Source organism: Bacterioplanes sanyensis, assembly GCF_014652515.1.
Taxonomy (GTDB): Bacteria; Pseudomonadota; Gammaproteobacteria; order Pseudomonadales; family Oceanobacteraceae; genus Bacterioplanes; species Bacterioplanes sanyensis.
The window spans coordinates 1-54,711 of sequence record NZ_BMYY01000017.1 but is presented as its reverse complement, the minus strand read 5'-3'; the positions used below and the strand labels follow the sequence as shown (position 1 = coordinate 54,711).

60 protein-coding genes (1 of these 60 only partly in view) are annotated in these 54,711 nt (G+C 54.4%); 35 read left to right on the top strand and 25 right to left on the bottom strand.

Annotated elements, in window-relative coordinates:
• Both IE090_RS16990 and IE090_RS16985 read left to right on the top strand, forming a co-directional pair.
• A protein-coding gene (locus IE090_RS16990) for an Lrp/AsnC ligand binding domain-containing protein (protein ID WP_189390315.1) crosses the window boundary here: on the top strand, positions 1–438 show its 3' portion. It extends 48 nt beyond the left edge of the window; only the last 438 of its 486 coding nucleotides appear in the window; its start codon lies off the left edge, out of view; it ends in the stop codon at positions 436–438.
• Entirely contained in the window at positions 435–941 is a 507-nt protein-coding gene (locus IE090_RS16985; protein WP_189390313.1) for a DUF7691 family protein, read from the top strand. Before IE090_RS16990 ends, IE090_RS16985 begins: the two co-directional genes overlap by 4 nt.
• A gap of 267 nt (positions 942–1,208) precedes the next feature.
• Here the strand turns inward: IE090_RS16985 and IE090_RS16980 are convergent, their stop codons facing one another.
• Both IE090_RS16980 and IE090_RS16975 read right to left on the bottom strand, forming a co-directional pair.
• Positions 1,209–1,532, bottom strand: a complete 324-nt coding sequence (locus tag IE090_RS16980) for a hypothetical protein (protein ID WP_189390311.1) — start codon at positions 1,530–1,532, stop codon at positions 1,209–1,211.
• 111 nt (positions 1,533–1,643) lie between these two features.
• Positions 1,644–3,155 (bottom strand): methyl-accepting chemotaxis protein, encoded by a 1,512-nt coding sequence (locus tag IE090_RS16975; protein WP_189390309.1) that lies wholly within the window; start codon positions 3,153–3,155, stop codon positions 1,644–1,646.
• A gap of 238 nt (positions 3,156–3,393) precedes the next feature.
• Between IE090_RS16975 and IE090_RS16970 the strand changes: the two genes are divergently transcribed.
• Positions 3,394–3,678 carry a hypothetical protein gene (locus IE090_RS16970; RefSeq protein ID WP_189390307.1) on the top strand — a complete coding sequence of 95 codons (285 nt, stop codon included), beginning with the start codon at positions 3,394–3,396 and terminating at the stop codon, positions 3,676–3,678.
• Here the strand turns inward: IE090_RS16970 and IE090_RS16965 are convergent.
• Positions 3,675–4,232, bottom strand: coding sequence for a helix-turn-helix domain-containing protein (locus IE090_RS16965; protein ID WP_189390305.1), 558 nt, complete (start codon positions 4,230–4,232; stop codon positions 3,675–3,677). The two genes, IE090_RS16970 and IE090_RS16965, sit on opposite strands and share 4 nt — an antisense overlap.
• Before the next feature lie 98 nt (positions 4,233–4,330).
• Here IE090_RS16965 and IE090_RS16960 point away from each other — a divergent pair, with 98 nt between their 5' ends.
• Positions 4,331–5,533: a benzoate/H(+) symporter BenE family transporter gene (locus tag IE090_RS16960; protein ID WP_189390303.1), complete on the top strand. Its 1,203-nt coding sequence runs from the start codon at positions 4,331–4,333 to the stop codon at positions 5,531–5,533.
• Here the strand turns inward: IE090_RS16960 and IE090_RS16955 are convergent.
• Positions 5,522–6,919: an aminotransferase-like domain-containing protein gene (locus IE090_RS16955; RefSeq protein ID WP_189390301.1), complete on the bottom strand. Its 1,398-nt coding sequence runs from the start codon at positions 6,917–6,919 to the stop codon at positions 5,522–5,524. The genes IE090_RS16960 and IE090_RS16955 overlap by 12 nt on opposite strands.
• Before the next feature lie 91 nt (positions 6,920–7,010).
• Between IE090_RS16955 and IE090_RS16950 the strand changes: the two genes are divergently transcribed.
• The 14 genes from IE090_RS16950 (at position 7,011) to IE090_RS16885 (ending at position 20,067) form a co-directional block, all read left to right on the top strand.
• Complete coding sequence (locus tag IE090_RS16950; protein WP_189390299.1) at positions 7,011–8,411, top strand: cytochrome ubiquinol oxidase subunit I; 1,401 nt, start codon at positions 7,011–7,013, stop codon at positions 8,409–8,411.
• Positions 8,404–9,387 (top strand): cytochrome d ubiquinol oxidase subunit II, encoded by a 984-nt coding sequence (gene cydB, locus IE090_RS16945; protein ID WP_189390297.1) that lies wholly within the window; start codon positions 8,404–8,406, stop codon positions 9,385–9,387. The genes IE090_RS16950 and cydB overlap by 8 nt, the downstream gene beginning before the upstream one ends.
• A complete protein-coding gene (locus tag IE090_RS18085; RefSeq protein ID WP_373296426.1) occupies positions 9,300–9,503 on the top strand; it encodes a DUF2474 domain-containing protein in 204 nt (67 codons plus the stop codon). Before cydB ends, IE090_RS18085 begins: the two co-directional genes overlap by 88 nt.
• Positions 9,504–9,639: 136 nt before the next feature.
• Positions 9,640–11,250, top strand: a complete 1,611-nt coding sequence (locus IE090_RS16935) for a phospholipase D-like domain-containing protein (RefSeq protein WP_189390293.1) — start codon at positions 9,640–9,642, stop codon at positions 11,248–11,250.
• Positions 11,251–11,348: 98 nt separating this feature from the next.
• Complete coding sequence (locus IE090_RS16930) at positions 11,349–12,860, top strand: diguanylate cyclase domain-containing protein (protein WP_189390291.1); 1,512 nt, start codon at positions 11,349–11,351, stop codon at positions 12,858–12,860.
• Positions 12,861–13,095: 235 nt separating this feature from the next.
• Positions 13,096–14,679 (top strand): peptide chain release factor 3, encoded by a 1,584-nt coding sequence (locus IE090_RS16925; protein ID WP_189390281.1) that lies wholly within the window; start codon positions 13,096–13,098, stop codon positions 14,677–14,679.
• A gap of 142 nt (positions 14,680–14,821) precedes the next feature.
• A complete protein-coding gene (locus IE090_RS16920) occupies positions 14,822–15,133 on the top strand; it encodes a hypothetical protein (RefSeq protein ID WP_189390279.1) in 312 nt (103 codons plus the stop codon).
• A 121-nt stretch (positions 15,134–15,254) separates the two neighbouring features.
• The gene (gene rplM, locus IE090_RS16915) at positions 15,255–15,686 is read left to right on the top strand and encodes a 50S ribosomal protein L13 (RefSeq protein ID WP_189390278.1); all 432 of its coding nucleotides are present in this window, start codon (positions 15,255–15,257) and stop codon (positions 15,684–15,686) included.
• Between the two features lie 4 nt (positions 15,687–15,690).
• Positions 15,691–16,083 carry a 30S ribosomal protein S9 gene (rpsI, locus tag IE090_RS16910; RefSeq protein WP_189390276.1) on the top strand — a complete coding sequence of 131 codons (393 nt, stop codon included), beginning with the start codon at positions 15,691–15,693 and terminating at the stop codon, positions 16,081–16,083.
• 247 nt (positions 16,084–16,330) lie between these two features.
• Entirely contained in the window at positions 16,331–16,927 is a 597-nt protein-coding gene (gene petA / locus IE090_RS16905) for a ubiquinol-cytochrome c reductase iron-sulfur subunit (RefSeq protein ID WP_189390274.1), read from the top strand.
• The gene (locus tag IE090_RS16900; protein WP_229815817.1) at positions 16,927–18,156 is read left to right on the top strand and encodes a cytochrome b; all 1,230 of its coding nucleotides are present in this window, start codon (positions 16,927–16,929) and stop codon (positions 18,154–18,156) included. Before petA ends, IE090_RS16900 begins: the two co-directional genes overlap by 1 nt.
• A 2-nt stretch (positions 18,157–18,158) precedes the next feature.
• Positions 18,159–18,914 carry a cytochrome c1 gene (locus IE090_RS16895; RefSeq protein ID WP_189390272.1) on the top strand — a complete coding sequence of 252 codons (756 nt, stop codon included), beginning with the start codon at positions 18,159–18,161 and terminating at the stop codon, positions 18,912–18,914.
• Positions 18,915–19,018: 104 nt separating this feature from the next.
• A complete protein-coding gene (sspA, locus tag IE090_RS16890; protein ID WP_189390270.1) occupies positions 19,019–19,645 on the top strand; it encodes a stringent starvation protein SspA in 627 nt (208 codons plus the stop codon).
• A gap of 14 nt (positions 19,646–19,659) precedes the next feature.
• On the top strand, positions 19,660–20,067 hold the full coding sequence (locus IE090_RS16885; RefSeq protein ID WP_189390268.1) for a ClpXP protease specificity-enhancing factor: 408 nt from the start codon (positions 19,660–19,662) through the stop codon (positions 20,065–20,067).
• Between the two features lie 192 nt (positions 20,068–20,259).
• Here IE090_RS16885 and IE090_RS16880 read toward each other — a convergent pair whose 3' ends face one another.
• From IE090_RS16880 to IE090_RS16870, 3 genes are all read right to left on the bottom strand, one after another.
• The gene (locus tag IE090_RS16880; RefSeq protein WP_189390266.1) at positions 20,260–21,636 is read right to left on the bottom strand and encodes a class II fumarate hydratase; all 1,377 of its coding nucleotides are present in this window, start codon (positions 21,634–21,636) and stop codon (positions 20,260–20,262) included.
• Positions 21,637–21,720: 84 nt separating this feature from the next.
• A complete protein-coding gene (locus IE090_RS16875) occupies positions 21,721–22,203 on the bottom strand; it encodes a CreA family protein (RefSeq protein WP_189390264.1) in 483 nt (160 codons plus the stop codon).
• Positions 22,204–22,257: 54 nt separating this feature from the next.
• On the bottom strand, positions 22,258–23,421 hold the full coding sequence (locus tag IE090_RS16870) for an AAA family ATPase (RefSeq protein WP_189390262.1): 1,164 nt from the start codon (positions 23,419–23,421) through the stop codon (positions 22,258–22,260).
• 388 nt (positions 23,422–23,809) lie between these two features.
• Between IE090_RS16870 and IE090_RS16865 the strand changes: the two genes are divergently transcribed.
• On the top strand, positions 23,810–24,421 hold the full coding sequence (locus tag IE090_RS16865; protein WP_189390260.1) for a hypothetical protein: 612 nt from the start codon (positions 23,810–23,812) through the stop codon (positions 24,419–24,421).
• A gap of 3 nt (positions 24,422–24,424) precedes the next feature.
• Here IE090_RS16865 and IE090_RS16860 read toward each other — a convergent pair whose 3' ends face one another.
• The 5 genes from IE090_RS16860 to gatC form a co-directional block, all read right to left on the bottom strand.
• Positions 24,425–24,754 (bottom strand): YceK/YidQ family lipoprotein, encoded by a 330-nt coding sequence (locus IE090_RS16860; RefSeq protein WP_229815816.1) that lies wholly within the window; start codon positions 24,752–24,754, stop codon positions 24,425–24,427.
• 16 nt (positions 24,755–24,770) lie between these two features.
• Complete coding sequence (locus tag IE090_RS16855) at positions 24,771–25,298, bottom strand: AAA family ATPase (RefSeq protein WP_189390258.1); 528 nt, start codon at positions 25,296–25,298, stop codon at positions 24,771–24,773.
• 102 nt (positions 25,299–25,400) lie between these two features.
• The gene (gene gatB, locus IE090_RS16850; RefSeq protein WP_189390256.1) at positions 25,401–26,864 is read right to left on the bottom strand and encodes an Asp-tRNA(Asn)/Glu-tRNA(Gln) amidotransferase subunit GatB; all 1,464 of its coding nucleotides are present in this window, start codon (positions 26,862–26,864) and stop codon (positions 25,401–25,403) included.
• Between the two features lie 11 nt (positions 26,865–26,875).
• On the bottom strand, positions 26,876–28,330 hold the full coding sequence (gene gatA / locus IE090_RS16845; protein ID WP_189390254.1) for an Asp-tRNA(Asn)/Glu-tRNA(Gln) amidotransferase subunit GatA: 1,455 nt from the start codon (positions 28,328–28,330) through the stop codon (positions 26,876–26,878).
• A 28-nt stretch (positions 28,331–28,358) separates the two neighbouring features.
• The gene (gene gatC, locus IE090_RS16840) at positions 28,359–28,646 is read right to left on the bottom strand and encodes an Asp-tRNA(Asn)/Glu-tRNA(Gln) amidotransferase subunit GatC (protein ID WP_189390251.1); all 288 of its coding nucleotides are present in this window, start codon (positions 28,644–28,646) and stop codon (positions 28,359–28,361) included.
• A gap of 126 nt (positions 28,647–28,772) precedes the next feature.
• Between gatC and IE090_RS16835 the strand changes: the two genes are divergently transcribed.
• The 7 genes from IE090_RS16835 (at position 28,773) to IE090_RS16805 (ending at position 38,204) form a co-directional block, all read left to right on the top strand.
• Entirely contained in the window at positions 28,773–29,810 is a 1,038-nt protein-coding gene (locus IE090_RS16835) for a rod shape-determining protein (protein WP_189390249.1), read from the top strand.
• 190 nt (positions 29,811–30,000) lie between these two features.
• The gene (gene mreC / locus IE090_RS16830; RefSeq protein WP_229815815.1) at positions 30,001–30,849 is read left to right on the top strand and encodes a rod shape-determining protein MreC; all 849 of its coding nucleotides are present in this window, start codon (positions 30,001–30,003) and stop codon (positions 30,847–30,849) included.
• Positions 30,846–31,325, top strand: a complete 480-nt coding sequence (gene mreD, locus IE090_RS16825; protein WP_189390247.1) for a rod shape-determining protein MreD — start codon at positions 30,846–30,848, stop codon at positions 31,323–31,325. Before mreC ends, mreD begins: the two co-directional genes overlap by 4 nt.
• On the top strand, positions 31,322–31,921 hold the full coding sequence (locus IE090_RS16820; protein ID WP_189390245.1) for a Maf family protein: 600 nt from the start codon (positions 31,322–31,324) through the stop codon (positions 31,919–31,921). Before mreD ends, IE090_RS16820 begins: the two co-directional genes overlap by 4 nt.
• On the top strand, positions 31,918–33,366 hold the full coding sequence (gene rng, locus IE090_RS16815; RefSeq protein WP_189390243.1) for a ribonuclease G: 1,449 nt from the start codon (positions 31,918–31,920) through the stop codon (positions 33,364–33,366). Before IE090_RS16820 ends, rng begins: the two co-directional genes overlap by 4 nt.
• Before the next feature lie 12 nt (positions 33,367–33,378).
• Positions 33,379–37,401, top strand: a complete 4,023-nt coding sequence (locus IE090_RS16810; protein WP_189390241.1) for a YhdP family protein — start codon at positions 33,379–33,381, stop codon at positions 37,399–37,401.
• Positions 37,398–38,204, top strand: a complete 807-nt coding sequence (locus IE090_RS16805; protein ID WP_189390239.1) for a carbon-nitrogen hydrolase family protein — start codon at positions 37,398–37,400, stop codon at positions 38,202–38,204. The genes IE090_RS16810 and IE090_RS16805 overlap by 4 nt, the downstream gene beginning before the upstream one ends.
• A 19-nt stretch (positions 38,205–38,223) precedes the next feature.
• On the opposite strand, the gene yjgA is transcribed toward IE090_RS16805, so the two are convergent.
• From yjgA to IE090_RS16745, 12 genes are all read right to left on the bottom strand, one after another.
• A complete protein-coding gene (yjgA, locus tag IE090_RS16800; RefSeq protein WP_189390237.1) occupies positions 38,224–38,727 on the bottom strand; it encodes a ribosome biogenesis factor YjgA in 504 nt (167 codons plus the stop codon).
• Between the two features lie 5 nt (positions 38,728–38,732).
• Positions 38,733–40,088 carry a magnesium transporter gene (gene mgtE / locus IE090_RS16795; RefSeq protein ID WP_189390235.1) on the bottom strand — a complete coding sequence of 452 codons (1,356 nt, stop codon included), beginning with the start codon at positions 40,086–40,088 and terminating at the stop codon, positions 38,733–38,735.
• A 172-nt stretch (positions 40,089–40,260) separates the two neighbouring features.
• Entirely contained in the window at positions 40,261–40,530 is a 270-nt protein-coding gene (locus tag IE090_RS16790; RefSeq protein ID WP_189390233.1) for an HPr family phosphocarrier protein, read from the bottom strand.
• On the bottom strand, positions 40,523–41,395 hold the full coding sequence (gene rapZ / locus IE090_RS16785) for an RNase adapter RapZ (RefSeq protein WP_189390231.1): 873 nt from the start codon (positions 41,393–41,395) through the stop codon (positions 40,523–40,525). Before rapZ ends, IE090_RS16790 begins: the two co-directional genes overlap by 8 nt.
• Before the next feature lie 32 nt (positions 41,396–41,427).
• Positions 41,428–41,880 (bottom strand): PTS IIA-like nitrogen regulatory protein PtsN, encoded by a 453-nt coding sequence (gene ptsN, locus IE090_RS16780; protein ID WP_189390229.1) that lies wholly within the window; start codon positions 41,878–41,880, stop codon positions 41,428–41,430.
• A gap of 8 nt (positions 41,881–41,888) precedes the next feature.
• Positions 41,889–42,188: a ribosome hibernation-promoting factor, HPF/YfiA family gene (hpf, locus tag IE090_RS16775; protein ID WP_189390227.1), complete on the bottom strand. Its 300-nt coding sequence runs from the start codon at positions 42,186–42,188 to the stop codon at positions 41,889–41,891.
• Between the two features lie 35 nt (positions 42,189–42,223).
• Positions 42,224–43,708: an RNA polymerase factor sigma-54 gene (locus IE090_RS16770; RefSeq protein ID WP_189390225.1), complete on the bottom strand. Its 1,485-nt coding sequence runs from the start codon at positions 43,706–43,708 to the stop codon at positions 42,224–42,226.
• 134 nt (positions 43,709–43,842) lie between these two features.
• A complete protein-coding gene (gene lptB / locus IE090_RS16765; protein ID WP_189390223.1) occupies positions 43,843–44,568 on the bottom strand; it encodes an LPS export ABC transporter ATP-binding protein in 726 nt (241 codons plus the stop codon).
• Entirely contained in the window at positions 44,549–45,079 is a 531-nt protein-coding gene (gene lptA / locus IE090_RS16760) for a lipopolysaccharide transport periplasmic protein LptA (RefSeq protein ID WP_189390221.1), read from the bottom strand. The genes lptB and lptA overlap by 20 nt, the downstream gene beginning before the upstream one ends.
• On the bottom strand, positions 45,060–45,620 hold the full coding sequence (gene lptC, locus IE090_RS16755; protein WP_189390219.1) for an LPS export ABC transporter periplasmic protein LptC: 561 nt from the start codon (positions 45,618–45,620) through the stop codon (positions 45,060–45,062). Before lptC ends, lptA begins: the two co-directional genes overlap by 20 nt.
• A complete protein-coding gene (locus IE090_RS16750; RefSeq protein ID WP_189390216.1) occupies positions 45,620–46,597 on the bottom strand; it encodes a KpsF/GutQ family sugar-phosphate isomerase in 978 nt (325 codons plus the stop codon). The genes lptC and IE090_RS16750 overlap by 1 nt, the downstream gene beginning before the upstream one ends.
• Positions 46,594–47,568, bottom strand: a complete 975-nt coding sequence (locus IE090_RS16745; RefSeq protein WP_229815814.1) for a calcium/sodium antiporter — start codon at positions 47,566–47,568, stop codon at positions 46,594–46,596. Before IE090_RS16745 ends, IE090_RS16750 begins: the two co-directional genes overlap by 4 nt.
• 193 nt (positions 47,569–47,761) lie before the next feature.
• Here IE090_RS16745 and IE090_RS16740 point away from each other — a divergent pair, with 193 nt between their 5' ends.
• The 8 genes from IE090_RS16740 to hisD all read left to right on the top strand — a co-directional run bounded on the left by IE090_RS16740 (position 47,762) and on the right by hisD (position 53,686).
• Positions 47,762–48,559 carry an ABC transporter ATP-binding protein gene (locus IE090_RS16740; RefSeq protein ID WP_189390215.1) on the top strand — a complete coding sequence of 266 codons (798 nt, stop codon included), beginning with the start codon at positions 47,762–47,764 and terminating at the stop codon, positions 48,557–48,559.
• The gene (gene mlaE, locus IE090_RS16735) at positions 48,556–49,332 is read left to right on the top strand and encodes a lipid asymmetry maintenance ABC transporter permease subunit MlaE (RefSeq protein ID WP_229815813.1); all 777 of its coding nucleotides are present in this window, start codon (positions 48,556–48,558) and stop codon (positions 49,330–49,332) included. The genes IE090_RS16740 and mlaE overlap by 4 nt, the downstream gene beginning before the upstream one ends.
• A 1-nt stretch (position 49,333) precedes the next feature.
• Positions 49,334–49,795, top strand: a complete 462-nt coding sequence (gene mlaD, locus IE090_RS16730) for an outer membrane lipid asymmetry maintenance protein MlaD (RefSeq protein ID WP_189390213.1) — start codon at positions 49,334–49,336, stop codon at positions 49,793–49,795.
• The gene (locus IE090_RS16725; protein WP_189390211.1) at positions 49,795–50,106 is read left to right on the top strand and encodes an STAS domain-containing protein; all 312 of its coding nucleotides are present in this window, start codon (positions 49,795–49,797) and stop codon (positions 50,104–50,106) included. The genes mlaD and IE090_RS16725 overlap by 1 nt, the downstream gene beginning before the upstream one ends.
• Before the next feature lie 81 nt (positions 50,107–50,187).
• Positions 50,188–50,421, top strand: coding sequence for a BolA family protein (locus IE090_RS16720; RefSeq protein WP_189390209.1), 234 nt, complete (start codon positions 50,188–50,190; stop codon positions 50,419–50,421).
• 9 nt (positions 50,422–50,430) lie between these two features.
• Complete coding sequence (murA, locus tag IE090_RS16715; RefSeq protein ID WP_189390207.1) at positions 50,431–51,696, top strand: UDP-N-acetylglucosamine 1-carboxyvinyltransferase; 1,266 nt, start codon at positions 50,431–50,433, stop codon at positions 51,694–51,696.
• 23 nt (positions 51,697–51,719) lie between these two features.
• Positions 51,720–52,376: an ATP phosphoribosyltransferase gene (gene hisG, locus IE090_RS16710; RefSeq protein ID WP_189390206.1), complete on the top strand. Its 657-nt coding sequence runs from the start codon at positions 51,720–51,722 to the stop codon at positions 52,374–52,376.
• On the top strand, positions 52,373–53,686 hold the full coding sequence (gene hisD, locus IE090_RS16705) for a histidinol dehydrogenase (protein ID WP_189390204.1): 1,314 nt from the start codon (positions 52,373–52,375) through the stop codon (positions 53,684–53,686). Before hisG ends, hisD begins: the two co-directional genes overlap by 4 nt.
• A 70-nt stretch (positions 53,687–53,756) precedes the next feature.
• Here hisD and IE090_RS16700 read toward each other — a convergent pair whose 3' ends face one another.
• Entirely contained in the window at positions 53,757–54,347 is a 591-nt protein-coding gene (locus IE090_RS16700; RefSeq protein ID WP_189390202.1) for a hypothetical protein, read from the bottom strand.
• 151 nt (positions 54,348–54,498) lie between these two features.
• Between IE090_RS16700 and IE090_RS16695 the strand changes: the two genes are divergently transcribed.
• Positions 54,499–54,687 carry a hypothetical protein gene (locus IE090_RS16695; RefSeq protein WP_189390200.1) on the top strand — a complete coding sequence of 63 codons (189 nt, stop codon included), beginning with the start codon at positions 54,499–54,501 and terminating at the stop codon, positions 54,685–54,687.
• Positions 54,688–54,711: the final 24 nt, after the last annotated feature.

Below are 54,711 nucleotides of genomic sequence, written 5' to 3'. Positions count from 1 at the left end.
TTGGCGGTACTGCAACAACAGGGGCGCATCAGTTATGTGGAGCTGGCCGATAAAGTCGGCCTTAGTTCAACGCCTTGCATGGAGCGTGTTAAGCGCTTGGAGCGCGATGGCTATATCGAAGGCTATTACGCGCGGCTGAACCCAGCGCTGATGGGGCATGAATTATTGGTGTTTGTGGAAATCTCACTGGCGCATCAATCACCGCAAGCGTTTTCCGATTTCACCCGTGCCGTGCGCGAGTTGCCTTATGTGTTGGAGTGTCATTTGGTGTCGGGCGATTCAGATTATTTAGTCAAAGCACGCATCAAAGATATGTCGCAATATCGCACCTTGCTCGGTGATATGCTGCTGCAGTTACCCGGGGTGAAAAACTCAAAAAGTTATATCGTGATGGAAGAAGTGAAAGAAAGCCTGGAATTACCATTGGAGGAAAGATGAGTTACGGATGGCAAGCGTACGCTGTAGATCTGGATGCACTGAATCAATGTTACGGCCAGCTGACGGGCGAGCAGCTGACGCAGTTTAAGCAACAACAGGGAAGCGCGCTGGCGCGGTTAACGGCGGAGTTTGGTACCTCGGCAGAGCAAGCGTTGCAGCACATCGCTGCAGGTGCATTAGACGATGACGTCGAGCCGGCGCTGTATTGGTATGTGTGGGAATTATTGGCGCAGAGCATGGGCACTGCGTTAGATAACAGCGAGTTTTATCCGGCAGAAATGACCGCCATCACTGGGCTTAAAGGGCTAAAATCGCTGGCGTTTTCTCACCCTTGGTTAGAAGATGCCGGCGGTTTTCCCATGGTGTTTGCCTGCCTGATTGCTCAGCACGCTGAATGCGCCGCCAGTGTGTCAGCCTCTGAGTTATCGGTAGCGCAACAGCAGCAGTTGCAAGGCTGGCTCAACACGGCAGCCGGAAGAGATTTAGTGCTGTTTTATTATTAAGGCACCTCTGAATAATTCGGTGCCCGCTCTGGATCGCCAGAGGATTTCAGATCACGAAGCCGGTTTGCCGCTCTAGCCAGCTACAGCAAAAATCGGCGACACAGAGCTGGAGTTCTCTGGCGCTCCCCTTAGGGCGCGGGCCGCAGGCCTTCATAACGTTGTTGGCGATGTTGAAAAGGGCTGGCCATTTCCTGCCATCACCGCCTTGTTCTGAAAGCCTGCTGCACTCGCGCAGAGTTGTGCAGAATTATTCAGAGGCGCCTTAAGCTAAAAGGTAAAAATGGATGGCCCTTCGTGGCGCATACCATAAATGCGATGGCTATCAATATAGCCATCCTCGTCTACCTGGCAGCGCACCCAGCCGTTATTGTTTTTATCAGATACGCGTAAATAAATATCGTAGCCGTCGGCGTTTTCGCGAGTAGATAAGCGGTCAATGGCAACGGCGGTATCGGCGGGCATGACTTGCTCGGTGTAGCGGCGGCAGTGGTTAATGGCATCGCCAATGTCACGAATATTGGCCATGCGCTCTGGGTCGCGCATGCAGCCAGTGAGCTGGCTGAGCAATATCAGTGTGAGTGCGAGGCGCATAATCATTTCCCGAGTCAAGGAGCTGTGATGATAGCAGTTTGCCGTGCAATAACGGTGTGCTGTCGAGAGTCCTTGTGTTATCGCATTAGCCGTTTTGCGCCAGCAGCTCCTTTATTTGGCTTGCAGGCGAAAGTACGCCATGGTCTCGACCAATTGCTGCGCTTGGCTGGTCATTTCTTCAGCGGTGGCGTCGAGCTCTTCCGAGCTGGATGCATTTTGCTGTGCCACCGAGCTGAGCTGCGACATGGCGGCGCTGATTTGAGCCAAGCCAGAGGATTGCTCTTCCGATACCTGGGTAATTTCTTTGACCAATTGTGAGGTCTTTTCTACCTCGGGTACCAAATCGTGCAGTCGGTCGCCGGCCTCTTGTGCCAGTTGCACGCTGTTTTGTGCCAGCTCGCCAATGCTTTGTGCAGCACTACGACTGCGCTCGGCCAAGCGCCGCACTTCGGAGGCGACAATGGTAAAGCCGCGGCCATGATCGCCCGCCCGAGCTGCCTCAATGGCAGCGTTTAACGCCAGCAGGTTGGTTTGGTAGGCGATGTCATCAATAACGGCGATTTTTTCGGCGATGTCTTGCATGGCGCTGACGGTATCGGCGACCACGCGGCCACTGCTGCCGGCATCGCTGGCGACGCGCGCGGCAATGTCGTCAGTCGTGCGAGCGTTGTTGGTATTTTGTTGCACTGAGTCCGCAATTTGCTCCACCGAGGCGGTGGTTTGCTCAACGCTGGCGGCTTGCTCAGTGGCGGCGTTACTCAAGCTGCGCGAGGTGGAGGATACCTGCGCCGCTGCCGAAGACAGGCCATGCGAGGAGGAGCGCACGTCGTCGATGATTTGCTTGAGCTTATCAATCAGCTGATGCATGGCGCGCTGCAAGTCGCCGAGTTCATCGTGGCGATCGACACGAATTTGCTGGCTTAAGTCTCCCGCCGCCAGTTGTTTGGCGTGGTACACCACCTGATACAAGGGCGTGCGCACACTGCCAGTCAGTAACACAGCAGCAATGATGGTAGCGACCAGCGCCGCCACGGCAGCGCCAATGGTTAATTGCACCGAGCGTTGCATGACCTCAGTGGCTTGGGCGTATTCCCGGGCGGCCACACTGAGTTGCAACTCCACCAGCTCATTGATTTTGTTGCTGATGGGATCGATCACATCGTAAAGCGGACCGTTAAACTCATTGAGCTGGTTGCGGACGTCGCCCTGCAGTTGTCCTAGGTGTTGTTGTAAACGCTGGATTTCGCGGTTAGCGGGTACAAATAATTCATTGGCTTGCTGTGCTAAGCCTTGTTCTTCTGCCGTTAGCTCCGTAGCCATGTAGGCGTTCCATTGCTGTTCGACCAGTTCTTTGGCTTGGCGTACCGAGCGCGCTGCCTCGCCGGCGCTCATGCGCCCCACGTTGGCTTTGTTTACCGCGTCGATGACCAATACGGCGTAGCCATCGGCGATGGCTTTGAGTTGCTGCAGAGGAATCACGCGGTCTTGATAGACGGTTTCTAAGCCCTGGTTGTTGGTACGAATACCATCCAAGGCGATAACGCCCATAAAGCTTAACAAGGCAATGGGAACGGCAAAGGCCAGGGTAAGACGGTGAGATAAGTTGAGTCTGAGCCGCTTCATTTCAGCCTCCGGCTGCTGAGTAAAAGAACAACGCAACTAGTAAAGCAGTATGAGACTCAGCGACGACTTGGAGGCTGGCAAAGACCTAATATACTCAGGCTTTGGTATGAAATTTGGTGGTGGCGACATGGTTAATGGAGCGCATGCGACGCAGCCAGTTGTATTGCTGCTGCGTGGTGAGAGATGTATAAGCCATGACGTTAGGATCACACCGCTGTAGTAAAGGAAGGAAAATACCATGTGGGTGCAGATAGGAATTTTTTCAGTGATTGCTCTAGTGACTGTGCTATGCCCCTGGCTGGTGCGCTGGGGGCGTGGTCTGTTATGGGTGAGCTTGGCGGTCTGGTTTGGACTGTGGGCAGCGCTGTTTTGGTGCGTGGATCAATTTCATGACACAGATGTCGTCTATGGCATGGGGCTATTGCTGATGTTGTTGATACAGTTGTTCGGCATATCGTGCCTATTGCGCTTGCTACAGCACTGGCTGCTGATGCGCCGGCGGCGCTATCGCCAGCAGCGTTAACGGGCATAGTGAATCAAATCATGAAAGACCACAGGCACGGTGCCCGGATTGCGGTAGCCATGTTCGCAGTCGGCAGCAAAGCGAACCGCATCGCCTGGCTCTAGTGTTTGCCATTGACCATCCAGCAATAACTCCATCACGCCACTGATCACCACGATATGTTCCGTGACGCCGGGCTCGTGGGGCTCAGAGATGCGCTCGTAAGCGGGTGCTAGGGTGAGTTCAAACAGTTCAAAACCCTTGCTCGGGTCATAGCTAAATAAGGGGGCAACCAGCATTTCGCCCTGACTGGGCTGCTGTCTGAGGTCATCCGCATGGCGCTTAAGGGTTTGTTGTGGCGTTGGGGCGGGCTCTAACAAGCTGGACAGCGAGCAATGAAAACCACTGGCAATTTTCCACAAGCGGGCCACGGTGGGGCTCGATTCACCGCGTTCAATTTGCCCCAGCATGGCTTTGCTGACGCCGGTTTCTTTGGCGGCCTGATCCAAACTCCAGCCCTTTTCTTGGCGCAGTTGTTTCACGCGTTGGGCCAGGTACTGATTAATTTCTTGCATTGATGGTGGAATTCCAACAGTAAAAAATTATTGTGCGTTATAACGCACAGCTGCTAGTTTGGACGCTATAACGCACAAGCGAATCCGGAGTGTAAAAGATGGCGTCGCATCCAGTAAACCCTGCCGCCAACCACAGCGCCCAGCGTTGGTTGGCATTTACCCCGTCGTTTATCAGTGCCGGCTTTGTTGCCGTATTGGTGGGCTACAGCAGCGCGGTCGCCATTGTTTATCAGGCGGCGTTGGCGGCCGGGGCATCGAGTGCACAGGCCAGCTCATGGCTGTGGGCGGTGGGTGTTGGCATGGGCGTCAGCAGCATTGGCTTGTCGCTGTATTACCGTCAACCTGTGTTTACCGCCTGGTCTACACCGGGTGCGGCCTTGCTGGTGAGCAGTGTGGCGGGCTTTAGTTTGGCGGAAACCATGGGTGCTTTTATCGTTTGCTCGCTGTTGATGACCTTGGTGGCTTTGACGGGGGCGGTGGAGCGCTTACTCAAATGGGTGCCGGCTTCGCTGGCGGGCGCTTTATTGGCTGGGGTGCTGCTGCAGTTCGGTTTGCAGGTGTTTGCCGGCATGGGGCAGCAGCCGTTGCTGGTCGGGGCCATGCTGTTGAGCTTTTTAGTGGAGCGCCATTGGCACCCACGTTACAGCGTGGTGGCGGCCTTGCTGGTGGGAGTGACAGTGGCCTATTGGCAAGGTGCTTTGCAGTGGCAGCCGCTGGACTGGCAATGGTCAACACCGCAGTGGGTCACACCGGAGTTCTCCTGGTCGGCGCTGATGGGCATCGCGGTGCCGCTGTTTGCTGTCACCATGGCGTCGCAAAATATACCGGGCTTGGCAGTGTTACGCGCCAACGGCTACGACGCTCCTGCTGGCCCTTTACTCGCGACCACCGGCATAACCGGCCTGTTGTTAGCGCCGTTTGGCGGTTTTGCCTTTAATTTGTCCGCCATGACCGCGGCAATATGCCAAAGCGATGAAGCCGGTGGCACGCCGGAGCAGCGCTACTGGGCCACCTGCTGGGGCGGCGTTTTTTATCTGGTGGCGGGTTTGTTGGGCGCCACCTTAGTGGCACTGTTGCAAATGGTTCCCGCTGCGCTGGTGGCCACCCTGGCGGGGTTAGCGTTGCTGGCGCCTTTAAGCAACGGCTTACAGGCGGCAATGCAAGAGCCGAGCGAGCGCGATGTGGCGTTATTAACCTTTCTAGTCACGGCATCGGGCTTGTCGCTGGCGGGCATTAGCAGTGCCTTTTGGGGCTTGCTGTTGGGTTTGCTGGTGCATTACGGCCGCAAGCTACGCCATTAACCTGGCTAACTGCTGCAACGCATTACGCAGTTTATCGCTCAGTGGATAAGAGGCATTGAGGCGTACGCCGCGCTGTAGCATGGGGTCGGCGCTAAAGAGTGCGCCGGGGGCCAAGCTGATGCCGAGTTGCAGCGCTTGATGATACAGCTCGATGGCATCGCCACCGTCGGGCAGCGCAAGCCAAATAAAATAGCCGCCTTGGCTGTCATTGATATGCACGTTCGCCGGCATGCATTGGTGCAGCCAATGCAGCAAACCTTGCTTGCGCTGATGCAGCGTGCTTCGCAGTTGGCGTAAATGCGTTTGATAGGGGCGGCTATCGAGGTAGGCCGCCACCGCCTGTTGCTCCGGGGCACTGCTCGACAGCGTCGCAATAAACTGCCGCTGTGCTAAGCGTTGCAGCTGCTCACCGGCGCACACCCAACCTAAGCGAAACCCAGGTGCCAGGCTTTTGCTAAACGAGCCGCAGTGCAAGATGCGCTGCTGTTGGTCGATGGCTTTCATCGGCTGCGGAGCCCTTGCACCGGGTGGTGCCAGCTCGCCGTATACGTCGTCCTCAATGACCCACACATCGTGTGCGCAGAATAATTCATAAAGTGCCTGCTGGCGCTGTTGGCTGAGGCAAAACCCCAGCGGGTTTTGGTAGCGGCTCATCAGCCAGCAAGCTTTTACCGGGTAGCGTTTAAGCACGTCGGCCAAGGCCTCGGGCTGCATGCCCTGTTTTGGATCGGTGGCGACGGCAATGGCGCGCAATCCAAGACGCTCGATGGCTTGCAACGCGCCGTAAAAGGCCGGCGCTTCAATCACGACCCAGTCGCCGGGTTGGGTCACTGCCTCCAGCGCCAGGTTTAGGCCCTCCATGGCACCTGCGGTAATCAGTATGTCGTCCGGGCTGATGGTCATGTCGTTGCGGCTGTAATGGCGTGCAATGGCCTGGCGCAAGGCCAAGCTGCCGGGGGGCAAATGATCGATGGGGTGCTCGGCCAAGGCGGCACTGGCTCGGCCCAAGCCCCGTGCTAAGGCGCGCAGCGGGAAGAGGTTAGGGTCTGGGAAGGCTGACCCTAATGGCAGCAGCCCCGGCTGATTCGACGCCTGCAACACCTGATAGGCAAAGTTGTTGATGCTTACTTGGTCGCGTACATGGGTGGCGGCGCTGCTTAGGGCAGGGCGACTGGCGGGCAGGTCTTTGACCCGATAACCCGAGCGCGGCACCGCCTCGATGCGCCCTTGTTGTTCTAACAGCTGATAGGCATTCATCACCGTCATCAGGCTTAAACCGCTGTCGGCGGCCATGCGTCGCAGTGATGGCAGGCGCTGCCCGGGTTGCCATACCTGCTGCTCGATTTGCTGGCTAACTTGCTGGGCCAGGCGCTGATATTTCGACATCTGTTATAGGTTTTGGGTTTTTTCTGTATCTGTTATGCCATGCTAGGTCATGCTGCAATGGCGGGCAATCGAATTCAGCGGGAGCTGCCGTATGCCTGAACTAGATGCCACCTTACTGGCACGCATTCAGTTTGCTTTTACCATTTCCTTCCACATTATTTTCCCGGCCATCACCATTGGCTTGGCCTGTTACCTGGCGGTATTAGAGGGCCTGTGGCTTAAATCTCGCCAGACGAAATACATCAATCTGTACACCTTTTGGAGCAAAATTTTTGCCGTCAATTTCGGCATGGGCGTGGTGTCTGGCATTGTCATGGCCTACCAGTTTGGCACCCACTGGCGCGGTTTTTCTGAGTTTGCCGGCAGTATTACTGGCCCTTTGCTGACCTATGAGGTGCTGACGGCGTTTTTCCTGGAAGCCGGGTTTCTCGGTGTGATGCTGTTTGGCCGCGAAAAAGTGGGCGAGCGACTGCACTTTTTTGCTACCTGCATGGTGGCGCTGGGCACCGTCATTTCGACCTTTTGGATTCTGGCCTCGAACAGCTGGATGCAAACGCCCCAAGGCCACGCCATTGTTGACGGTCGGGTGGTGCCGTTGGATTGGTGGGCGGTGATTTTTAACCCGTCTTTTCCTTACCGTTTGGCTCATATGTGCTTGGCGGCATTTATCTCTACCGCCTTTTTGGTGGCAGGCGCCGCGGCCTGGCATTTATTGCAATGCCAACGTCAGCATTGCAGTGCCTCGCCCGAGGTAAAAACCATGTTGTCGATGGCCATGTGGATGGCGCTGGCGATAGTGCCGTTGCAAATGTTTGTTGGTGATATGCATGGTTTGAATACCTTGCAATATCAGCCCACCAAGGTGGCGGCGATGGAGGCGCATTACAGCAACGCCGACGGTGAGCCGACACCGTTGATTCTATTCGGCTGGCCAGACAGCGAGCAGCAAACCGTGCACTGGGCGCTAGAGGTGCCGGCGCTGGCCAGTCTGATTCTGCTGCACGACAGCGAACAGCAAGTACCGGCGCTGGACGAGTTCCCGCGTGACCACTGGCCCAATGTGCCGTTGGTGTTTTGGAGCTTTCGCCTGATGGTCGGGCTGGGCCTTCTGATGCTGGCGGCATCGCTGTGGGCGCTGTGGTTGCGCCGTGGAGAGCGCCTGTACCAGCAGCCACAGTTCTTGCGCTTGATGCTGTGGCTTATGCCATCTGGTCTGGTGGCGACACTGGCCGGTTGGTTCACCACCGAAGTCGGGCGACAGCCCTGGGTGGTGCAAGGTTTGTTGCGCACCGAGCAGGCGGTATCGGCGCACACCGCGGTGGAGCTGTCGATCAGTTTGCTGGCCTTTGTGCTGAGCTATCTGCTGATTTTTGGCTTGGGCTACTTCTATATGTGGCGCTTGATCGTGACGGGGCCTAGTCATGGGCCTTCGCTGCCTACCTTAACTCAACGCGTTGCTACCGCCCTGTCACAGGAGCCTTCCCATGTTTGATTTAGCCGTGATTTGGTTTGCTTTGATCGTGTTCGCCATCTTGATGTACATCGTCATGGACGGCTTTGATTTAGGCGTGGGCATGCTGTTTGCGATGGTGGATGACAGCGAACAGCGCGATCGCATGGTGAACAGCGTGGCGCCGGTGTGGGATGGCAACGAAACCTGGCTGGTGTTGGGGGGCGCTGGGCTGATGGGCGCTTTCCCGCTGGCGTATGCTCAGGTGCTGGAAGCACTTACCGCACCGCTGTTGGTGATGTTGCTGGCGCTTCTGGTGCGTGGCGTGGCGTTTGAATATCGCTTCAAAGCGCCACAACTGAGTCGCCACTGGTGGGATAAAGGCCTGTTTTGTGGCTCTTGGCTGGCGACCTTTTGCCAGGGCCTGGTGCTGGGGGCGTTTATTCAGGGCGCGGCGGCAGGGCAGTCGCATTGGCTGACGCCGTTTTCACTGTTCTGTGGCGTGGCTCTGACCGTAACTTATACCTTGCTCGGCGCGGTATGGCTGATTATTAAAATGGACGGTGCGCTGCAGCAGCGCATGCGCCAGCTGGCGCACACCTTGTTGTGGCAGTTGCTGATCTGCATGGCGGTGGTCAGCGCCTGGACACCACTGACCGATGAACGCATTGCGGCGCGCTGGTTTGGCGAAGGCCATTGGCAGTGGTTATGGCCTGTGCCTGTGCTGGCCGCTTGGTGTGCACTGCAGCTGCGTACCAGTTTGCAGCGTGATCGCACTTATCGACCTTTTCTATTGGCCTTAGCCCTGGTTGTGCTCGGCTTTGCTGGCCTGGGCATTAGCTTGTGGCCTTATCTGGTGCCGCCCCAGTTGACGTTGTGGCAAGCCGCCGCGCCCGCCAGCAGTCTGCGCTTTATGTTAGTTGGTGCTGTATGTATTTTGCCGCTGGTGTTGGCCTACACCGCTTGGAGCTATTACGTATTTCGTGGCAAAACGGCACCCGGGGAGGGCTATCACTGATGTGGTTAAAACGCTGTGGCTGGTTGCTGTTGTTTTGGTTGGCCGGCGTCGCAAGCCTTGCTGTGATCGCACAGTTACTGCGCTGGCTAATGATGAATGCTGGGTTGTCGAGTTGAACCGCTAGCGTCAGATCCGTGTTATTTGAGTTGGCATTTCGGACATTACCGAGGTGTGATTGCGGGTTTTTGACTTGTATTAGTGCCTAAGCAGAAATAGACTGCTGCGCCTTTATAATCAATAGGGGTCTAATGAATGCAGTCTCACCGACGTTTGCTACGCAGCCTAGCTGCTCTGTTCTGTTTGTTGCCGCCACTGGTGGCACAAGCGACGAGCTATCACATCGATTACGTTAAGCAGCAGTTGCAGCAAGACTTTGCAGGCTCGCAAGGCAGCTTGTGGCGCATCAGTCAGGGCAATGTGATCACAGGCTACGGTACCGCCGAAGACAGCTGGCTGCTGCAAACACCGAACTGTTGGGGCGACCCGCAGTGCAACGATACCGGCGCGTTGCAGCACTATGCCGACAGCATTGAGCAAGACATTGCCAAAGCGCAGCACTGGGTGGATATCACCACCTTGGTCACGTATCCGGATGGCATTTTTCAGCGCGCCATCGTGCGTGGTTTGCAGCAAGCGCAGCAGCACTCGCCAGAATTAACCGTGCGCATTTTGGCGGGTACACCGCCGGTGATGGGTAATATTGATACGTCGTTTACCGAGACCGCTAAAGCGTATTTGCGTCGCTTAAAAGAAGACTTGGGCGATATGGCTGACGATATGAATATTTCTGTCGCCGGAGTGCAAACCAGCTGGTTGTATTCTTGGAATCACTCGAAAATCATTGCCGTAGATGGCCATAGCAGCATTGTTGGTGGCCACAATATGTGGGAGTCGGCTTATGGTCAGGTCGATAGCCCCATCAATGATTTGACCATGCGCTTGCAAGGCCCAGCAGCCGAGGATGCGCATCACTTTGCTGATTTACTGTGGCAATTTACTTGCCGCTGGAAAGATGGCGTGGTCAATAAAACCTTGTATGTCGATTTAGAGCAAACCGCTGCAGCGATGGGCAGTTGCCCGACACAATTCTCAGCCCCTGCCGTGCCAGCTGCAGGCGATGTGCCTGTTATGGCGCTGGGTGGTTTAGGTTTTGGTATGCAAACGCCGGGGGGCACCAGTGGCGGCATACCTGCAGCGAATGACAGTGAGGCACGTTGCTCGCGTTTGTTTAAGGATTACGTGAATAACGATCAAGAGTATTCAGTGGCTAACCCTGAAGAAGCGGGCTTGCGCGCGTTAGTGGCCAGCGCTCAACATTCGGTATTTATTTCGCAGCAGGATTTAATCGCACCTTGCGTCGGGCCGTTTGCCGCCAGCTATTATGATGCGCGCTTATTTGATGTGTTGGCCGATAAACTGATTGAAGGGGTGAAGGTGCAAATTGTGGTGAGCTCCCCCGGGGCTAAGCAAAGCCTGGTGGCGCCTTACTCCAATATGAAAAAAATGTCGGAAATTACCGACGTATTACAGCGCAAAATTGCCAGCCGAGCACAGCTATCTGATGCGGATGCCAAGCAAACCATGTGTGATTCGCTGCAATTGGCGCCGATTCGCAATGCAGAAGGTGTAGCGACGTGGAGCAATGGTTACGCCATTGGCAACCATGCCAAAACCATTGCGGTGGATAACTCAGCCTTCTACATCGGCTCTAAAAATCTGTACCCCGCCACTTTGCAGGATTTTGGCTACATAGTCGAAGATGCCGCTGCAGCAGAACAGTATCGCTATTTTTATCAGCAGCCTATGTGGCAGAACTCACAGTCCGCCGCTGTGGTGGACTATCAAACTGGCGTTTGCTTGTAATTTAGATGCCAGCCTTCGGGCTGGCAGATGGCGCTTCGGCACTAGTGCTAGTAACCTGCAGGTATCTGTCTGAATGACGAGTGATGATGCAGTATTTCATGCGCTGGATATGTTGGAGTTTGGGGTGTTGGTTGTCGCTATGTGTGCTCGCCTCACAGGTACAAGCCGATCTATTTTTAGACGCATTTAATAAGCATCACCGGGTGATGTTGCTCATTGACCCAATATCCGGTGAGATCGTCAGGGCCAACCCAGCGGCGGCTGCATTTTATGGATACAGCATTGAGCAGTTGCAAAGCATGGGGATTCAACAAATTAATCTGCTTAGCTCGGTTCAAGTCGCCGCCGAGCGCCAGCGTGCTGCGCAGGAAGATCGCAATTACTTTATATTTCGCCATCGCCTAGCCAATGGTGATGAGCGCACGGTTTCGGTGTCATCTGTGCCGATTCGGTTTCAGCAGCGTCAGGTATTGTATTCGATCATCACTGATATTACGGATTTTCGTGATGCTCAGGACGCTGTCTGGCATTACCAAAACAATTTGGAACAGTTGGTTGGCCAGAAAGTAGCGGCGTTAGAGGCGGCACAGCGACGCCGCAACATGGCCTACAAAACGGCGCTGTTAACGGCCATTGGTTTGGTGATGGCATTAGTGATGGCGGTGGTGTATGTACGTCGTCAGCAGTTGTTCTTGCAGCGCGAACGCCAGCGCCTAGCGGAGGTAATTTGGGGAACGGGCGCTGGAACGTGGGAATGGCATGTAGATGAGGACATTGTCACAGTTAATCGCCGTTGGTGTGAGCTGTTGGGTTATCAGGCAGAACAACTGTCACCGCTGACCACACAGCAGTGGCAGGCGCTGTGCCATCCAGAAGATTTGTCACGCTTTAAGGAACGGTTGCGCCAGCACCTGAGCGAACAAATAGACCACCTGCAATGTGAAGTGCGCCTACGTCATGCCGACGGCCATTGGTTGTGGTTTATGCAGCGTGGCAAGGTGGTCGCGCGTGATGCTCAGCAGCGGGCGCTGCGCATGTGTGGTACGCAGCAAGATATATCCAAACGCAAAGCCCTACAGTACGAGCTGGAAAAGCAGGCGACCCTCGACCCGCTGACAGGCTTGCCCAATCGGGCATTGTTTGCCGACCGCTTGCAACAAGCAACGCTGACAGCAGAGCGCAAGCAATGGCAACTGGTCGTCATGTTCATTGATTTGGATGGTTTTAAAGCCATCAACGATGACTATGGTCACGACGCGGGTGACGAGGTGTTACGGCAAACGGCTGAGCGTCTACGGCGTTCGGTGCGTAGTTCCGACGTGGTAGCGCGTCAAGGCGGTGATGAGTTTGTACTGCTCATGCAAGAAGTCCATAGTCGCGAATCCGTGGCGCTGGTCGCCGACATCATTCTCGACCAGCTGCGCCAGCCGTTTTATTTGAATCAAGGGGCGACCCCGTCATTGGGCGCCAGCATTGGTATTGCCATGAGCCCCTCGGGGGGCGCACCGGCAAACAGGCTGATTTCGTTAGCAGATCGAGCTATGTATGCAGCCAAGCGCGCTGGCAAAGGGATATATCACTTTGCGGTGGAGGATGATGATCCCTCATAGATCTGACTAGTGCGCAGACTGAGCTAAAGTCTACGACTCCGGTACCGATCAGAGTTTGTCCCCGAGGTTGTTCAAAGCCCGCTCTAGGTTGTGTATTGCACGGTTGGTGGCGCTGCATTGTGTCGCTGTAGTGTATCGGGGACAATAGCGCCCAATTATCACCCTATTTGGCCCAGGCGCCGGCGCGAATCGACTCCGCTCGGCGTTTGGCCCATACAAATCACAGAAGTTTGTTATGTCTCAGCTCACTCAGGAAATTGCCAAGCGCCGTACGTTTGGCATTATTTCACACCCGGATGCGGGTAAAACCACCATTACAGAAAAACTGCTGCTGTTGGGTAACGCCATTCAGTTGGCCGGTACCGTGAAGGGCAAAAAAACCGGTCGCATGGCCACCTCCGACTGGATGCAGATGGAACAAGACCGGGGCATCTCGATCACCACCTCGGTGATGCAGTTCCCCTACAAAGATCGCATGGTCAACCTGCTCGACACCCCGGGGCACGAAGACTTCTCGGAAGATACCTACCGTACCCTAACCGCGGTGGATTCCGTGTTGATGGTAATTGATGGCGCTAAAGGTGTGGAAGACCGAACCATTAAGCTGATGGATGTATGCCGTTTGCGCGATACGCCGATTTTCACCTTTATCAACAAAATGGACCGCGAAGTGCGCGACCATATTGAAGTATTGGATGAAATCGAAACGGTATTGAACATTCAGTGTGCGCCTATTACCTGGCCGATAGGCATGGGTAAAGCCTTCCAAGGGGTTTACAACCTCTATAAAGATACCGTGCACATTTTTACGCCGGGCCAGAGCAGCGTGGTGCCTGACGACATTCAAATCCAAGGTCTAGACAGCCCTGAAGCGCGCCAGAAACTGGGCGATGATGTGGTTGATGAATTGCTGGAAGAGATTGAGCTGGTGCGTGGCGCCAGTCACGAGTTCGATGCGGATGCCTATTTGCGTGGTGAAATGACGCCGGTATTCTTCGGAACCGCATTGGCGAACTTCGGCATTCGTGAAATGTTGGATTATTTTGTCGACTGGGCACCGGCGCCCATTGCACGCCAAACCAACGAACGTGAAGTGGTGCCAACGGAAGAAAAATTCAGCGGTTTTATTTTTAAAATTCAGGCCAACATGGACCCTAAACACCGCGACCGCATTGCCTTTATGCGCGTGTGCTCCGGTGCTTACACCCGTGGCATGAAAATGCGTCATACCCGCATGGGCAAAGACGTGAAAATTGCTGATGCCGTCACCTTTTTGGCCGGCGATCGCTCCAATGTCGAAGAAGCCATTTCTGGCGACATTATTGGTTTGCATAACCACGGCACCATTCAAATTGGCGACACCTTTACCCAAGGCGAAGAGCTGCAGTTCACTGGTATTCCACACTTTGCCCCAGAGCTGTTTAAACGCGTGCGCTTGAAAGACCCACTGAAAATGAAGCAGCTGCAAAAAGGTTTGCAGCAGTTGTCAGAAGAGGGTGCGACACAGTTATTTATGCCGTTGAATAACAACGACTTGATCTTGGGCGCCGTGGGTGTGCTGCAGTTTGATGTGGTGCAACAACGCCTACGCGATGAATATAAGGTCGAGTGCATTTATGAGCCGGTGAACGTCAATACTGCCCGTTGGGTCGAGTGTGACGACGAGCGCATGCTGGAAGAATTTAAGCGCAAAGGGGCTGAGAACCTAGCCATCGATGGTGGCGGCCACCTCACCTACATCGCGCCCAGCCGAGTGAATCTGAGCTTGACCCAAGAGCGTTGGCCGGACATTCGCTTCCGCGATACGCGCGAGCACTAAGCCTAGATAGAGGGGTACCACACAGTCATGCCTGACTTGCCTGACAGTTAGAATCGTCTAACCTTATCGCTGGGTTGTGCATAACCAGCACTCAGGGTTGTGAGCAGTGCGATCACTATAGTCAGCAAGTCAGGGGCTCATCATGGTAGCGTTCTTTGTGGTAGGCGTCGTAACTGCAGCCAGTTTTTGTTTGGCCGTATATGCTTGGCTGCAGCAAAAAGTCATGGCAGAAAGACTGAGCCTTGACGATGGCAAAGGTTATTACCTGATCGCTTGCATCATTATTGGCTTTGCCGCAGCGGCGGGGTCTTTTATTGTTGGGCAGTGGCTTGGTTATGACAGTAGCGAGCAAACTTCAAGCATGATGGCGCTGGCGGTGTTGCTGAATGTGATGGCGAGTTTGCTAACGCTAATCTTTGGCTTGGTACGCTTCCATGAGCCGGAACAGTTCTAACCGTCATCGGAACGAGAGAGAATTGAACAAACAAACAACAATTCGGCTTGCGTCTGGTCGAGTCCTCCTATAGAATGCCGCCCTCTTTTCGAATCAACCTGCCCTTAAAGGCGAGAAATTGATGAAAACTTACAGCGCAAAACCTGAAACCGTAAAACGTGACTGGTTTGTTGTTGATGCAGCTGAGCAGACGCTGGGTCGCCTGGCCACTGAGGTTGCTCGCCGTTTGAGAGGCAAGCACAAGCCAGAATACACTCCACACGTAGATACCGGCGATTACATCGTTGTAATCAATGCCGACAAAATTAAAGTAACCGGTAACAAGAGCAGTGACAAAATGTACCACCGTCACACTGGTTACCCTGGTGGTCTGAAGTCTATCTCTTTTGAGAAGCTGATCGACCATAAGCCAGAACAGGTTATCGAACTGGCCGTTAAAGGCATGCTGCCTAAGAACCCTTTGGGTCGCGCTATGTTCAAGAAAATGAAAGTCTACGCTGGCGGTGAGCATCCTCATACTGCTCAGCAGCCACAGGAACTGAAACTGGGATAATACGATGGCAGCTTCTCAATACTACGGTACTGGCCGTCGCAAGACTTCTACTGCACGTGTTTTCTTGCGTCCAGGTACCGGTAGCATCACAGTAAACAAGCGTCCTCTGGACGAATACTTCGGTCGTGAAACCGCTCGCATGGTGGTTCGTCAGCCTCTGAACCTGACCGAAAGCTTGGAAAAATTCGACGTGATCGTCAACGTTCAGGGCGGCGGCGGCAATGGTCAAGCCGGTGCTATCCGTCACGGCATTACCCGTGCTCTGATGCAATACGACGAAACTCTGCGTCCAACACTGCGTGCAGCGGGTTATGTAACTCGTGACGCGCGTGAAGTTGAGCGTAAGAAAGTGGGTCTGCGCAAAGCGCGTAAGAAACCACAATTCTCTAAGCGCTAATATACTTGGCAGTATTATGCTGCCAATTATTGCGTTTAAAAAAGCGTCTCTTGGCATAGATCAAGAGACGCTTTTTTTATGCCTATAACCCCAGTCACCATGGGCATTTCGTCTTGTCTAGTCGTGGCAATTTAATTAGTATGTGCGCCGCTCTGTATGCTACGCTCGACCTGTACAAGAATTGTACAAGCATCAAGACGGGTCATAGCGGCTACATAAGAATTCTTGTTGATGGGAGAAGATGGTAATGAGTCAAGACGGCGTGAATCATGGTCGCCGCACCCTTTTGGTGGGTGCGACCGCTGCTGTCGGTGCTGTCGGTGCTGGCTTCGTCGCTGTGCCCTTCGTCAAATCTTGGACTCCAAGTGAGAAGGCAAAAGCGGCTGGTGCTCCGGCAAAGGTCGATATCAGTAAACTTGAACCCGGTGCCATGCTGACAGCTGAATGGCGCGGTAAGCCGGTCTATGTAGCCCGTCGTTCAGAAGAAGCATTGCAGACGCTGCCGACCCTGAATGAGCGTTTAAAAGATCCCGATAACACCAACAAAGCTCAACAGCCGGCCTACGCGGACAACATCAGTCGTTCACGCCGCCCTGAAGTCGTGGTGCTGCTGGGTGTGTGTACCCACTTAGGCTGTGCGCCTAAGTACTTTGCCGAGGTGAAGCCTGAACCATTTGATGCCGACTGGAAAGGCGGTTGGTTCTGCCCTTGTCACGGTTCCAAATTTGATCTGGCTGGTCGCGTGTTCAACGGCTCGCCAGCATCAGACAACCTGGAAGTGCCACCGCATTCCTATGAAAGCGACACTGTCGTTATCGTAGGTGTTGATGAGGAGAACGCCTAATGAGCAAACTGAATGCCCTGATGGGCTGGGTGGATGACCGCCTTCCAGTCACTCAGACCTACGAAAAGCATATGTCTAAGTACTATGCGCCGAAAAACTTTAACTTCTGGTATTTCTTCGGCGTCTTGTCGATGCTGATGCTGGTGAATCAGATTTTGTCTGGTATCTGGCTAACCATGAATTACGTGCCCAGTGCTGAAGGCGCGTTTGCCTCGGTTGAGTACATCATGCGCGATGTGCAATGGGGCTGGCTGATTCGCTACATGCACTCCACGGGTGCGACCTTCTTCTTTATTGCTATTTACCTGCACATGATGCGGGCGCTGTTGTACGGATCCTACCAAAAGCCGCGTGAGCTGATTTGGATCTTCGGTATGTTCCTGTACTTAGCGTTGATGGCCGAAGCCTTTATGGGCTACGTACTGCCATGGGGCCAAATGTCCTACTGGGGTGCACAGGTAATTATCTCACTGTTTGGTGTGATTCCTTTCGGTATTGGTGAAGCCTTAACTGAGTGGATCCGTGGTGACTTCCTGATCTCGGGCGCCACTTTGAACCGTTTCTTTGCGTTGCATGTGATTGCAGTGCCATTGGTGATTGTGATGCTGGTAGTTTTACACTTACTGGCGCTGCACGAAGTGGGTTCTAACAACCCTGATGGCATCGACATCAAAAAGCTGAAAGATGAAGAAGGCAAGCCGCTGGATGGCATTCCTTTCCACCCTTACTACACCGTGCACGACATGGTGGGTATCGTGGTATTCCTGATGGTGTTCTGTACCGTGATGTTCTTCTTCCCAGAAGGCAACGGCTTTATGCTGGAATACGCTAACTTCGAGCCAGCCAACGGCCTGAAAACACCTGAGCACATTGCGCCAGTGTGGTACTTCGGTGCCTTCTACTCGATTCTGCGTGCCTTCCCAGATAAGGCGGCGGGTGTGATTGCCATGGGTGCAGCCATTGCCATCTTGTTTGTACTGCCTTGGCTGGATCGCAGCCCAGTGCGCAGCTGGCGCTATAAGGGCTGGATCAGCAAGATTTTCATTGTGGTGTTCGCCATTGCCTTTGTGATCCTGACTTGGTTAGGCACGCAACCAGCGACCGGCCCGAACACCTTGATGGCTCGTATCGGTACCGTTATCTACTTCGCTTTCTTCCTTCTTATGCCGGTTTACACCCGCATCGAGAAGACCAAGCCAGTACCTGAACGCGTGACCGGAGGCCATTAAGAATGAAAAAGCTATTTGCATTAATTGCCGCCGCATTGCCTGCGTTTGCATTCGCTGCTGGTGGCAATGTCCATTTGGACGAGCACCGTACTGACCTGCACGATAAAGCGTCGCTGCAACGTGGTGCGCAGACCTACATGAATTATTGCATGGGCTGTCACTCGTTGGAGCACTCGCGTTACAACCGTGTCGCCAAAGACTTGGATATTCCAGAAGATCTGATGATGGAAAACATGGTGTTTACCAATCAAAAGATCGGTGAGCTGATGACCAATGCGATGCGCAAAGAAGACGGCAAAACCTGGTTTGGTGCCACGCCTCCAGACTTGACTCTGGTGGCGCGTGTGCGTCGTCCAGATTGGTTGTACACCTACTTGCGCAGCTTCTATGAGGACCCTAAGCGTCCTTGGGGCGTGAACAACGCCGTGTTTAAAGACGTGGGCATGCCACACGTGCTGGCAGACCTGCAAGGTCGTCAGGTGAAAGGCACTGCTCAGGTTGCTGTGGGTTACGACACTCTAACAGGTCAGGAAATCACCGAAGAACGTGACGGTGTTCTGTATCTGGCAGAAGAGGGCCAGTTGTCGGCGAAAGAGTATGACAAACTGGTGTTCGACTTGGTTAACTTCTTGACCTATGTTGCTGAGCCTATTGCGACTGAGCGCCAGCGTTTGGGCTGGTGGGTGCTGGGCTTCTTGGCTATTTTCCTGATTCCTGTTTACTTACTAAACAAAGAATATTGGAAAGATGTAAAATAGCACTACTGTTCTGGGCCGCGCTGGCGGCTCAGCAGTGAGTGATCTTCATGCCCGGTGCGCACAGCGTCCGGGCTGTCTTCGTTTTTGAAACAAGTGAGGAACCTATGGGGGTTGTAGCTAAGCGCTCTTCCATGACGTTTTATTCTGATCCTGCTGATCACTTCAGCCACCGTGTGCGCATCGTTTTGGCTGAAAAAGGGGTGACGGTAGAAGTTCACGATACCGACCCAGACAACACGCCTGAGGATCTGTCGAGCCTCAACCCGTATAACTCATTGCCAACCTTGGTCGATCGCGATCTGGTGCTGTACGACCCGAACGTGATGATGGAGTACCTAGACGAACGCTTCCCGCACCCGCCGTTGTTGCCTGTTTACCCAGTTGCGCGTGCGCAAAGCCGTTTATGGATCAAGCGCATCGAGAAAGACTGGTGTGGCCTGATTGAGACCATCGTTAAGGGCAAAGGCAAAGAAGTGGAAGCGGCACGCAAAGAGCTGACTGAAAGCTTGGTGACCGTGGCGCCGATTTTTGCAGAGCTGCCGTTCTTTATGAGCGAAGAGTTCTCCATCGTCGACTGCTGTGTTGCGCCCATTCTGTGGCGTCTGCCGGCGTTGGGTATCGAGCTGCCAGAAGCGCAGTGCAAGCCCATGTTGCAATACATGGAGCGCTTGTTCGAACGTGATGCTTTCCAAGCCAGCCTGTCAGAAGCAGAACGCGAGATGCGCGACTGATTATGCAAGCAAAGATGAGCCCCAGCCGTCCTTATCTGGTTCGTGCCCTCAATGAGTGGATTCTGGACAACGACTGCACGCCGTATGTGCTGGTCGATGCCGGTCTGCCGGGTGTGCAGGTGCCTGAGGACTACGTCACCAACGGCCAGATTGTGTTGAATATCAGCCCGACGGCGGTGCAGAACCTGCACATTGATGGCGATGGCCTGTCATTTAATGCCCGCTTTGGCGGTGTGCCCATGACTGTCTTTGTGCCCGTCGTGGCTTTACTGGCGATTTACGCCCGTGAAAATGGTCAGGGTATGGTGTTTGGGTCGGAAGCCGGTGCGCCGGACCCCAATGATCCGCCACCAACACCAGATCAGCCGGATCCAGAGCCAGACCCAAGTGGCAGTCGGCCATCTTTGAAAGTGGTTAAATAAAAAACGCCCGCAATAGCGGGCGTTTTTTATGCCTGCTCTTGTATGTAGCGAGCGTATTTACGGGTGTAGAAGTTCTCCCTTGTTTATGGCAAGGCGTTCCCAACATTTTACTCGTGGCGCGGGTATATTATCGTCATTGTACAAAATACGGCGATAATTCCCGCTTTTTATTTTCTGAGCGTGTACAAAAACTCATGGTTCACCATGAGTGAGTTTTTCGGGGTTCAGCAGTTGCTGTAGTTTCTTAAGTCCCAGATCGGTATTTTCGGCGGCGACCTCAATAATCGGACGTTTTTCTTGATACGCTTGCTTCGCAATGTTAGCGGCTTTTTCATAGCCAATAATTGGATTTAATGCCGTCACCAGAATCGGGTTGCGGTCCAATGCCTGTTGCAGTTTCGCCTGATTAACTTGAAAGCTGGCGATGGCTTTATCGGCCATTAAATGACTGGCATTGCTCAGCATGTGCATGCTACTGAGTAGGTTGTCGGCGATGACGGGCAGCATCACATTGAGTTCAAAGTTACCCGATTGACCGGCGATGGTAATGGTTGCGTCGTTACCCATCACTTGTGCGGCCACCATGGCACACGCCTCAGGGATCACTGGGTTGACCTTGCCAGGCATAATCGAGGAGCCGGGTTGCAGTGCTTCTAGCTCGATTTCTCCTAAACCTGCCAGTGGGCCAGAGTTCATCCAGCGCAAATCGTTGGCGATTTTCATCAAGCTCACGGCGGTACTTTTCAGCAAGCCGGACAAACGTACCGCGGTATCTTGGCTGGCGATGTGGCTGAACGAATTATCTGCTGGGCGAAAATTCTCACCAGTGTGTGCATTCAGTGCTTGGCAAAAATGCTGGGCAAATTGCGGGTGAGCGTTAATGCCGGTGCCTACGGCGGTACCGCCTTGGGCCAGCTGTTGTAGTTGTGGCAGCAATGATTGTAAGGCGTCGATATTGCCTTTAATTTGATCTGACCAGGCTGATAACGACTGATCCATGCGAATTGGCATGGCATCCATCAAATGCGTGCGGCCAGTTTTAACATAGCTGCCCAGTTGCTGAGCTTTATTGTCGATGCATTGTTGTAAGTGCTGCAAAGCGGGCACCAATCGTTGCTGCAGTTCAAGCACGGCACTGATATGAATGGTGGAGGGAATGATGTCGTTGCTGCTTTGGCCATAATTAATATGGTCGTTGGCGTTGATTGCTTGACCGCTAATGTCGCTGGCGACCGTGGCAAGCACTTCATTGGCATTCATATTGGTGCTGGTACCTGAGCCGGTTTGAAAAACATCCACCGGAAAATGCTGCATCAGATCGGTGTCGCTGAGCAGCTGATCGCACGCTTGGTTGATCGCTTGTGCCATGTCGGCAGGCAGTAAATCTAACTGAGCATTGGCCGTGGCAGCGGCTTTTTTGGCGTGCAGCAAAGCGCGAATAAAGGCTTCTGGCAGGGGGCGACCACAAATAGGAAAGTTGTTGATGGCGCGTTGGGTTTGCGCGCCATACAGCGCGTTGTCGGGAACCGCCAGCTCACCTAGGCTGTCGCGTTCTATGCGGGTACTCATAAGGCTCTCCTGTCAGCATGTGCCACCAGTGTGGAAGAGCCTGAATGTTCACGCTAATTGCTTTTACCAATGACGTTTATCAAATCAGCGAGTGATCGGTCGAAAGCCGTAGGCTTGCGTGCCCCACAATGGCACGGTAGAAAGAGCGTGCTTATGGCTGCCTTGTACTTCTTTGGTGGAATAAGAAAGGTACATTAAAGTTTCCGATTGCGGGTCATAAATACGTCGCACTTTTAATGACTTAAACAGGATGCTTTTGGACTGTTTAAACACCACTTCGCCAGATTTGGATAAATCGATCGACATCAGCATGTCTGTGGTGATTTCGCCGGTTTGACGGCAGGCAATGCTCATATCGCTGGGGTCGGCAAAATCCAGGTCTGCCTCAATGCTGGCAATATGGCAAGTAACGCCAGTGACCACCGGGTCTTGCAGCACCGAGATTTTAACGTCCTTGGTGGTAAACCAACCGAGAGAAACATCGCCGACTTCTTGGTCGTTGCTGCATCCTGTTAATAAGCCGCTCAGAGCCGTAATGGCGATGCATGAAACGTGACATAAACGCATGATCAGGGTCCGTTTGAGTGAAAAGGGGTAGCATGGTCGGCCATGAAGGGAGCGTCAAATGGCAGGCCAGTGCCAGCTGGGCACATCAAGGAGGCTCTGGCCCTCAATCTGAGTGCTGCCGAGCTGCTTTACTAAATGTAAGGCACTACAGTGTGGCGAGTCGGTGAGTTCGTTAATCATCAGACGTGCATGAGACACCACCCAGACTTGTGTATGCTGCGCCGCGTACTTAATGAGTCGCCCTAGCGCCGGTAATAAATCCGGATGCAAGCTGGTCTCTGGTTCATTTAAAACCATCAGGCTTGGAGGACGAGGTGTTAATAGCGCCGCCACCCATAACAAATAACGCAGTGTACCGTCCGATAACTCGGCGGCAGTCAATGGTCGCAATAAGCCGGGTTGGGAGAAATATAAAATAAAACGCCCGTCCTCCTGTACGCCAATACGTATGTGCGCGCCGGGAAAAGCATCATCGACGGCATTTTGTAATGCCGGGTGGTCACCAATTTCAATAATGGTTTGCAGTGCAGCGGCCAAGTCATGGCCATCCTGACTCAAGGCAGGTGTGCGGGTGCCGATATGGGGTTGTCTGGCCGGTGCGTGGGCATCACTGCGAAAGTGATCATAAAAGCGCCAGCCACGAATAAGTTCGCGTGTGTGCAAAATTTCTGGTGCCAGCTGCATATCCGCTACTTCGCTGAGCATACTGTCGAAAGTATTCATATGTTGAGCAATGATATGCCAACGGCGGCCGTCTTTGACTTTTACAACAGGCCCCTGGCGTTCAACCAAAACACTGGCGGGACGATAGCTGGAGCCTGCCCAGATACACTCACGCTTGATTTCGGGGTCGAATGCAAACGCCGAAGCGGCTGGGGTAGGTAGACCTAAATCGATGCAATAACCGATATCATCGCTGGCAAAACCTAAACGTAAACGATAAGCCTGTTGGCGCTGGCCGCCTTGTATCGCTACCTCGCCGCTGAGCATTTTTGCTGTTAGCTTTTCTGGGCCTGCCCAATAGGCCGATTCCAGCCCACCTTCGCGAGCCAAGGAACTAATCACACCTCCTTGGGCGGTTTCGGCCAATAAGCGTAACGACTTATACAGGTTAGATTTACCGCTGCCATTGAAGCCAGTAATCAAATTGAGCGGCGCCATAGGCATGATTAGATTCAGTAGTGAACGGTAGTTGGCAATGGCGATGGTGGTTAGCATAGAGCGTAAGTCCAATTATCCTGAGCCGTAGTTTACTGGGCCCAGTCAGTGATCTGAGTCAGAGGTCTGCAGGCTTTCAGCGCACCATTTCAGTTTTCTGGCAAGGTACGCCTGGTTCGATTAGTAAGAGGTAGGCGCGCCCGAAGAGGGCGAACTAAAAGCACCATCGTGTCGTTGCTGTTCTTGAAAAGATCCCGACATTGCCTGCGAACAGCGCCTTTCATTCGCTCTGGAAATATACAAACTTCTGGTTCGGGACACTAGCACGTGTTTGCAGTGATGCTTTTCACAGAATGCATGAATACCCTCCTCACGTTAGAGAAGCCAGTAGTTGGCGGCTTGCAAAATTGTTATAACGAACCTGTGCGTATCAAGGATCTGTATAAAAATGGACTTATCATCCACATTGCCGCGTTTGCTGTTGCTGGTACTGAGTCGCTATATCAGCGCGACCTTGATGGCTTTGCCTGCCGTTATGTGGGGTATGTTGGCGGTGATGGCGTTGGGTTTTTACTCCGAAGGCACCTTGCTGGCATGTTTGCACTGGCTGGCAGATCACAGCTTTGGCTTGATGGATGGGTTTAAACAAGGGAAGAGCATTACCCTGTCAGGGCATGCCGGGGATATTTCTTTTACTCGTTTACTTGCTTACCTAGCGTTTGTATTGGGCTTATTGTTGTACATCATCGACCTGTGCGGGCGCTGGTTATTACAAGATCGCTGGCTCATTACCTTAAAGTTTAAGTTTTATTGCGTGATAGGCGTTGCCAGCAGCCTGGCCTTGTTTTTAATCAGTACTTTTTGGTTCCATCAGCCGGATGGTATAAATGCTTCAATGACGCCTGGCGAGTTTCCCATGATGGTGGTGGTTTGCTTAGTGTTGTGCGGCATTGCTGGCGGTCTGACGGCCGGATATTTGGCCGTGATGCATGTGATTGGCGCCATCGTGGATGGGGTGTTGTCAGCGGATCGAACAGCGCCGATTTCTTCAAAGCGCTGAGCTTTAGCGATTCACCTGAATATTGCCTTTTTCAATCTGCTGCATCACCGTATATGGCACCATGATGGTATCGGCGGCGGCGGAAAGTGCAGTATCCACTAAAAGCCATTGCAGGTTGCTTTTCGCATTGGCGGAGACATTGGGCTGGCCAGCCAGAGTACACAGATTGTGCGCCACGCCGCTATAAATCCTCGGAATCGAGCGACAATGACTGTCATAGCCGTTGATGCTTATTTTTACTCTGTTGTTTTCAGGCGCAATGGTGTTAACCGTTGCACAGCCACTTAAAGCCAAAGCTGCCATCAGTGCTGCGAGAAGTTTCATATTACTCATCCCTTAAATGTCATGCCTACGACGGCAACTCAGCCCGCTGAAACACAGCCGATGTGAGCGTTTGAAGTCGTTCAGCAACGCTCAGGTCACCTTCCATTTTGATTATCGGGCAGCGACGCTCAGATAGCCACTGCTGATGTTTTGCCAGACTTCTGCCTTCGCTTGGTCCGCTGTCGTACTCAGAAGCCCATTGTAAAAAAGCTGCATCAGCGGCGCGGCCATGTCGCTGTTGTTCTCGCTTTTTTAGGCGTTCTACGCGAATGATGGCATCGAGGTATAAAAATACGATCAAATCAAAGCCATCTTCTAATTCGCGGCCCCAGTTCATTACTGACCCTGAGATCACGACGTTTTCGCTGCTATTGATGCTGTCCATCATCATAGTCAAACGTTCGCTGTGATCTCTGCGCTGCTGGAAGGGCGGGCTCGTTGGTAGCCAATAGAAGTCATCGGCATCGAGAAAATTCCAGCCATATTCGCAGGCAAACGCTTTGCCCAGTGTGGTGGTGCCAGAGCCGGCGGCACCCGTGATTAAAATACGCATTGTGGCGTTCGCTTGGTAGGAATAAAAAATACAAATTGGCAGGAGGAGTCTGGCGGCAAGGCTATCGAAAGAGAAACGGGGCCCATCGAGCCCCGTCCCGAATTAACCCAGCTCGCTGAGCTTTTTCTTTAATACGTCCATCACCACCTGCGGGTTCACCCCTTTGGCGGCTTTGCGCGTTAGGCCAATAAATGGACCGATGGCTTTGGCGCGCTTGTCTTCAGGTGTATTGAGGTAGCCTTCGACCAGCTTAGGATTGTCTGCCAACACTTGAGCCACAATGGCTTCAATGGCGCCGGTATCAGATACTTGTTTTAAGCCTAAGCTGTCTACCAGGGCATCAACGCTAGCTGCGGTGTCATCACCTTTGCCTTCCAGCAATGCGTTAAAGACTTCTTTGGCACCGCCATTGTTAAGGGTGTTGTCTTTGATCAGCTGTAAAATGCGGCCCAGTTGTTCGGCGCTGACCGGCAGTTGAGCAATGCCAATTTCCAGCCGATTTAATGCGGCAGATACATCGCCCTGCACCCAGTTAGCCGCCAGTTTGTAGTCATTGGCTGCATGGGCAACGGTTTCAAAGTAGTCTGCCAGGCTGCGATCTGAGGCCAGTACGGCGGCGTCGACTGTGCTTAAACCGTGGTCTTTAACAAAGCGTGCACGCTTGGCATCGGGCAGCTCTGGCAAGGTGCTCCGTACGGCTTCGATGTAGTTATCATCAATAATAACGGGCAATAAGTCCGGGCAAGGGAAGTAGCGGTAATCGTTAGCCACTTCTTTTGAGCGCATGGCGCGGGTTTCATTTTTATCGGCGTCGTACAGGCGGGTTTCCTGCACGATGCTGCCGCCGTCTTCCAAAATGTCCATCTGGCGGGCAATTTCCGCTTCGATGGCACGCTCAACGTTGCGGAACGAGTTAACGTTTTTAATTTCGGTGCGGGTGCCGAATTCTTCTTGGCCTTTCGGGCGCAAAGAAACGTTACAGTCGCAGCGCATGGAGCCTTGCGACAAATCGCCGTCACAAATGCCCAGATAGGTCACGATACTGTGCATTTTACGGAAATACGCAGCCGCTTCTTTGGCGCTGCGCATTTCTGGCTCGGAGACGATCTCAATTAATGGCGTACCGGCGCGGTTTAAGTCGATGCCGGACATACCGTCAAAGCCTTCGTGCACGGATTTACCGGCGTCTTCTTCCAAATGCGCACGCGTTACGTTAATGCGTTTGGTCGTGCCGTCGTCCAACTCGATATCAATATGGCCAATGCCAACAATCGGGTGGTGCAGCTGGGTGGTCTGATAGCCTTTGGGCAGATCTGGGTAAAAATAGTTTTTACGATCAAATACCGACTTCTTGCCAATTTCGGCATCGATGGCCAAGCCAAATTTGACCGCCATGCGCAGCGCTTCTTCGTTAAACACTGGCAGTACGCCGGGCAGGCCTAAATCAACAGCGCAGGCCTGAGTGTTGGCGTCGGCTCCGTAAGCGGTGGAGGCGCCAGAAAAGATTTTTGATTGGGTGGCCAGCTGAGCATGAATCTCCAGGCCAATTACCACTTCCCATTCCATGTTATGTCCTCTTAAGCGATATCAGCAGGAGCTTGTTGGTGCCAGTCTGTTGCTTGCTGGAACTTGTGCGCGGCATTAAGCAAACGCGCTTCGTCGAAATAATTGCCAATTAATTGCAGGCCCACGGGCAGGTTATTGACCTGACCACATGGAATCGACATACCAGGCAAGCCTGCCAAGTTGAGGGCGATGGTGAAAATGTCTTCCAGGTACATGGCGACCGGATCCGAGGTTTTTTCACCACGCTTGAAGGCCGGCGAGGGGGTGGTCGGGCTCATGATGATGTCGACTTCTTTAAAGGCTTCGACAAAATCATTTTTAATCAAGCGGCGCACTTGCTGGGCTTTTTTGTAGTAAGCATCGTAGAAGCCGGCCGACAGCGCATAGGCACCGACCATAATGCGGCGCTTAACTTCGTTGCCAAAGCCTTCGCCACGTGAGCGCTTATACAGATCGTTAATGTCCTGCGGGTCATCACAGCGATAGCCAAAGCGCACACCGTCCATGCGCGACAAGTTGGCCGAGCACTCGGCCGGGGCAACGATGTAATACGCCGGGATCGCCAAATGGGTATTGGGCAGAGAAATTTCTTTAACCTTAGCGCCGAGCTTTTCGTACTCGGCGATGGCATTGCGCACTTGCTGTTGCATGTCGGCGCTTAAATCATCGCGGAAGTATTCTTTTGGCAAACCGATGGTCAGGCCAGTTAAATCTTGCTCCAGCGTGGCGCTGTAGTCGGGTACCGGCTGATCCACACAGGTGGAATCTTTGGCGTCAAAACCGGCCATGACTTGCAGCATTAAAGCGGCGTCTTCGGCGCTGCGGGTCATGCTACCGGCTTGATCAAGGCTGGAAGCAAAAGCCACCATGCCCCAGCGTGAAATGCGGCCATAGGTGGGCTTTAAGCCAGTCAGGCCACAAAATGCTGCCGGTTGGCGAATGGAGCCGCCGGTATCGGTAGCCGTTGCGCCTGGTACTAAGCGCGCGGCAACGGCCGCCGCGGAGCCACCAGAAGAGCCGCCCGGCACACAGTCGGTGTTCCAGGGGTTGGCAACGGCACCATAAAAGGAGCTTTCGTTGGACGAGCCCATGGCGAACTCGTCCATATTTAATTTACCCAAAGACACCGCACCGGCCTGATTAAACTTGTCGATCACAGTGGCGTCGTAGGGCGCAACAAAGTTGCTCAGCATTTTTGAACCGCAGCTGGTGAGTACGCCGTTGGTGCAAAAAATATCTTTGTGGGCGATGGGAATACCGGTCCACAGTTCGGCATTACCAGCAGCGCGGCGCTCGTCGGCGGCTTTGGCCTGGGCCAGCGCTTGTTCTTTGGTGACGGTAATAAAACTGTTGTAGGTGCTGTCCAGTTGCTCGACGCGATCAAGCAGCGACTGGGTCAGCTCGACACTGGAATATTCGCCGGCGTTTAAATCGCGGGCGATGTCAGCGATGGTTTTGTTGTACATAAATTGTCCTCTGAATCAGCGCGGCGAATTATTCAACGACCCGGGGTACCAGGTAGTAGCCTTCACTGGTAGCGGGTGCAATTTGTTGGAAGTGCTCACGCTGGTTGCTCTCGCTAACCTGGTCGGCACGCAAACGCTGTACTGCGTCAAGAGGGTGAGCCAAAGGCTCGACATTGGCCGTGTCGGCGGCTGCCAGCTGGTCGACCAAATCGAGAATGTTGCTCAGGTTTTTCTGGTAATCGTCTAACTGTGTTTCATCAATTTGCAGGCGCGCCAATTCGGCGATGTCGCGCACCTGATTCTGATCCAGAGCCATGTGGTACCCCAGTGTTGAAGCCTGTGATAAAGCGCAGCAGAGTAGCACAAATGCTTCTTGCTCTGAATCCCCACCGTTGCTAGTCTTAGAGCCAATTTTTGCGACCTGCAAACAGGAATTGACTGGATGTTTAAAAAGATTCGCAGCCTGTTCTCCAGCGATCTGTCGATCGACTTGGGAACGGCTAACACACTTATTTATATGCGCGAGAAAGGGATCGTTCTCAATGAGCCGTCTGTGGTCGCGATCCGCTTGCAGGGGCACCAGAAAAGTGTGGCAGCTGTGGGTACCGATGCTAAGCGTATGCTGGGTCGTACTCCGGGGAATATTCAGGCCATTCGGCCGATGAAAGACGGCGTCATTGCCGACTTTGAAGTGACTGAAAAAATGCTCCAGCACTTTATCAAAAAAGTGCATGAAACCAGCTTTGTTGCACCCAGCCCTCGGGTGGTGGTGTGTGTGCCGTATTTGGCAACTAAGGTGGAGCGCAAAGCCATTCGCGATTCGGTCATGGGCGCTGGCGCCAGCCGTGCTTATTTGATTCACGAGCCGATGGCGGCGGCCATTGGTGCGGGCCTGCCGGTTGATGAAGCACGTGGCTCGATGGTGGTTGATATCGGTGGTGGTACCACAGAAATTGCCATTATTTCGCTCAGTGGCGTGGTTTACGCCGAATCGGTCAAGGTCGGTGGTGACCGTTTTGACGAAGCCATCGTCGCCTATATTCGTCGCAATTACGGCAGTTTGATCGGTGAAGCCACGGCGGAGCGCATCAAGCAAGAAATCGGCACGGCTTACCCAGGCGGTGAAGTGCGCGAAATCGACGTGCGTGGCCGTAATTTGGCCGAAGGTATTCCGCGCAGCTTTACCCTCAATTCCAATGAAATTCTTGAAGCGTTGCAAGAATCGCTGGCGCAGATTGTTCAGGCCGTGAAAGGCGCGCTGGAGCAATCGCCCCCTGAACTGGCATCGGATGTCGCCGAGCGTGGCATGGTGCTGACGGGCGGTGGTGCTTTATTGCGAGACCTCGACAAACTGCTGGCCGAAGAAACTGGCCTGCCTGTGATTGTGGCCGATGATCCACTGACCTGTGTGGCGCGCGGTGGCGGTCGCTTCTTGGAAAATGCCTCCGATCAGCAGCTGGAAATGCTGGCGCTGGATTAAAGCTGACTCTTCACGGATTCGCTAAGCGCCGCTCGCACAGGGCTGGCGCTGGTTCCCTTATACCGCTGCAGGTATAGTAAGGCTTTCTAAGTGATCACCCTCCCATAAGCTGTTTTTGCACCGCTGGCGCGGTCGGGAGTGTGGTAGCGCCAGTCGAAAGGAGAGCATCGCTATCAAATCGCAGTTTCAGGTGCCGCCATTGCAGGGACAAAAGGTCACGCTGATGGTGGCAATGGCGTTGGCCTTGATTTGGGTAGACCATCACTACCCTTGGCTTAAGCCTGTGCGTCAACAGGCAGCATGGGTGCTAGAACCCGCGCAAAGTACCGCCATGGTGCCCTCTGTATTAGTGGAGTGGTTTGGCGAATCCGCCGCCACACGCCAGGAGCTGTTGCACGAGAATAAGCAACTCAGTGCACGTAACCTGATTCTGGAAACTCGAGTGCAACGTTTGGCCGCCCTGGAGGCCGAAAACGTCGAACTGCGGCAGTTACTGAATGCATCAGAAAAACTCGGCGGGCGGGTGTTGGTCAGTTCTGTATTGGCCGTGGATCCAGACCCCTACAGCCAACAGATTTTTATCAATAAAGGCAGCGAGGACGGTGTCTTTGTTGGCCAGCCAGTATTAGACGCCTACGGTCTGCTGGGGCAGGTCATCGATGTGCTGCCAAATCGTTCGCGAGTGTTGATGATTGCTGATTCGAACCACGCGATTCCGGTGCAGGTCAATCGCAATGGCGTGAGGGCTATTGCGGCGGGCACGGGGGCGTTGGATTCTTTAGAGCTGCTGTACGTACCGAGTACTGCCGACATCAAAGAAGGTGATTTGTTAATCAGCTCTGGCTTGGGGCGACGTTATCCGCGTGGCTACCCAGTGGCGACGGTGAACAGCATCGAAAACATTGCCGGCAAACCCTTTGCCCGTGTCAGTGCCGAACCCAGCGCTCATCTTGATCGCAGTCGCCACTTATTGCTGTTGTTTAACGACGAGGGCACGCACATTACGCCGCCTGATTTATGGCAGGAGCAGCAAAAATGAGCCTGCGCTTTGTCTTTTTGGTGTTAGCGGCTCTCTTTACCGCCTTTACGCTTGAACACTTGCCCATGCCGGAGCTGCTCGATTGGCTGCAGCCGCGTTGGGTCAACTTGTTGGTCATGATATTGGTGCTGCATCAGCCCCGAATCTTTGGACTGTGGCTGGCTTGGCCATTGGGCTTGTTGTTGGATATTGAACACGGCGTACCGCTGGGGCTCAACGTCTCTATTTTGCTGATTCAAGTCTTCATCTTACAGCTGACCCATCGGCGGCTGGTGCTGTTTCATTTTATTCAGCAAATGCTGCTGGTGTTTTTATTGGTGGCGTTGGGTCAGGTGATTCATTACTGGGCCTTGATGTTGATGACAGGCGCCAGCAACCCAGTGTTGTTATGGCAGCCGGCGCTGGTGTCGGCTTTGCTATGGCCTTGGGTGTATGGGCTGGCGCATTTACTCGTGACGCGGATGCGAACTCCATGATTTGCTTGGCTTCACGCTCGCCACGGCGGGCGCAGTTACTGACCCAAATTGGCGTGCCCCACTATGTTCACGCCGCTGATATTGATGAGACCCCATTGCTGAACGAGCCGGCCCAGGCTTATGTTGAGCGCATGGCGCAAGAAAAAGCTCAAGCGATTGCGCTTCAGTGCGCTGATGTGGTGCTGGGCGCAGACACCAGTGTGATTATTGACGGCGATATTCTCGGCAAGCCGGCGGATGAACAAGACGCAGCGGCCATGCTGCAGCGCTTATCTGGCCGTTGGCACCAAGTAGTGAGCGGCGTTGCGTTGGCGCAGCAAACAGCAGACGGGCTGCGTTGCGAAGCGCTGAGCGTCATCACCGAGGTGCAGTTTGTCGAACTGAATCAGCAGCAAATTGCCGCCTACATCGCCACCGGTGAGCCCGCTGATAAAGCGGGTGCCTATGGTATTCAAGGGTTTGGTGCGGTAATGGTTGCCAGCTTGCAAGGCTGCTATAGCAATGTCGTGGGTTTACCCTTGCAGCAGACCGCCGCCTTGTTGAGTCGCTGGCAGATACCGGTATGGCAGCCAATGGCGACAAAGGAGAATGCATGAATGCTGAAATTCTGATGAATCTGACGCCCACCGAGACGCGTGTGGGCGTGGTTGAAAATGGAGTGCTGCAAGAAATCGTTATCGAGCGCACCAACCATCGAGGGCTGGTCGGTAACATTTATAAAGGCAAGGTGGTGCGTGTGCTACCTGGCATGCAGGCAGCTTTTGTTGATATTGGCCTAGAGCGTGCGGCTTTTATACACGCGGGTGAAATCAGTGGCGACAACTCCACCCCCATCAATCAGCTGGTGCATGAAGGCCAAGCGCTGGTAGTGCAGGTGACCAAAGACCCAATCGGCACCAAGGGTGCGCGTTTAACCACGCAGCTGGCGATTCCGGCACGCTATTTAGTGTTTATGCCAGCCGCCGAGCATGTGGGGGTTTCACAGCGCATCGACGACGACGATGAGCGTGAGCGCTTAAAGCAGTTGGTGGCGCAATGCATGGCCGCCGAGGAAATGACCGGCGAAGCGGGTTTTATCTTGCGTACCGCGGCCGAAGGTGTGGGTGAAGACGAAATCCTCGCCGATATTCGCTACCTGCGCCGTTTGTGGCGCAAGTTGCAAGAGCGCATTAAAGCTTACAAGCCTGCGCGCTTGGTGTACGACGAGCTGCCACTGTCGTCGCGAACCTTACGCGACTACGCACGGCCAGAAATCGACAAAATTCTGGTCGATTCACGCGAGACCTTTGCCAACCTCAAGCAGTTTGCTGGCCAATACGTGCCGGAAGTTGAGGCGAAACTGGAATATTACCCAGGGCCGCGGCCACTATTTGAGCTCTACAGCGTTGAAGATGAAATTCAGCGCGCGTTAGAGCGCAAGGTGCCACTGAAGTCCGGTGGTTATTTGGTCATTGATCAAACCGAAGCCATGGCCACCATCGATGTGAACACCGGTGGCTTTGTTGGTCGCCGTAATCTAGAAGAAACCATTTTTAAGACCAACTTAGAGGCGGCAACGGCCATCGGCCGCCAGCTGCGACTGCGCAACATGGGCGGTATCATCATTCTTGATTTTATTGACATGGCCGACCCTGAGCATCAACGCCAGGTGCTGCGTATGCTGGAAAAAGTGCTGGAAAAAGACCACGCCAAAACCAAAATCAGTGGCGTATCTGAGTTAGGCTTGGTCGAAATGACCCGCAAACGCACCCGCGAAAGCTTGGAACAAATGCTGATGGAATCCTGCCAAACCTGTGATGGGCGCGGCACGGTGAAAACGGCCGAGACCATTTGCTATGAAATCTTTCGCGAAATACTGCGCGAAGAGCGTGCCTATGATGCGGACACATATTTGGTGTTGGCCAGCCAAGGCGTGGTCGACCGCCTGCTGGATGAAGACAGCAACAGCCTGGCCGATCTGGAAGCCTTTATCGGCAAAGCCATCAAGCTACAGGTCGAAAGCCATTACGCTCAGGATGAGTATGACATCGTATTGCAGTAACGTTGGCTGGCAATGATGGTGCGCTGGCTACGTGAACTTTGGTTGCAACTGTGGATAACCCTAGTTGTTGCCTTGGTGCTATTGGCGCTTTACGTAAGCGCTGGGCGACAACTGATTCCGCTGTTGGAAACCTACCAACCAGAAGCAGAGCAATGGCTGAGTGAGCAGCTCGGCCAACCTGTGCGTATGAATCGTCTGCAGGGCGGTTGGCGCGGTTTATCTCCTTTAGTGCGGGTGGAAGGGCTTCATATCGGCCCCAGCAGTCAAGGCATTGGCATTGGCCGTGTTGAGGCCCAGTTAGATGTTAGTGCCTCGGCATTTTATCGCCAGCCGGTATTTAAGCGCATCGAAGTGACAGGCGTGCGTGCGCACTTGGTGGAGCAGCAACGGCATGTGTGGCAGCTGGCCGAAGGTTGGCAACTAGACCTTAACCAGCTGCAGCGCGGCTCCTCGTCTGAGGAGTCGACCTCAGCCAGCAACGGGCGCCCAGCCTGGCTCGATTGGTTGGAGTTGCAGCACAGCATTGCCTTTCAGGATTGGCACTTAACTGGCGATGGCCTCAAGTTTGATGAAGAGCTAAAAGTCCAACAACTGCTGTGGCGCAATCGGGGCGACAGTCGTGTGTTGGGCGGCGATATCGCTTGGGGAGCCGATGGCGAGGTGGCCCATATTCGCGTCAGTGGTCGCTTACAGGGGCCGCTCTGGCCTTGGCGACAACAGCAAGGCCAGCTGTTTTTAGAGGTAGAAGAGCAGAACTGGCTGCGTTGGATTCCCGACAGTTTGCCCGAGCCCATGCAGGTCACAGCGGCTCGTGCTGGCATGATGACATGGCTGAATATAGATCAAGGTCAACTGCAAAGAGTCCACAGTCTAGTGACCATACCTGAGTTCAATCTCAGCACCGCTGCGCAGCCTTTAGAGCTCGGCCGTGGCGTAATTCAGTTGGACGGCCACAAACAAGGCGATGACTGGCAAGCAAGGTTGAAGCTCGCCTTTGCTGAAGCCCTTCCGGTTGATCAGGTGTACCTCAGCACGGTCAATATGGAAGACGCTGACGGGTTGGCAGGTAAGGGCTGGCAGTTACAGTTGGGCGGCGTTGATCTGCAACAAACCAGTCGCTTCCTACAGCAACATGCGCTGCTGCCCGAGCTGTGGCAGCGCTACCTGAACGGCTTGCAGCCGCGTGGTCGAGCGCAAGAGACGCGTGTTTCGCTGCTGCAGCAAGGTGAGCAAACCCAGTTAGAGGTACGGGCAGATCTGCAAGCCGTGAGCATTGAGCCCTACCAAGGCATTCCTGGCCTTAAGGAGGTGGATGCGGAGCTACAACTGTTGCCTCATCAAGGCCGCTTACGCATTCGTGATGACCAGCTTGAGCTGTGGTTAGCCGACGTTTATGACCAGCCTTGGACATTGACCGAGGCGCGTGGCGATTTTACTTGGGCCATTCATCCGGATTATTACCAGCTGCAACTGCAAGCGTTCAGCGCCCGCTTAGCAGGCTCGCCGCTGACCGGCGAAGTAGCTTTGCGCATTCCTGAAGACGACAGCGGCATTGAAGCCAACACCTCGGTGCTACTGGGGCTGCAGCAAGCCCCGGTGGCTCTAAAGCAACAGCTGATTCCGTCACTGTTGGAGGATGAGCTGCGCCAGTGGCTGGATCAGGCGTTAGTAGCCGGCACCATTGAGCAAGCCGTACTGGCGCTGAATGGTCGCCTCGGGGATGACAGCCGTGATGAGCAACGCAGTATCCAGCTCTACCTGCAAGCCCAAGATTTGCAGCTGCAATACTTGCAGCAGTGGCCGGCGTTGCGTGAGTTTGATGGCCGCTTGTTGCTGGCTTCACCCAATCTCGACGTATGGGTGGATAAAACCCGCACTCTAGGTGGTGGCCTACAGCCTCATAGCGGGCGTGTTCAGTTGCGCCAGCGGGATGGCCAGCCATGGCTTAACGTTGCTGCTCGCTTAACGGGTAACAGTCGTGAGGCATTGCGCTATTTCACCGATACGCCGCTGCGCGACATGGTCGATGGCGCATTCGATAGGTGGCGAGCCGAAGGTCCACTGCAGGCCGGCTTGGTATTAAACATGCCACTGGGCGACGACGCCGGTGATCCGCAGGTGCAGCTGGATGTCAGCCTGCAAGACAATCAACTGCATATCGGTGAGTTAGATCTCGACTTCAAGGCTATTAATGGCCGTTTGCAGTTTGACAGTGAGCGCGGTTTGTTCAGTGACCAGCTGCAAGGGCAACTGTTGGGGGGCGAGTTCGAAGCTCAAATTCGCTCGACGCCTGTGGGCGAGGGTTATGACATGACCTTGGCAGCCAAGGGAGGCAGCCAATGGCCTGCCATCAAGCAATGGCTGCCGTTGTTTTTATTGGACCCCTTAGACGGTGAACTGAGTTACGACGCCGAGTTAAGCATCGCCAGCGAACAACGCGGAGGCGTTAAGCTGGCGCTCAGCTCTGACCTAGATGGTACCGTCATTGATTTGCCAGCGCCGATGGGCAAAACCGCCGAGCAGACAGCCCAACTGGCGATGACGGTACAGCCCGGTGCCGACACTCGCATCAGCATGGATTACCAGCAGTGGCTGAAGTCGGTGCTGGCACTGCGCGATGGCGAGCTGCAGCGCGGCCAAGTCTACTTGGGCGGCAGCGATGCCTTTTTGCCCAGCGACCCTGGAATAGAAATTCGCGGCCGGGTAGATGAGCCCATCAGTGCTGCTGAATGGTATGAGGTGTGGCAGCACATGCAGGCGCTGCTGGCCGAGCCAGACATCGAGGCTGAGCGCAGCGACATCACTGCCGTGCCAGTGGACGGAGCTGAGACATTGCCCATAGACAGTGCTGAAACCGGCCCAGTGCGCCTAGTTGATTTGCAGTTTGCTGCTATCGATGTGTGGGACATTCCCTCGGGCCCGGCGCGGCTGCAAGCCAGCCAAGAGTTTGGTGAATGGCAAATGCAGCTTGAGAGCGACCTGGTAACTGGTGATGTGCTGCTACCTGCTGATGCAAATATGCCGATTCAGCTCGAACTGGATTATATCCATCTGCCCACTGGCGCTGACGACCATGCTGAAAACGCCAGCCCAGCAGAGGCGGACGTCACTGCAGATCCATTGCAAGACGTCGACCCGGCCGCCATGCCAGCTATGGATATGCAACTGGCTGAGCTTTACATCGGTAGCCGCAACTTTGGTCGTTGGCAGTTGAGTAGCCGGCCCCTAGCCGATGGTTTGCAAGTTGAGGTAGACGACAGTGATCTGAAAGGCCTGCGCATGTTGGGCAAAATGCAATGGCGCTACCGCGAAGGCGAGCACACCACCGAGTTGAACGACCTCAGCTTCACCAGCAATGACATTGGCAAGGTACAAAAGTCGTTTCGCCAACAGGCTGTTTTGAACGCCGAAGACAGCCGCGTATTAGGACGAATGAGCTGGCGCGGCTCGCCGCTGGCGTATAACCCTCGCTCGCTGGATGGAGTGCTGTCGCTACGCATGCGCAACGGCCATATGGCCGCGGAAGGCGCTGATGCGTTAAAAGCCTTTGGCGTGCTCAACTTCAACTCCATTAAACGGCGCCTGCAGCTGGACTTTTCCGACCTGTATCAGTCCGGTGTCGCCTTTGATGTGCTGAAGGCCAAAGCCGACATTAACGATGGCGTACTGGTGCTAACAGAGCCGCTGGTTATGGACGGGCCGGGCAGTAAGTTTTGGTTATCTGGCTCCAGTAATCTGAACTATCGCACGTTAGATATGAAATTAGCGGTCACCTTTCCTGTGGGGGGCTCGCTGCCTTTGGTGGCTATATTGGCCGGGTTAGCACCGCCGGTGGCAGCTTCGATTTATGTCACCGAGCGTTTGGTCAGCGACGAGCTGGAGCGCTTTACCAGCGCCAGTTATACCGTGCGTGGCACATGGTCGGAGCCGCAGTTGACCATTAACCAAGCATTCGATAATGAAGTAGACGGTAAAACCAGTCGTAGCCTGGGTGAAAGGCTGCGCAGTATTAACCCGTTTGGAGGTGACGAATGAGCACAGATTCTGTAGCCGTGGTGCAACTGTCATCAGCGCCGGACGTTGATCGTAACTTAGCCACTGCCCATGCCTTAATAGCGGATGCGGCCCGTCAAGGTGCATCCCTGGTGGTATTACCTGAGATGTTCTTAACCTTGGACGGCAGCCAGTTTGCCGAGCTGGCCGAGCGTCGGGATATTCATCAACAGTTGGCGGATTGGGCCAGTCAGTTGGGCATTTGGCTGGTGGGCGGTGCTATACCCATGCCATCGCCGGATGATGATCCACGTTTGCGCTCAGCTTGCTGTGTTTGGAACGATCAGGGCGAGTTGGCGGCGCGTTATGACAAAATTCACTTGTTCGATGTCAACGTCGGCGACGCCCAAGGGCGCTATCTGGAGTCGGATCGCTTTGCCCCTGGAGAAAACGTGGTGGTGGTGGAGACGCCAGTTGGCAAGTTGGGCTTGGCGATTTGTTACGATTTGCGCTTTGCCGAGCTGTTTCAAGCGTTGGCAGATAAAGGTGCCGAGCTGATTTCATTGCCCGCGGCGTTTACCTATCGCACCGGTGAAGCGCACTGGCAGCCACTGCTGCAAGCTCGCGCCATTGAACAGCAATGCTATGTATTGGCGGCTAACCAATGCGGCTGGCATGACGACAAGCGTCAAACCTGGGGCAACTCACAGATCATCGACCCTTGGGGTTCGGTCTTGACGCAGTTGGGGCAAGAGTCAGGTGTGGCGTTGGCGGAAATCGACCGTGATTGGCTGGCGCAGTTGCGAGAGCGCATGCCGGTGCAACAGCACCGACGCTTGCGCTAAGTTTGGTTGCAATGGCGGGTTACTCCGCCATTTGTGCCTTAATAAATTGAAACAACGCCTTGTAGTGCTTACCGGTTTTGCCGCTGGCGTGCTCTTTACGCGCATTGCGCAGTAAGTTGCGCAAATGTTGACGATCCAGCTGCGGGAATTCGGCCATAAACTCCGCCAGGGCGTCATCGCTCTCTACCAAGCGAGTGCGCCACAGCTCTTGCTGGCGCTGCAGGCGCCCATATAGCTCACTCGATGGATCGAGCAGGTCGAGTTGGCGGCGAATGCCATCAACATCTTCCGAGCGCATCAATTTGCCAATGTACTGCAGGTGGCGACGCTTGGCTTCATGTTGCTTTAAGCGCTTGCTTTCTTCCAGCGCCGCCAGCAGCGTTTCGGTAAGATCAAACTTTTGCCATTGCGCAGGCGTTAGCTCAGTCAGTTGGCGCCCGAGCTCTTGCAGGCGCTCCATTTCGCGTTTTAGTTCGGACTTACTGACGAACTCATCGTCATCAAAATCTTGGTAATCAGTCATATCGGCTACAGATAAAACAGGGTGGCCAGCCCCAGAAAAGACATAAAGCCCACCACATCGGTGACTGTGGTCAGTACCACCGAACCCGCCAGGGCCGGGTCAATGCCACGGGCTTTCATAATAAGTGGCAATGCCGCACCAGTGACCGCTGCCACCAGCAAATTGATGATGATGGCGGCGGCAATAATGACGGCAATGCCTGGGTCGCCGAACCATAGCAGGGTGATGGCGGCAATGACCAGTGCCCATAGCACACCATTGATGGCAGCCACGACGAGCTCGCGGTTAAACAACCAGCGAAAGTTAGCGCCACTTAAGTGCCCCAATGCTTGGCCACGAATCACCAGGGTCAATACCTGACTGCCGGCAATGCCGCCCATGCTGGCGACAATCGGCATCAACACCGCCAAGGCGACGACTTTTTCAATGGTGGCGTCGAATAAGCCAATGACGGCCGACGCCATAAACGCGGTGATCAAGTTGATGCCCAACCAAACGGCGCGACGGCGGCTGGTTTTGAGTGCTGGGGCGAAGGTGTCTTCTTCGTCGTCCAGGCCGGCCATGCTCATTAATGAGTGGTCGGCGGTTTCGCGAATTACATCGACCACGTCATCAATGGTGATGCGGCCCAACAGTTGGCCATTGGCATCGACCACGGGTGCAGATACTAGGTCGTGGCGTTCAAACAGTTTGGCGACCTCGTTTTCATGCTGGGTCGCATGAATCACGCGCGTGTCCGTCGACATGACTTCGCGCACGGTTTGCTGTGGGTCGCTCACCAACAGCTTGCGAATGGGCAGTGAGCCAATGAACTCGTTATTACGGTTGACCACCAGCAGGCTGTCGGTCATATCCGGCAGCGCTTTGTGGCGACGTAAATAGCGCAGTACCACTTCTAAGGTAATGTCAGCACGAATGGTGACGGTGTCTGTGTTCATCAGACCGCCAGCACTGTCTTCTGGGTAGCCCAATACGGCTTCCAGTCGTGCCCGGTCTTGCTGGTCCATGACGTCCAGCACTTCCTGTGTTACCCGCTCCGGCAACTGCTGCAGGATGTCCGCTACGTCGTCGATGTCGAGGTCGGAGGTAACGCTAGCGACGCGCTCGGCGCTCATATCGCGCAGAAAGTTGCCCTGCAGCTCTTCGCTCAGGTGCTGCAGCACTTCACCTTCGAGTTCTTCGTCCACCAGCTCCCAAAGAATCTCCCGCTCCTTCGGCGGCGAGGATTCAATCAGGTGCGCCACGTCTTGTGGTGCCAGGCCAGAATTAATAATGCGCTGCACCGTCGCCAGCGAGCCGCTCTCGAGGGCAAGGTTAAGGCTATGTAATCTGGCTTTGGCTTTTTCGCTGTGCTGGGCCATAGACAGTGCTCAGGTGTACAAGTGAAGGGAGGTGCCGCTTGGGCGAATAAGCTTGATTCTAGCTGGAAACCGCGCAGCAGACTACGAAACTGCTCGCAATTGTCTCTGTAGTGAATTGATTTTGCGTTAAAAAATTATTTCAGCGAGCAACAGGGGAGAGGTGACGGAGGGGTTATTCGCCTTCATCAAAGCGGCGTTGGATTAAGTCTTCGAGGGCGGCAATGGCTTGCTCAGCATCGTCGCCGTCAGCTTGTAACACAATATCGGTGCCCTTGCTGGCGGCTAACATCATCACCGCCATAATGCTTTTACCATCCACCATGCGCTCTGGATAACCGACTTTGATGGTGGCTGAATGCGCCGTGGCGGTAGACACCAGTTTGGCGGCGGCGCGAGCGTGTAGGCCCAACTTATTGATAATGGTAATGTTTTTTTCAATCATGCTGGGCATTGTCCTGGGTGAGTTCGCGGTGTCGCACTTGAACATTAGCGAACTGCTGACGAAATTGTCCAGCCAGTTGCTCGGCCATATAGACCGAACGGTGCTGACCGCCAGTGCAACCGATGGCAATGGTCATATAGCTACGATTGTTATCAATAAACCCAGGCAGCCAGCGCTCGATAAAGGCCTGAATGTCCGCTCGCATGGCCGCGACTTCCGGTTGCGCGGTTAAAAATGTTTGCACTGGCGCTTGCTGACCTGTGTATGGGCGCAGCTCCAGCTGCCAGTAAGGGTTAGGCAGGTTGCGCACATCGAACACATAGTCGGCGTCGATGGGAATGCCTTTTTTAAAACCAAAAGATTCAAACAAAATGGCAATGTCGCTGCTTTCACGCTCGGCGACGCGCAGTTTGATTAGGCTGCGCAGCTCGTGCACCGACATGTTGGTGGTATCTAGGGTTAGGTCGGCCATATTGGCCAGCGGCTCTAACAGCTGCTGCTCAGCCTGAATGGCCTCGGCCAAGGCCAAGCGATGATTGGTCAGTGGATGTTTGCGCCGAGTGGCACTGAAGCGTTGCAGCAAAACCGATTCGCTGGCGTCGAGGTAAACCACTTCGAGCTGATACTCGTCATGTGGTAACTGCAGCAGCACTTCGGCAATGCCATCGCTGGTTTGTGACAGGTTGCGCGCATCGATGCTGACGGCAACATTGGATAAACGTGGGTCGTGTTGAGTTTCTTGAGCTAAGGCAGGCAATAGCGGAATCGGTAGGTTATCGATGCAGTAAAAGCCTAGATCCTCCAGTACGTGCAAGGCACTGGACTTGCCAGAGCCAGAACGGCCACTGATGACCACCAGTCGCATCGTGTTACCTCCTCGTCATTCCATGGCTCGGTCTATTCAGCATTTAATGCCCGCTGAAACAGTTGCTGTGCGTTAGGAGCGTTGCGCAGCGCGCTGCGAAACTCTTGGGTGCCAAAATTACGGGCCAATAGCGCCAGCACTTGCAGGTGTTCCTCGGTGGCTTCTTCCGGCACCAACAGCGCGAACACCAAGTCAACTGGCTGTTGATCGACTGCGTCGTAGTCGATGGGCGCCTCCAAGCGTAGCAGTACCCCCAGCGCTTGATCGCATTGCTGCAGCCGGCAATGGGGAATGGCAATGCCTTCACCAATGCCGGTGCTGCCTAGGCGCTCACGGGTGAGCAGGCGCTCGTAAATATCGTCTTCGGAGCTGCCGGGCAGGCGCTGACCAATGAACTGTGCCAGGTATTGCAGCAATTTTTTCTTGCTGGAAGCGGGCACATTGATCTGTGCCCGGTCTGCCGTGAGGATATCTTCGATGCGCATAGATGTGGTTAGTGGCCGTGTTTACGAGCGACTATTTTCTCTTTGTGTTTAATGACTTGGCGGTCGAGTTTATCGATCATGGAGTCGATGGCGGCGTACATGTCTTCTTGCTCGCAGCTGGCGTGCAAGTCAGCGCCGCTGACATGAATGGTGGCCTCAGCTTTTTGGCCACTTTTTTCCACCGTCAGCGTGACCTGACCTGTGGTGATGTTGTCAAAGTGACGCTCCAGCTTGGCCAATTTTTCTTCCACATAGGCCTGCAGTGAATCAGTAATTTCAACATGATGACCACTGACATTGATTTGCATATCCAGACTCCTTTAGCTGGTGGATGTCGCAGTAGTTAAACCAGCTGCTTCCGCTCATTCGAGGGTGGAATCAGCATGGCTTCACGATATTTGGCCACCGTACGGCGGGCGACCTTGATGCCTTTGTCACCCAGTAAAGTCGCGATTTTGTTGTCGCTCAACGGTTTACGGGCATTTTCTTCGGCAATCAACTTTTTGATCATGGCACGAATGGCAGTCGATGAACATTCACCACCGCTGTCGGTGCTGACATGGCTGGAGAAGAAATACTTCAACTCAAACACGCCGCGCGGTGTGTGCATGTATTTTTGCGTAGTCACCCGTGAAATGGTCGATTCGTGCATGTCGACGGCTTCCGCGATGTCGTGCAGCACCAGCGGTTTCATCGCTTCTTCACCTTGTTCGAAGAACTCAATCTGATATTCCACGATCTTGGTGGCCACGCGCAGCAGGGTATCGTTACGACTCTGCAGACTTTTTATAAACCAGCGCGCTTCCTGTAAATGATCCTTAAGAAAGGTATTGTCAGCGCTGCTGTCCGAGCGTTTGACCAGTGCCGCATAGTCGGCATTAACCCGCAGTTTCGGGGCAATATCTGGGTTGAGTTCGACCCGCCACTCGCCGCGAATCTGCCGCACAATCACGTCGGGCACCACGTATTCGGCTTGCTCTGGGCTGATGCTGGCGCCAGGTTTGGGGTTGAGTTCTTTGATCAGCCTAAGCGCGGCTTTGAGATCGTCCTCTTTGAGCCGGGTCTTGCGCATCAAGGTGGCGTAGTCACGACTGCCCAGCAGTTCAATGTGTTCGTCGATGACTTGAATGGCTTGGGCGCGCCAAGGGGTGTCTTGTGGCAGCTGACGCAGTTGCAGTAGCAAGCACTCGCGCAAATCGCGGGCAAAGACGCCGGTGGGTTCGAACTGCTGCAAGCGATGCAGCACGGCCATGACTTCTTCTTGCTCGATTTCGTGCTCGGCGTCAAAGGCGCTGACGACGTCGTCGATGCTGGTGTGCAGGTAACCATCGCTGTCGGTACCATCGATCAGCATGATGGCGATGTCGCGGTCCAGCTCTGACATTGGCGTTAAGTTCAGTTGCCACAGTAGGTGGTCTTGCAAATCGTCGGTGGTGGCGTGGCGCGAGTCGTAATCAAAGTCGTCATCGCCCACGGGCGCCGCGCTGCTGGCAGTGCTGGCGGTGGCTTGGTAGGTGTCTTCCCACTGACTATCGACGGGCAGATCCTCGGGCAGCTGCTCATTCGACCATTGCTCGTCGACTTCGGCGCTGTCGCTGTCTTGGCTGCTGCTCTCGCTGGTCTCTTTGTTGAGCTGGTTGTCGTTACTGGTGTCGCTGGCCGGCGCTTCGTCGTGCTCTTCGGTTTCCAGCATGGGGTTGGAGTCCAGCGCTTCCTGAATCTCTTGCTGCAAGTCCAGTGTCGATAGCTGTAACAAACGAATGGCCTGTTGCAGCTGCGGCGTCATGGTCAGCTGCTGGCCCATCTTGAGCTGGAGTGAGGCTTTCATAGATCTCTGATAATCACCTAAACGGCACACTATATGCTTGGCATTATAGGTCAGGAGCTTTGGCGAGGAATACTGCTTTAGCAATCATTTCCTTGCGACTGGTCAGGCATCATAGCCTTTTGCCCGCTGCAGAATCAAAGGCGGAAGTCGTCCCCTAAGTAGACTTTGCGTACCTGCTCGTTGGCCAGTACCTGCTCGGCATTGCCCTCGGCGATGATGTGGCCGCCGCCAACGATGTAGGCTTTTTCGCAAATGGCGAGGGTTTCACGCACATTGTGATCGGTAATGAGCACACCAATGCCGCGCTGTTTTAGCTGGCGAATGATGTCCATGATGTCAGACACGGAGATCGGATCGACGCCGGCAAACGGCTCATCTAGCAAAATAAACGCAGGCTCTGCTGCTAAAGCGCGGGCAATTTCCACTCGCCGACGTTCACCACCCGACAACGCCATGCCCAAGCTGCTGCGAATGTGTTGAATATGAAATTCATCCAAAAGCTGCTCCAGCGCTTGCTTGCGCTGACTGCGATTGAGGTCTTTGCGGGTCTCTAAAATCGCCATGATGTTGTCGGCGACGCTGAGTTTGCGAAAGATGGACGCTTCTTGCGGCAAGTAACCAATGCCGCGGCGGGCGCGGCCGTGCATCGGCAGGTGGCTGATGTCATCGTCATCGATGCGAATACGGCCCTTATCGGCCTGCACCAGGTTGACGATCATATAAAAGCAGGTGGTTTTGCCAGCGCCGTTGGGGCCTAACAAACCGACAATTTGGCCGCTCTCAACCGATAACGACACGTCTTTGACCACTTCGCGGCCGTTGTAGCTTTTTGCCAGGTGCTCAGCTTTCAGGGTTTTCATTAGCAGACTCGGTCGCTTGCGGCTGGATGATGACTTTAATGCGCTGTTTGCCCTCTTCGCCGGGCTTTTCTTCGCCGCCTTCGGCAGAAATGGTGTCGCGCAGCATGTCGTAGCGAATCAGCTCGCCACTGAATTGGTTGCCATCTTGCTCCAGGTGCGCGTCGCCCTGAATTACGACTTCACGTTGCTGCGCTAGGTAGTCAATGCGCTGGCCATGCGCTTCTGTGAGTGCATCACCGGCGCTGATGATTTGCTGATAACGTGCCGGCTTGCCACGCGCAGTGGCGCGTTCCAGTTGCTCACCATCGCGAAATAACAGCAGTTGATCGGCCTCAATACGCAGGCTGCCCTGGGTCAGAGTGACGTTGCCTTCATACACCACCATGCCGGTTTTGCGGTCCAGCTCGGCGTGGTCGGACAAAATCGTCACCGGTTGTTGCCAGTCCTGCTCCAGTGCCAGACTCGCGCTGGCGATAAGTAGCAGTATCAGGCTACTGAACAATCGGGTCATACCGGGTATTTACCTCCTGGTGAAAGCTCATGCGCTGGCGCTGCAGATCTAAGGTCATGCCGGTGGCGGTCAGCTGAATACGGTTGTGGTCGATGCGCACAAACTCATCTGTGTGCGCGATCTGGTTGTCAATATCGTAGTGCAAACGTTCGGTAGTAATGATGATGGGGTCAGGGCTGTCCAGAGTGCGAATCTCAACGGACTGTTCCAGCGTCAGCTGATTGTCGTCATCTTTGAGCTGCCCCTGACGCGCCTGAATGCGCCAAGTCACGTTTTGTTGGTCCAACGCTGTGATGTCGGGAGCGGTAAACTCGGTATGTCGGGTTTGCGGGTAGTGCACCGAGCTGTCGGCCTGCAGGGTTTGCACGCGCTGCCCAGTGTGATCGAACCGCTGGCTTACCAAGCTGTCGCCATAGTAGTCCGGTTCGTTGGCATTGCGCTCGTTGCTGCTCTGACTCCAGCTGGCGGTATAGCGATCCACCGCCAGCAAAGCCAGACCAAAGATTAACGTCAGTAACAGCAGCAAGTAGCGCTTGCGCATCAGATCACACCGGCGCGCAGCATGTCGTGCATATTGAGCACACCCACCAAGCGTTGCTCGTCCATCACCACCAAGGCGTTGATCTTGTTATCTTCCATCAGTTTCAGTGCTTCGGCTGCCAACACGCCTGGTTGTGTGGTTTTGCATTGGCGCGTCATCACATCCTTCATGCTGGCGCTGTGAATATCGGTGCCTTGGTCGATGGTGCGGCGTAGGTCGCCATCGGTAAAGATGCCGAGTAAGTTACCGTCGTCGTCTTGCACTGTGGTCATGCCCAAGCCCTTGGAAGTAATCACCAGCAGCGCTTCGGCCAGCGGTGTTTGCGGCCCAACACTGGGCACTTCGCTGCCGCTGTGCATGATGTCTTCAACTTTTAACAGCAGGCGTCGGCCCAGTGCACCGCCTGGGTGAGAAAAGGCAAAGTCTTCGGCGGTAAAACCGCGAGCTTCTAACAAGGCAATGGCTAACGCATCGCCCATCACCAACGCGGTGGTGGTGGATGAGGTCGGTGCCAAATCCAGCGGGCAGGCTTCTTGCTCAACGCCGGTGTTTAAATGCGCGGTCGCGGCATTCGCCAAGGTGGATGCCGGGTTGCCGGTCATGCTGATCAAGGCTGTGCCCAGGCGCTTTAGCAGCGGCAGCAGGCTGGTCACTTCGGCGGTTTCGCCGGAGTTAGACAGAGCAATCACCACATCATCGGCGGTGATCATGCCCATATCGCCGTGGCTGGCTTCACCTGGGTGCACAAAAAACGCCGGTGTGCCGGTGCTGGCCAAGGTGGCTGCTAATTTCTTACCGATATGGCCAGACTTGCCCATGCCGGTAACGACCACTCGGCCTCGGCACGCCAGTAGGGTGCGACAGGCTTGGCTGAAATCGCCGTCGATGCGTGGCGCTAAAGCGGCAATGGCCTGCTGCTCCAGCTCAATGGTGCGCTGGGCGGAGGCTACAAAATCGAAGGAGTCAGATGCGGTCATGCGGTTGCCATAAAGAACAAAAGAACAAGGTAGCCAATATAACCACCAGTTAAAGCGATGCCATAGGGACGGCCTACCTTGCCGCTGCGATAACACAGCAGCAGAATCAGCCCCAGCGCCAGTGTGGCGGCCATCATAACGCTGAAGTCACGATAGAGTGCGGCCGGTTCCACGGCGGTGGTGGCCAGCAGGCCCGGAATCGGCATCACCGCCAATAAGTTAAAAATGTTTGAACCAATAACATTGCCGATGGCAATGTCGTGGTGGCCTTTGAGGGCGCTGGCCACCGACGCTGCCAACTCTGGCAAGCTGGTACCGATGGCGACGATGGTCAAGCCGATAATCAAATCACTGACGCCAAAGGCAACGGCAATTTCCGTTGCGCCCCACACCAACATGCGTGAACTCACCATCAGCGCCAAAAGACCTGTGACCAGCCAAAAGATGGCCTGCCCGGTGCTGGTGTGCTCAATGGCTTCGGCTTCTTCTTCATCCACCAAAGGCTCGCCCGATTCGCTGGAATCTTGAAACATTAAATACAGAGCGAATACCAACGCGCTGATCAAGATCAGCGCATCGACCCAGTTAATCTCTAAGTCTGCCAAGGTCAGGCCACCAATGATGCTGATCAGCAGCAACAGCGGCATTTCTTTGCGCACCAGTTTCTTTTGCAGTGGAATGGGGCTGACTAATGCGGTAATGCCCAGCACCATCAAAATGTTGGTAATGTTGGAGCCCAGTGCGTTACCAATGGCCAAGTTGCCGGCGCCGTCGAGTGACGCCATGGCGGAAACAAACATCTCTGGCGCCGAGGTGCCAATAGAGACGATGGTTAAGCCCACCAGCAGAGGCGACATGCCCAAATGACGTGCTGTGGCAGCGGCACCAATGACAAATTTATCGGCACTCCATACCAGTACAATCAGGCCGGCTAAAACGGCCAGATAAGCGGTCAGCATAGTTTCGGTCATCCGCGAGTCATAAAAGGGCGCCATTGTACCTGAGGCGGGGGGCAGCGCAATTGCAGGACTGTCATAGATTGTGCACTGTCGGAACAGTGAGTTGTCGTGACGGCGTCACCTTGATTGCCATGCCCCTTGGTGTGGCCGGTGACATTCCGCTATGCTGGCGCGCAAACTGCCATTGAGGCCGAATCGAGGTGACATGGACCCCTATATTTCAATCTCTGAGCTGAGCTTTCGGCGCGGCGAGCGGCTTATTTATGACCGCCTCAGCGTTGACTTCCCGCGTGGCAAAGTAACCGCCATCATGGGCCCCAGTGGCACGGGTAAAACCACCTTGCTGCGCTTAATTGGCGGTCAGCTGAAACCTGATCAGGGCAGTGTGGTGGTGGCCGGCCAACGGGTGAACGAGCTAAGCCGTCGTCAGCTGTTTGAACTGCGGCGCGAAAAAATGGGCATGCTGTTTCAGACCGGCGCACTGTTCACCGATTTGTCGGTGTTCGACAACGTTGCTTTTCCGCTGCGCACCCATACCGACTTACCAGAAACCATGATTCGCGACTTGGTATTAATGAAGTTGGAAGCCGTCGGCTTGCGCGGTGCGCGTGATTTAATGCCCAGCGAGTTGTCCGGCGGGATGGCTAGGCGCGTTGCCTTGGCACGCTCCATCGCCATGGACCCAGAGTTGATGCTGTATGACGAGCCGTTTACCGGTCTCGACCCGATTTCTATGGGCATGATCGTCAAGTTGATTCGCGCCCTCAGCGAAGCGCTGGGGCTCACCAGTTTGTTGGTGTCTCACGATGTCGAGGAGTCGTGCAGCATTGCTGATTATTTGTGCCTGGTGTCGGATGGCCGGGTGATCGGCTTTGGCCCGCCGGATGAGCTGTTGCACGAAGGCAATGATGAAGTGCGCCAGTTCTTGCGCGGCGATCCCGACGGCCCGGTGCCGTTTCACTACCCGGCGGCGGATTATCGCCAGGAGTTGTTGTCGTCATGATGGTGCAACGCTTAGGACGTCGTGGCGTCAGTGCCATGCAATCGATGGGGCGGGCGGCAATCTTATTTTATCGCTCACTGCTGTGGGGTGGCCCGGGCAGTGCCGGCTGGCGTGACTTGCTGCAGCAAATTCACGCCGTGGGCGTGCGCTCGCTGTCGATCATCATTGTGGCGGGCTTCTTTGTTGGCATGGTGCTGGGCCTGCAAGGCTATACCATTTTGATCGACTTTGGCTCTGAGGCCGCGCTGGGCACCATGGTGTCTTTGACCTTGCTGCGCGAGTTAGGCCCGGTGATGACGGCGCTGCTGTTTGCTGGTCGGGCAGGGTCGGCGCTGACGGCAGAAATCGGTTTGATGAAAACCACCGAGCAGTTATCGGCCATGGAAATGATGGGCGTTGACCCGTTGAAACGGGTGATTACGCCGCGTTTATGGGCCGGCATGATTGCCGTACCTATTCTGGCCTTGCTGTTCAGTACCGTTGGCATTTGGGGCGGTGCCTTTGTGGCGGTGGACTTGCTCGGCATCGACGAAGGTGCCTACTGGGGCAATATGCAGGCGTCGGTCGAATTTTATGAGGATGTCGTTAAAGGCATTGTTAAATCTGTGGTATTTGGCTTAGTCGTGACCTGGATCGCTGTTTTCCAAGGTTACGACTCGGTACCCACTTCCGAGGGCATTGGTAAGGCAACAACGCAAACCGTGGTGGTGTCGTCGTTGGCCGTACTGGGGCTGGATTTTGTGTTAACCGCCATCATGCTGGGAGGCGTGTAATATGCAAATGCGTAATGTCGAACTTACGGTCGGCGCATTTATGATCATGGGAATTGTCGCTCTGGTGCTGATGGCGTTCAGAGTCAGTGGTTTGACGCAGCAGGCGACAAGCGATACCTACACCTTAAAAGCTCGGTTTGAAAACCTGGCCGGTTTGAATGAGCGCGCCAAGGTCTCCATGTCAGGGGTCACCATCGGTCGGGTCACCAAGGTCTACCTAGATCAAGAGTGGTATTCAGCCGTGGTCGAAATGGAGATCAACGCCGATGTTGAAACCCTGACCCGTGACACATCTGCGGCCATCTTAACGGCGGGCTTACTGGGTGAGAAGTACATAGGCTTAACCGTTGGCGCTGACCCAGAATATTTAGAGGATGGCGACTGGATAGAAGACACCCAATCCGCGCTGGTGTTAGAAGAGCTGATTGGCCGCTTCTTATTTAACAAGGCGGAAGAAGGCTAATGGTAGCGCCAACGCTCAATGCCGACGGTAGCAACAAGGCACAGCTGACAGGCGATTTAACCCTGGCAACGGTGACGCCTCTGGCGCGCCGTGGCCGCTGCTTGATCAGTGCCGCCGAAGACGTTTGGCAAGTCGACATGGCCGGTGTGGATCAGGTTTCCAGTGCCGCGGTGGCGCTGCTGCTCGACTGGTATCGCTATTGTGAGCAACGTGAAGTGCGGCTGGAAATCGCCAACGTGCCCGATAGGTTGCAGCCCATTATCGCCATCAGTGATTTACAACCGGTGTTTACCAAACTGTTCATAGTCTGACCTGCGGCCAGTGTCATCGCTGAGTGGAATCGGCTATGATTGGCCGCCCAAATTTTGCTGACAATGAGTGGTATCGCGGTTATGACGCCAGCTGAAATTTTACAGATTCTGCAAACCGAAGCGCCTGACGTCACCTGGACGGTTGACGGTGACGGTTACAAATACGAAGTCAACGCAGTCGGCGAGGCATTCGAAGGCCTCAATGCCGTGAAGCGCCAGCAGTTCGTGTATAAACTGCTAAATCCTTACATTGCCGATGGTCGCATTCATGCGGTTACCATTCGTGCTGAGACCCCTGCCGAACACAACGCCTGAGACCCCTTGATGGATAAGCTAAGCATTCGTGGCGGTCGCCGGCTGGACGGTGATATCCGCATTTCCGGAGCGAAAAACTCCGCCCTGCCCATTTTGGCCTCCACTTTGCTGGCCGATGGCGTCATGCACGTGGGCAATCTGCCGCACCTGCACGACATTACCACCATGCTGGAGCTGCTCGGCTGCATGGGTGTCCAGGTCGCTGTTAATGAAGACATGTCGGTCGAAACCGATTGCGGCCAGATGACCAGTTACGTCGCGCCCTACGATCTGGTGCGTACCATGCGCGCCTCTATTTTGGTGCTAGGGCCGTTATTGGCGCGCCACGGCAAGGCCGAAGTGTCATTGCCGGGCGGTTGTGCCATTGGCAGTCGACCGGTGGATTTGCACATTCGCGGTATGGAAGCCATGGGTGCGGAAGTCGATGTGGTCGATGGCTACATTCAGGCTCACGTGCCGGGTGGTCGCTTAAAAGGTGCCAATATCTTTTTTGATACCGTGACCGTAACCGGTACTGAAAACGTGATGATGGCCGCTGCATTGGCCGATGGCAAAACCGTGATCGAAAACGCCGCGCGCGAACCAGAAGTGGTGGATTTGGCCAACTGCCTGATCGCCATGGGCGCCCGCATTGAAGGCGCGGGTACCGACACCATGATCATTCATGGCGTCGAAACACTGCATGGCTGCCACTTCGATGTGCTGCCCGATCGCATTGAAACCGGCACCTACTTAGTAGCAGCTGCGGTCACTGGCGGGCGGGTTAAATGCAAAGACACCGACCCACTGTTGCTGGAAGCCGTGCTGCACAAGCTGGAAGAAGCCGGCGCCAAAGTGACCACAGGCTCCGATTGGATCGAGCTGGATATGGAAGGTCGTCGCCCTCAGGCGGTCAGTGTGCGTACCGCGCCACACCCAGCCTTTCCGACCGATATGCAAGCCCAGTTTGTGGTGCTGAACGCCGTCGCTGAAGGCACGGCCACCGTGATTGAAACCGTGTTTGAAAACCGCTTTATGCACGCCCAGGAACTGGTGCGCATGGGGGCTGACATTCACGTTGAAGGCAACACAGCCATTGTTACCGGCAAGCCCGGTTTAAAAGGTGCGCCTGTGATGGCCACCGATTTGCGTGCTTCCGCCTCGCTGGTGCTGGCCGCGTTAGTGGCGGAAGGTGAAACCGACGTGAATCGCATTTATCACATTGATCGTGGTTACGAATGTATTGAAGAGAAATTCCAACAATTAGGTGCCGACATCCGCAGGGTGTCGTCCTAGCACATGAAAGGATCAGCAAGCGTATGACTCAACCGTTGACTATTGCCCTGTCTAAGGGCCGCATTCTGGACGACACCCTGCCACTGCTAGCCGAGGCAGGCATTCATCCAGCAGAAGACATCAAAAAGAGCCGCAAGCTGATCTTCGATACCAACCATGAGCATATTAAGTTGGTGGTGATACGCGCCACCGACGTGCCTACCTATGTGGAATACGGCGCTGCAGATTTAGGCGTGGCCGGTAAAGACGTATTGATGGAATACGGCAGCGATGATTTGTGCGAGCCCCTCGACTTAAACATCGCCAGTTGTCGCTTAATGACGGCAGCGTTAAAAGACGCGCCCATGCCACAAGGGCGCTTAAAAGTAGCGACTAAGTTTGTCAATGTGGCCAAGCGCTATTTTGCTGAGCAGGGTCGTCAGGTCGACATTATTAAACTCTATGGCGGCATGGAGCTGGCACCCATCATGAACCTGGCCGATATGATTGTGGATATTGTCGATACCGGTAATACCCTCAAAGCCAATGGCTTAGAAGCACGTGATCTGATCGCGCCGATCAGTTCGCGTTTAGTGGCGGGGCGTGCGGCGATGAAAGTCAAACACGCGCAAATTCAGCCCATCATCGAGCAGATGGCTGCCGCGGTTGAGCGTCAGCGTACTGAGCAGGAGGCCGTATGAGCATTGAAATTCGCCGTCTATCTTCCGAGCAAGCCGATTTTAATGAGCAACTCAGCGCGTTATTGGCGTGGGAGTCGGTCTCTGACAGCCAGGTACAAGCCACGGTGACCGATATTTTGTGGCAAGTAAAACAGCGCGGTGATGCTGCTGTGATCGAATACAGCAATCGCTTTGATCATTTGCACGCCACCGCCATGCACGAGCTGGAGTTGGATCAAGTGCGTTTGCAGCAGGCGTTAGATGGCTTGCCCGAAGAGCAACGCCAGGCGCTCAACACCGCGGCCGAGCGTGTGCGTCGCTACCACGAAAAGCAAAAGCAGGATTCTTGGAGCTACCAAGAAGCCGACGGCACTTTACTGGGCCAGCAAGTCACACCGATGGATCGCGTCGGTATTTATGTTCCGGGTGGCAAAGCTGCGTATCCGTCGTCTGTGTTGATGAACGCCCTTCCTGCCCACGTCGCCGGCGTGCAGGAAATTATTATGGTGGTGCCAACGCCAGGCGGTGAGCTCAACGAGCTGGTACTGGCAGCGGCGGCGGTGGCCGGCGTTAGTCGGGTGTTTACCATTGGCGGCGCCCAGGCCGTAGCGGCCTTGGCCTATGGCACGGAAACCATTCCCGCAGTGGATAAAATCGTTGGCCCTGGCAATATTTTTGTCGCCACTGCTAAGCGCCAAGTCTTTGGTACCGTGGGCATTGATATGATCGCCGGGCCATCGGAAATTTTAGTGCTGTGCGATGGTGATACCGACCCAGATTGGATCGCCATGGATTTATTTTCCCAAGCCGAGCACGACGAAGACGCACAGGCCATTTTGGTGTCGCCCAGCAGTGAGTTCTTGGACCAAGTCGAGCGCAGCATTGAGCGTTTATTACCGGATATGCAGCGCGAAGAGATTATTCGCGCCTCCCTTACCGGTCGCGCTGCGCTGATTAAAGTTGCCGATATGGACGAAGCATGTGAGGTCAGCAACCGCATTGCGCCCGAGCATTTGGAATTATCCGTCGCCGATCCACAAGCATTGTTGCCTAAGATTCGCCACGCCGGTGCGATTTTTATGGGCCGTCATACCTCCGAGGCGCTGGGCGATTATTGCGCTGGCCCTAACCACGTATTGCCGACCTCGGGCACGGCGCGGTTTTCATCACCACTGGGTGTGTACGATTTTCAAAAGCGCTCGTCGTTGATTATGTGCTCGCCTGAAGGTGCCTCTGAACTGGGCAAAACCGCCTCGGTACTGGCGCGCGGCGAGCACCTGGAGGCCCATGCCCGCTCAGCGGAATACCGTATTTTAGGCGATGATCAATAACGTCTTAGTCTGAATAAAAAAGAGCGCCGCGGCGCTCTTTTTTATTGTTGTTTTAAAGCTGGCAGCATAATTATTCTGAGCGCAGGCTGGTAGCCAGTGTTCTTACCTCAGCTTTTTGCTCGTCGTGGCTAAAGCCAAGGGTTATAACGATGAAGTTGTTTTTATCAATGGTTAAATATTGGTACTGCTGAAAATCAAAGCCAGCACCTGGAATGCTTACCGCGTAGCTTAGGCAGCGGTAGTTTTCTAGCGCGGCCTCTGGGCAGGGGGAGCGATTGAGGTCTTGCTGGCTAAACTCATTCGACAACTCACGCGCGACTTGATCGAGAGAAACGTCTGGCTCGCGTTCAGACACATTAATAACTAAGGTGCTGTTTCTATTCTGCCCATCAACGACAACCGGCTTAGTGAATTGATAAATCTGTGTGTCTACCAAGGCCGTCAGTGCTTCCTTGAGCGTATCGGACATTTCGTTATCTTCCGCGAGCCGTTGAGCGGCTTGCAGCCGATCCTGTTGATTGCGCTCAATCCAGTCGCTAGGGATGTCTAGGCTAATGTCGGTTTGTGGAATATTGAAGGTCTGGTGGGCGTCAAAGCAGCCGCTGAGGCCAGCGGATGCAAAAATAATTGATCCGATTATAAGAAAGCGTTGATAGGTCATGGTGATGATTACTTTAAAATTTAAATATGATTGAGCTGGGCAAAACCAGCAGTGATAGCCCGTAAGGCCGGTGTGATTTTGCATCATTACCTGTCGCCGTCAAAGCAAGTTGAAATAAGTAAATGTCAAGGAAAATACTAAGGGGGTCGATATGGTTCGCGATGAAATTAAACAGTTAGTATATTTGACCTTGGGCATATTTCTGCTGGGAAGTGCCGCATTTATGTATATTTTAAATGGAGAAAACGACCGCTACTGGTTCGTACTGACAAGCGGCTATGCCGTCGCATTGTGTACTTGGCTAGTGGTCCATGCGGAAAATAATGTAACTTTTGGGTAGATGAGCGTATCATCCACTTATGCG

What these genes read in the sequence shown, in the direction of transcription:
- IE090_RS16985 (WP_189390313.1), top strand. Translation starts at nt 435, where the DNA reads ATGAGTTACGGATGGCAAGCGTACGCTGTAGATCTGGATGCACTGAAT.
- IE090_RS16980 (WP_189390311.1), bottom strand. Translation starts at nt 1,532, where the DNA reads ATGCGCCTCGCACTCACACTGATATTGCTCAGCCAGCTCACTGGCTGC.
- IE090_RS16975 (WP_189390309.1), bottom strand. Translation starts at nt 3,155, where the DNA reads ATGAAGCGGCTCAGACTCAACTTATCTCACCGTCTTACCCTGGCCTTT.
- IE090_RS16970 (WP_189390307.1), top strand. Translation starts at nt 3,394, where the DNA reads ATGTGGGTGCAGATAGGAATTTTTTCAGTGATTGCTCTAGTGACTGTG.
- IE090_RS16965 (WP_189390305.1), bottom strand. Translation starts at nt 4,232, where the DNA reads ATGCAAGAAATTAATCAGTACCTGGCCCAACGCGTGAAACAACTGCGC.
- IE090_RS16960 (WP_189390303.1), top strand. Translation starts at nt 4,331, where the DNA reads ATGGCGTCGCATCCAGTAAACCCTGCCGCCAACCACAGCGCCCAGCGT.
- IE090_RS16955 (WP_189390301.1), bottom strand. Translation starts at nt 6,919, where the DNA reads ATGTCGAAATATCAGCGCCTGGCCCAGCAAGTTAGCCAGCAAATCGAG.
- IE090_RS16950 (WP_189390299.1), top strand. Translation starts at nt 7,011, where the DNA reads ATGCCTGAACTAGATGCCACCTTACTGGCACGCATTCAGTTTGCTTTT.
- cydB (WP_189390297.1), top strand. Translation starts at nt 8,404, where the DNA reads ATGTTTGATTTAGCCGTGATTTGGTTTGCTTTGATCGTGTTCGCCATC.
- IE090_RS18085 (WP_373296426.1), top strand. Translation starts at nt 9,300, where the DNA reads ATGTATTTTGCCGCTGGTGTTGGCCTACACCGCTTGGAGCTATTACGT.
- IE090_RS16935 (WP_189390293.1), top strand. Translation starts at nt 9,640, where the DNA reads ATGCAGTCTCACCGACGTTTGCTACGCAGCCTAGCTGCTCTGTTCTGT.
- IE090_RS16930 (WP_189390291.1), top strand. Translation starts at nt 11,349, where the DNA reads ATGCGCTGGATATGTTGGAGTTTGGGGTGTTGGTTGTCGCTATGTGTG.
- IE090_RS16925 (WP_189390281.1), top strand. Translation starts at nt 13,096, where the DNA reads ATGTCTCAGCTCACTCAGGAAATTGCCAAGCGCCGTACGTTTGGCATT.
- IE090_RS16920 (WP_189390279.1), top strand. Translation starts at nt 14,822, where the DNA reads ATGGTAGCGTTCTTTGTGGTAGGCGTCGTAACTGCAGCCAGTTTTTGT.
- rplM (WP_189390278.1), top strand. Translation starts at nt 15,255, where the DNA reads ATGAAAACTTACAGCGCAAAACCTGAAACCGTAAAACGTGACTGGTTT.
- rpsI (WP_189390276.1), top strand. Translation starts at nt 15,691, where the DNA reads ATGGCAGCTTCTCAATACTACGGTACTGGCCGTCGCAAGACTTCTACT.
- petA (WP_189390274.1), top strand. Translation starts at nt 16,331, where the DNA reads ATGAGTCAAGACGGCGTGAATCATGGTCGCCGCACCCTTTTGGTGGGT.
- IE090_RS16900 (WP_229815817.1), top strand. Translation starts at nt 16,927, where the DNA reads ATGAGCAAACTGAATGCCCTGATGGGCTGGGTGGATGACCGCCTTCCA.
- IE090_RS16895 (WP_189390272.1), top strand. Translation starts at nt 18,159, where the DNA reads ATGAAAAAGCTATTTGCATTAATTGCCGCCGCATTGCCTGCGTTTGCA.
- sspA (WP_189390270.1), top strand. Translation starts at nt 19,019, where the DNA reads ATGGGGGTTGTAGCTAAGCGCTCTTCCATGACGTTTTATTCTGATCCT.
- IE090_RS16885 (WP_189390268.1), top strand. Translation starts at nt 19,660, where the DNA reads ATGAGCCCCAGCCGTCCTTATCTGGTTCGTGCCCTCAATGAGTGGATT.
- IE090_RS16880 (WP_189390266.1), bottom strand. Translation starts at nt 21,636, where the DNA reads ATGAGTACCCGCATAGAACGCGACAGCCTAGGTGAGCTGGCGGTTCCC.
- IE090_RS16875 (WP_189390264.1), bottom strand. Translation starts at nt 22,203, where the DNA reads ATGCGTTTATGTCACGTTTCATGCATCGCCATTACGGCTCTGAGCGGC.
- IE090_RS16870 (WP_189390262.1), bottom strand. Translation starts at nt 23,421, where the DNA reads ATGCTAACCACCATCGCCATTGCCAACTACCGTTCACTACTGAATCTA.
- IE090_RS16865 (WP_189390260.1), top strand. Translation starts at nt 23,810, where the DNA reads ATGGACTTATCATCCACATTGCCGCGTTTGCTGTTGCTGGTACTGAGT.
- IE090_RS16860 (WP_229815816.1), bottom strand. Translation starts at nt 24,754, where the DNA reads ATGAGTAATATGAAACTTCTCGCAGCACTGATGGCAGCTTTGGCTTTA.
- IE090_RS16855 (WP_189390258.1), bottom strand. Translation starts at nt 25,298, where the DNA reads ATGCGTATTTTAATCACGGGTGCCGCCGGCTCTGGCACCACCACACTG.
- gatB (WP_189390256.1), bottom strand. Translation starts at nt 26,864, where the DNA reads ATGGAATGGGAAGTGGTAATTGGCCTGGAGATTCATGCTCAGCTGGCC.
- gatA (WP_189390254.1), bottom strand. Translation starts at nt 28,330, where the DNA reads ATGTACAACAAAACCATCGCTGACATCGCCCGCGATTTAAACGCCGGC.
- gatC (WP_189390251.1), bottom strand. Translation starts at nt 28,646, where the DNA reads ATGGCTCTGGATCAGAATCAGGTGCGCGACATCGCCGAATTGGCGCGC.
- IE090_RS16835 (WP_189390249.1), top strand. Translation starts at nt 28,773, where the DNA reads ATGTTTAAAAAGATTCGCAGCCTGTTCTCCAGCGATCTGTCGATCGAC.
- mreD (WP_189390247.1), top strand. Translation starts at nt 30,846, where the DNA reads ATGAGCCTGCGCTTTGTCTTTTTGGTGTTAGCGGCTCTCTTTACCGCC.
- IE090_RS16820 (WP_189390245.1), top strand. Translation starts at nt 31,322, where the DNA reads ATGATTTGCTTGGCTTCACGCTCGCCACGGCGGGCGCAGTTACTGACC.
- rng (WP_189390243.1), top strand. Translation starts at nt 31,918, where the DNA reads ATGAATGCTGAAATTCTGATGAATCTGACGCCCACCGAGACGCGTGTG.
- IE090_RS16810 (WP_189390241.1), top strand. Translation starts at nt 33,379, where the DNA reads ATGATGGTGCGCTGGCTACGTGAACTTTGGTTGCAACTGTGGATAACC.
- IE090_RS16805 (WP_189390239.1), top strand. Translation starts at nt 37,398, where the DNA reads ATGAGCACAGATTCTGTAGCCGTGGTGCAACTGTCATCAGCGCCGGAC.
- yjgA (WP_189390237.1), bottom strand. Translation starts at nt 38,727, where the DNA reads ATGACTGATTACCAAGATTTTGATGACGATGAGTTCGTCAGTAAGTCC.
- mgtE (WP_189390235.1), bottom strand. Translation starts at nt 40,088, where the DNA reads ATGGCCCAGCACAGCGAAAAAGCCAAAGCCAGATTACATAGCCTTAAC.
- IE090_RS16790 (WP_189390233.1), bottom strand. Translation starts at nt 40,530, where the DNA reads ATGATTGAAAAAAACATTACCATTATCAATAAGTTGGGCCTACACGCT.
- rapZ (WP_189390231.1), bottom strand. Translation starts at nt 41,395, where the DNA reads ATGCGACTGGTGGTCATCAGTGGCCGTTCTGGCTCTGGCAAGTCCAGT.
- ptsN (WP_189390229.1), bottom strand. Translation starts at nt 41,880, where the DNA reads ATGCGCATCGAAGATATCCTCACGGCAGACCGGGCACAGATCAATGTG.
- hpf (WP_189390227.1), bottom strand. Translation starts at nt 42,188, where the DNA reads ATGCAAATCAATGTCAGTGGTCATCATGTTGAAATTACTGATTCACTG.
- IE090_RS16770 (WP_189390225.1), bottom strand. Translation starts at nt 43,708, where the DNA reads ATGAAAGCCTCACTCCAGCTCAAGATGGGCCAGCAGCTGACCATGACG.
- lptB (WP_189390223.1), bottom strand. Translation starts at nt 44,568, where the DNA reads ATGAAAACCCTGAAAGCTGAGCACCTGGCAAAAAGCTACAACGGCCGC.
- lptA (WP_189390221.1), bottom strand. Translation starts at nt 45,079, where the DNA reads ATGACCCGATTGTTCAGTAGCCTGATACTGCTACTTATCGCCAGCGCG.
- lptC (WP_189390219.1), bottom strand. Translation starts at nt 45,620, where the DNA reads ATGCGCAAGCGCTACTTGCTGCTGTTACTGACGTTAATCTTTGGTCTG.
- IE090_RS16750 (WP_189390216.1), bottom strand. Translation starts at nt 46,597, where the DNA reads ATGACCGCATCTGACTCCTTCGATTTTGTAGCCTCCGCCCAGCGCACC.
- IE090_RS16745 (WP_229815814.1), bottom strand. Translation starts at nt 47,568, where the DNA reads ATGACCGAAACTATGCTGACCGCTTATCTGGCCGTTTTAGCCGGCCTG.
- IE090_RS16740 (WP_189390215.1), top strand. Translation starts at nt 47,762, where the DNA reads ATGGACCCCTATATTTCAATCTCTGAGCTGAGCTTTCGGCGCGGCGAG.
- mlaE (WP_229815813.1), top strand. Translation starts at nt 48,556, where the DNA reads ATGATGGTGCAACGCTTAGGACGTCGTGGCGTCAGTGCCATGCAATCG.
- mlaD (WP_189390213.1), top strand. Translation starts at nt 49,334, where the DNA reads ATGCAAATGCGTAATGTCGAACTTACGGTCGGCGCATTTATGATCATG.
- IE090_RS16725 (WP_189390211.1), top strand. Translation starts at nt 49,795, where the DNA reads ATGGTAGCGCCAACGCTCAATGCCGACGGTAGCAACAAGGCACAGCTG.
- IE090_RS16720 (WP_189390209.1), top strand. Translation starts at nt 50,188, where the DNA reads ATGACGCCAGCTGAAATTTTACAGATTCTGCAAACCGAAGCGCCTGAC.
- murA (WP_189390207.1), top strand. Translation starts at nt 50,431, where the DNA reads ATGGATAAGCTAAGCATTCGTGGCGGTCGCCGGCTGGACGGTGATATC.
- hisG (WP_189390206.1), top strand. Translation starts at nt 51,720, where the DNA reads ATGACTCAACCGTTGACTATTGCCCTGTCTAAGGGCCGCATTCTGGAC.
- hisD (WP_189390204.1), top strand. Translation starts at nt 52,373, where the DNA reads ATGAGCATTGAAATTCGCCGTCTATCTTCCGAGCAAGCCGATTTTAAT.
- IE090_RS16700 (WP_189390202.1), bottom strand. Translation starts at nt 54,347, where the DNA reads ATGACCTATCAACGCTTTCTTATAATCGGATCAATTATTTTTGCATCC.
- IE090_RS16695 (WP_189390200.1), top strand. Translation starts at nt 54,499, where the DNA reads ATGGTTCGCGATGAAATTAAACAGTTAGTATATTTGACCTTGGGCATA.